The organism is Cohnella zeiphila (assembly GCF_014212055.1).
Taxonomy (GTDB): Bacteria; Bacillota; Bacilli; order Paenibacillales; family Paenibacillaceae; genus Cohnella; species Cohnella zeiphila.
In genome coordinates this window covers 1-57,671 of sequence record NZ_JACJVO010000011.1, presented here as the reverse complement: position 1 = coordinate 57,671, position 57,671 = coordinate 1, and the positions used below count along the sequence as shown (strand labels likewise).

General features: G+C 56.1%; 49 protein-coding genes, 5 pseudogenes and 1 riboswitch. Of the genes and pseudogenes, 10 read left to right on the top strand and 44 right to left on the bottom strand.

All coding sequences use genetic code 11. The features are described from left to right. Positions 1–662: 662 nt before the first annotated feature. The 6 genes and pseudogenes from H7C18_RS35995 to nadB form a co-directional block, all read right to left on the bottom strand. Positions 663–770 (bottom strand): annotated as a pseudogene (locus tag H7C18_RS35995) (3-ketoacyl-ACP reductase); the annotation flags it as partial. 15 nt (positions 771–785) lie between these two features. Continuing rightward, positions 786–2,012 (bottom strand): serine hydrolase domain-containing protein, encoded by a 1,227-nt coding sequence (locus tag H7C18_RS10615; RefSeq protein ID WP_185129027.1) that lies wholly within the window; start codon positions 2,010–2,012, stop codon positions 786–788. Between the two features lie 261 nt (positions 2,013–2,273). After that, entirely contained in the window at positions 2,274–2,600 is a 327-nt protein-coding gene (locus tag H7C18_RS10610; RefSeq protein WP_238357627.1) for a hypothetical protein, read from the bottom strand. Positions 2,601–2,883: 283 nt separating this feature from the next. Beyond that, positions 2,884–3,210 carry an NIPSNAP family protein gene (locus H7C18_RS10605; protein ID WP_185129025.1) on the bottom strand — a complete coding sequence of 109 codons (327 nt, stop codon included), beginning with the start codon at positions 3,208–3,210 and terminating at the stop codon, positions 2,884–2,886. Between the two features lie 168 nt (positions 3,211–3,378). After that, positions 3,379–3,696: pseudogene (locus tag H7C18_RS10600) on the bottom strand (serine hydrolase); the annotation flags it as partial. After that, positions 3,690–5,315: an L-aspartate oxidase gene (gene nadB / locus H7C18_RS10595; RefSeq protein WP_185129045.1), complete on the bottom strand. Its 1,626-nt coding sequence runs from the start codon at positions 5,313–5,315 to the stop codon at positions 3,690–3,692. The pseudogene H7C18_RS10600 and the gene nadB, both read right to left, overlap by 7 nt. A gap of 215 nt (positions 5,316–5,530) precedes the next feature. Here nadB and H7C18_RS10590 point away from each other — a divergent pair, with 215 nt between their 5' ends. Next, entirely contained in the window at positions 5,531–8,101 is a 2,571-nt protein-coding gene (locus H7C18_RS10590) for a helix-turn-helix domain-containing protein (protein WP_185129024.1), read from the top strand. A gap of 301 nt (positions 8,102–8,402) precedes the next feature. Here the strand turns inward: H7C18_RS10590 and H7C18_RS10585 are convergent, their stop codons facing one another. Continuing rightward, on the bottom strand, positions 8,403–9,284 hold the full coding sequence (locus H7C18_RS10585; RefSeq protein ID WP_185129023.1) for a LysR family transcriptional regulator: 882 nt from the start codon (positions 9,282–9,284) through the stop codon (positions 8,403–8,405). 173 nt (positions 9,285–9,457) lie between these two features. On the opposite strand from H7C18_RS10585, the gene H7C18_RS10580 reads away from it, so the two are divergent. After that, positions 9,458–10,384, top strand: coding sequence for an NADP-dependent oxidoreductase (locus tag H7C18_RS10580; protein WP_185129022.1), 927 nt, complete (start codon positions 9,458–9,460; stop codon positions 10,382–10,384). Positions 10,385–10,829: 445 nt separating this feature from the next. Here the strand turns inward: H7C18_RS10580 and H7C18_RS35070 are convergent. From H7C18_RS35070 to H7C18_RS10565, 3 genes and pseudogenes are all read right to left on the bottom strand, one after another. Then, positions 10,830–10,981, bottom strand: a pseudogene (locus H7C18_RS35070) (GMC oxidoreductase); the annotation flags it as partial. Between the two features lie 15 nt (positions 10,982–10,996). Next, positions 10,997–12,166 carry an MFS transporter gene (locus H7C18_RS10570; protein WP_185129021.1) on the bottom strand — a complete coding sequence of 390 codons (1,170 nt, stop codon included), beginning with the start codon at positions 12,164–12,166 and terminating at the stop codon, positions 10,997–10,999. A 155-nt stretch (positions 12,167–12,321) separates the two neighbouring features. After that, positions 12,322–12,813: a DinB family protein gene (locus tag H7C18_RS10565; protein ID WP_185129020.1), complete on the bottom strand. Its 492-nt coding sequence runs from the start codon at positions 12,811–12,813 to the stop codon at positions 12,322–12,324. A 188-nt stretch (positions 12,814–13,001) separates the two neighbouring features. Between H7C18_RS10565 and H7C18_RS35990 the strand changes: the two genes are divergently transcribed. Both H7C18_RS35990 and H7C18_RS10560 read left to right on the top strand, forming a co-directional pair. After that, positions 13,002–13,325, top strand: coding sequence for a LysR family transcriptional regulator (locus tag H7C18_RS35990; RefSeq protein ID WP_420481850.1), 324 nt, complete (start codon positions 13,002–13,004; stop codon positions 13,323–13,325). Further along, positions 13,271–13,880: pseudogene (locus H7C18_RS10560) on the top strand (LysR family transcriptional regulator substrate-binding protein). Before H7C18_RS35990 ends, H7C18_RS10560 begins: the two are co-directional and overlap by 55 nt. Before the next feature lie 751 nt (positions 13,881–14,631). On the opposite strand, the gene H7C18_RS10555 reads toward H7C18_RS10560, so the two are convergent. The 15 genes from H7C18_RS10555 to H7C18_RS10485 form a co-directional block, all read right to left on the bottom strand. Next, positions 14,632–15,411 (bottom strand): spherulation-specific family 4 protein, encoded by a 780-nt coding sequence (locus H7C18_RS10555; protein WP_185129019.1) that lies wholly within the window; start codon positions 15,409–15,411, stop codon positions 14,632–14,634. 267 nt (positions 15,412–15,678) lie between these two features. Further along, positions 15,679–16,809 carry an acyltransferase domain-containing protein gene (locus tag H7C18_RS10550; protein ID WP_238357626.1) on the bottom strand — a complete coding sequence of 377 codons (1,131 nt, stop codon included), beginning with the start codon at positions 16,807–16,809 and terminating at the stop codon, positions 15,679–15,681. A gap of 29 nt (positions 16,810–16,838) precedes the next feature. After that, complete coding sequence (locus tag H7C18_RS10545; RefSeq protein ID WP_238357625.1) at positions 16,839–17,534, bottom strand: carbohydrate ABC transporter permease; 696 nt, start codon at positions 17,532–17,534, stop codon at positions 16,839–16,841. A 151-nt stretch (positions 17,535–17,685) separates the two neighbouring features. Continuing rightward, positions 17,686–18,582 carry a carbohydrate ABC transporter permease gene (locus H7C18_RS10540; RefSeq protein WP_185129017.1) on the bottom strand — a complete coding sequence of 299 codons (897 nt, stop codon included), beginning with the start codon at positions 18,580–18,582 and terminating at the stop codon, positions 17,686–17,688. Between the two features lie 18 nt (positions 18,583–18,600). Next, a complete protein-coding gene (locus H7C18_RS10535; RefSeq protein WP_185129016.1) occupies positions 18,601–19,884 on the bottom strand; it encodes an ABC transporter substrate-binding protein in 1,284 nt (427 codons plus the stop codon). 153 nt (positions 19,885–20,037) lie between these two features. After that, entirely contained in the window at positions 20,038–20,178 is a 141-nt protein-coding gene (locus tag H7C18_RS10530; protein WP_185129015.1) for a hypothetical protein, read from the bottom strand. A 1,052-nt stretch (positions 20,179–21,230) separates the two neighbouring features. Further along, positions 21,231–22,871 (bottom strand): DUF4091 domain-containing protein, encoded by a 1,641-nt coding sequence (locus tag H7C18_RS10525; protein ID WP_185129014.1) that lies wholly within the window; start codon positions 22,869–22,871, stop codon positions 21,231–21,233. Positions 22,872–22,873: 2 nt separating this feature from the next. Then, positions 22,874–25,537 carry a family 78 glycoside hydrolase catalytic domain gene (locus H7C18_RS10520; RefSeq protein ID WP_185129013.1) on the bottom strand — a complete coding sequence of 888 codons (2,664 nt, stop codon included), beginning with the start codon at positions 25,535–25,537 and terminating at the stop codon, positions 22,874–22,876. A gap of 16 nt (positions 25,538–25,553) precedes the next feature. Continuing rightward, positions 25,554–27,404 carry a family 20 glycosylhydrolase gene (locus H7C18_RS10515; RefSeq protein ID WP_185129012.1) on the bottom strand — a complete coding sequence of 617 codons (1,851 nt, stop codon included), beginning with the start codon at positions 27,402–27,404 and terminating at the stop codon, positions 25,554–25,556. Between the two features lie 109 nt (positions 27,405–27,513). Next, positions 27,514–28,398 carry a glycoside hydrolase family protein gene (locus tag H7C18_RS10510; RefSeq protein WP_185129011.1) on the bottom strand — a complete coding sequence of 295 codons (885 nt, stop codon included), beginning with the start codon at positions 28,396–28,398 and terminating at the stop codon, positions 27,514–27,516. Between the two features lie 75 nt (positions 28,399–28,473). Beyond that, positions 28,474–30,147: an extracellular solute-binding protein gene (locus H7C18_RS10505; RefSeq protein ID WP_185129010.1), complete on the bottom strand. Its 1,674-nt coding sequence runs from the start codon at positions 30,145–30,147 to the stop codon at positions 28,474–28,476. Between the two features lie 107 nt (positions 30,148–30,254). After that, the gene (locus H7C18_RS10500) at positions 30,255–31,910 is read right to left on the bottom strand and encodes a response regulator transcription factor (RefSeq protein ID WP_185129009.1); all 1,656 of its coding nucleotides are present in this window, start codon (positions 31,908–31,910) and stop codon (positions 30,255–30,257) included. A 17-nt stretch (positions 31,911–31,927) separates the two neighbouring features. After that, positions 31,928–33,655, bottom strand: a complete 1,728-nt coding sequence (locus H7C18_RS10495; protein WP_185129008.1) for a sensor histidine kinase — start codon at positions 33,653–33,655, stop codon at positions 31,928–31,930. Positions 33,656–33,686: 31 nt separating this feature from the next. Continuing rightward, the gene (locus H7C18_RS10490) at positions 33,687–34,574 is read right to left on the bottom strand and encodes a carbohydrate ABC transporter permease (protein ID WP_185129007.1); all 888 of its coding nucleotides are present in this window, start codon (positions 34,572–34,574) and stop codon (positions 33,687–33,689) included. A gap of 16 nt (positions 34,575–34,590) precedes the next feature. Next, the gene (locus H7C18_RS10485) at positions 34,591–35,496 is read right to left on the bottom strand and encodes an ABC transporter permease (protein ID WP_185129006.1); all 906 of its coding nucleotides are present in this window, start codon (positions 35,494–35,496) and stop codon (positions 34,591–34,593) included. Positions 35,497–35,621: 125 nt separating this feature from the next. On the opposite strand from H7C18_RS10485, the pseudogene H7C18_RS36190 reads away from it, so the two are divergent. From H7C18_RS36190 to H7C18_RS10460, 5 genes and pseudogenes are all read left to right on the top strand, one after another. Then, a pseudogene (locus H7C18_RS36190) lies at positions 35,622–35,942 on the top strand (transposase); the annotation flags it as partial. A gap of 33 nt (positions 35,943–35,975) precedes the next feature. Continuing rightward, positions 35,976–36,365 carry a hypothetical protein gene (locus H7C18_RS10475; RefSeq protein ID WP_185129005.1) on the top strand — a complete coding sequence of 130 codons (390 nt, stop codon included), beginning with the start codon at positions 35,976–35,978 and terminating at the stop codon, positions 36,363–36,365. Between the two features lie 63 nt (positions 36,366–36,428). Next, entirely contained in the window at positions 36,429–37,178 is a 750-nt protein-coding gene (locus H7C18_RS10470) for an ABC transporter ATP-binding protein (RefSeq protein ID WP_238357624.1), read from the top strand. Then, entirely contained in the window at positions 37,175–38,197 is a 1,023-nt protein-coding gene (locus H7C18_RS10465; protein WP_185129003.1) for an ABC transporter permease, read from the top strand. The genes H7C18_RS10470 and H7C18_RS10465 overlap by 4 nt, the downstream gene beginning before the upstream one ends. A 36-nt stretch (positions 38,198–38,233) precedes the next feature. Beyond that, positions 38,234–38,890 (top strand): TetR/AcrR family transcriptional regulator, encoded by a 657-nt coding sequence (locus H7C18_RS10460; RefSeq protein WP_337913285.1) that lies wholly within the window; start codon positions 38,234–38,236, stop codon positions 38,888–38,890. A 16-nt stretch (positions 38,891–38,906) separates the two neighbouring features. Here H7C18_RS10460 and H7C18_RS10455 read toward each other — a convergent pair whose 3' ends face one another. The 11 genes from H7C18_RS10455 to H7C18_RS10405 form a co-directional block, all read right to left on the bottom strand. Continuing rightward, positions 38,907–39,152 carry a hypothetical protein gene (locus H7C18_RS10455; RefSeq protein WP_238357623.1) on the bottom strand — a complete coding sequence of 82 codons (246 nt, stop codon included), beginning with the start codon at positions 39,150–39,152 and terminating at the stop codon, positions 38,907–38,909. Between the two features lie 138 nt (positions 39,153–39,290). Further along, entirely contained in the window at positions 39,291–41,114 is a 1,824-nt protein-coding gene (locus H7C18_RS10450; RefSeq protein ID WP_185129002.1) for an APC family permease, read from the bottom strand. A 130-nt stretch (positions 41,115–41,244) separates the two neighbouring features. After that, a riboswitch (cyclic di-AMP (ydaO/yuaA leader) is annotated at positions 41,245–41,404 on the bottom strand. A gap of 211 nt (positions 41,405–41,615) precedes the next feature. Continuing rightward, on the bottom strand, positions 41,616–43,046 hold the full coding sequence (locus H7C18_RS10445) for an aldehyde dehydrogenase family protein (RefSeq protein ID WP_185129001.1): 1,431 nt from the start codon (positions 43,044–43,046) through the stop codon (positions 41,616–41,618). Between the two features lie 108 nt (positions 43,047–43,154). After that, positions 43,155–43,352, bottom strand: coding sequence for a cold-inducible protein YdjO-related protein (locus H7C18_RS35060; protein WP_337913282.1), 198 nt, complete (start codon positions 43,350–43,352; stop codon positions 43,155–43,157). Positions 43,353–43,507: 155 nt separating this feature from the next. Beyond that, positions 43,508–44,077 (bottom strand): peroxiredoxin, encoded by a 570-nt coding sequence (locus H7C18_RS10435; protein WP_185128999.1) that lies wholly within the window; start codon positions 44,075–44,077, stop codon positions 43,508–43,510. A 21-nt stretch (positions 44,078–44,098) separates the two neighbouring features. Next, on the bottom strand, positions 44,099–44,347 hold the full coding sequence (locus tag H7C18_RS10430; RefSeq protein ID WP_185128998.1) for a glutaredoxin family protein: 249 nt from the start codon (positions 44,345–44,347) through the stop codon (positions 44,099–44,101). Positions 44,348–44,366: 19 nt separating this feature from the next. Next, positions 44,367–45,314, bottom strand: coding sequence for a thioredoxin-disulfide reductase (trxB, locus tag H7C18_RS10425; RefSeq protein WP_185128997.1), 948 nt, complete (start codon positions 45,312–45,314; stop codon positions 44,367–44,369). A 138-nt stretch (positions 45,315–45,452) separates the two neighbouring features. Next, positions 45,453–46,172, bottom strand: coding sequence for a winged helix-turn-helix domain-containing protein (locus H7C18_RS10420; RefSeq protein ID WP_185128996.1), 720 nt, complete (start codon positions 46,170–46,172; stop codon positions 45,453–45,455). Continuing rightward, a complete protein-coding gene (locus H7C18_RS10415; protein WP_185128995.1) occupies positions 46,145–46,543 on the bottom strand; it encodes a Fur family transcriptional regulator in 399 nt (132 codons plus the stop codon). The genes H7C18_RS10420 and H7C18_RS10415 overlap by 28 nt, the downstream gene beginning before the upstream one ends. Before the next feature lie 113 nt (positions 46,544–46,656). Further along, complete coding sequence (locus H7C18_RS10410; protein WP_185128994.1) at positions 46,657–47,937, bottom strand: ArsB/NhaD family transporter; 1,281 nt, start codon at positions 47,935–47,937, stop codon at positions 46,657–46,659. 166 nt (positions 47,938–48,103) lie between these two features. Then, positions 48,104–49,003, bottom strand: a complete 900-nt coding sequence (locus tag H7C18_RS10405; protein WP_185128993.1) for a radical SAM/SPASM domain-containing protein — start codon at positions 49,001–49,003, stop codon at positions 48,104–48,106. A 170-nt stretch (positions 49,004–49,173) separates the two neighbouring features. Here H7C18_RS10405 and H7C18_RS10400 point away from each other — a divergent pair, with 170 nt between their 5' ends. Beyond that, complete coding sequence (locus H7C18_RS10400; protein ID WP_185128992.1) at positions 49,174–49,614, top strand: Dps family protein; 441 nt, start codon at positions 49,174–49,176, stop codon at positions 49,612–49,614. Between the two features lie 11 nt (positions 49,615–49,625). On the opposite strand, the gene H7C18_RS10395 is transcribed toward H7C18_RS10400, so the two are convergent. The 8 genes from H7C18_RS10395 to H7C18_RS10360 form a co-directional block, all read right to left on the bottom strand. Continuing rightward, positions 49,626–50,528: a sensor histidine kinase gene (locus tag H7C18_RS10395; protein WP_337913280.1), complete on the bottom strand. Its 903-nt coding sequence runs from the start codon at positions 50,526–50,528 to the stop codon at positions 49,626–49,628. A gap of 42 nt (positions 50,529–50,570) precedes the next feature. After that, complete coding sequence (locus H7C18_RS10390; protein ID WP_185128991.1) at positions 50,571–51,338, bottom strand: ABC transporter permease; 768 nt, start codon at positions 51,336–51,338, stop codon at positions 50,571–50,573. Next, entirely contained in the window at positions 51,331–52,254 is a 924-nt protein-coding gene (locus H7C18_RS10385) for an ATP-binding cassette domain-containing protein (RefSeq protein WP_185128990.1), read from the bottom strand. The genes H7C18_RS10390 and H7C18_RS10385 overlap by 8 nt, the downstream gene beginning before the upstream one ends. Before the next feature lie 164 nt (positions 52,255–52,418). Next, complete coding sequence (locus tag H7C18_RS10380; RefSeq protein ID WP_185128989.1) at positions 52,419–53,114, bottom strand: response regulator; 696 nt, start codon at positions 53,112–53,114, stop codon at positions 52,419–52,421. Positions 53,115–53,517: 403 nt separating this feature from the next. Further along, entirely contained in the window at positions 53,518–53,952 is a 435-nt protein-coding gene (locus H7C18_RS10375) for an antibiotic biosynthesis monooxygenase (protein WP_185128988.1), read from the bottom strand. 338 nt (positions 53,953–54,290) lie between these two features. Further along, a complete protein-coding gene (gene gntK, locus H7C18_RS10370) occupies positions 54,291–55,844 on the bottom strand; it encodes a gluconokinase (RefSeq protein WP_185128987.1) in 1,554 nt (517 codons plus the stop codon). A gap of 30 nt (positions 55,845–55,874) precedes the next feature. Next, the gene (locus tag H7C18_RS10365) at positions 55,875–57,236 is read right to left on the bottom strand and encodes a GntT/GntP/DsdX family permease (protein WP_185128986.1); all 1,362 of its coding nucleotides are present in this window, start codon (positions 57,234–57,236) and stop codon (positions 55,875–55,877) included. Positions 57,237–57,318: 82 nt separating this feature from the next. Then, the coding region (locus tag H7C18_RS10360; RefSeq protein WP_420481848.1) for a hypothetical protein at positions 57,319–57,671 on the bottom strand (353 nt) is incomplete at its 5' end.

Genomic DNA, 57,671 nt, shown 5'->3' with positions numbered 1-57,671 from the left:
TGCCTCTTGTCTCATCGCCCGCGTCGTTGACGGCAAACTCGACAACCATGCTGCCGGCATTGCTCATTCCCGCCGCATATCGGATACGCATCAAAGAAAGAAGTTTTTACCTTCCTTACCGTTATTGATAGTAATGCCGGAACTGCTGGTACGTTCATGGCAAACGACACTTGCTTTTTGGGCTGTACTTGCTATAGCAGTTGTTCCAATCTGGTTTAGAGTCGTCAGACGGGGATAAACACTCCATTGGATTCAGCAACCATCTCGCAGAGCTCGAAGCTGCCGTAGGGGAATAAGAAGTTCTTGGTTGTTAACCATGCATTTTGGTCTTAAGGCTTTGGCTTTTTATTCTTTAATGGCATGGCTGGCGACTATAATGGAAAGCTTGGGGTATTCACACCTCTATGCGGGAAATACTTACAATATTTGCAATAGTACAAAATACCAAGTGGGTTATTGCTCCAATTCCTGTTGAAGTAGTTCCCTTCCCGTTTACTATGGCTGCTTGCAGCATCTTTCCTGCAAATAGACATGCAATTGCCTCGATTCGACAGTTTGATAATACGCTAGTGATAAAGGTCCGACAAGCGGGAGTTCGGTTGGAATAATGAGAAAAGATCGCCGTTCACCAATCAAGCAGGTATAGGCGATCTTTTATAGAATTAATTAAAACCGCCATTTACGCGAATCGTCTGTCCAGTAATCCGGCGGAACGAATCAACAAGTTCCTCGGATTTGCCATTCAGGAATAACTCGGTCGAAACCTGACCGTTAATTGGTACGCTTTAGTCATTTATAGCCTGATAGATTAACGTCCAAAAATCCAGAGCAATTTTGCTATTTTCAGGAAGTTGCGCACCTCTGAGTTGAATCATGAGCGTTGCCATCAGATCTTCTTTTGGGTCTGCGATCCAGGTTGACCCTAAGGCTCCCGGCCAGAAAAATGAGCCAACACTAGGTCCGATGCCAATTTGTTTGGTCCTGACCGAGACGCCAAACCCGTACCCTTTGTTAGTCCACATGATAGACCCATCATAATCGGTTTCATTAAAAAAGGGATGTGCATGCTGCTCAGCTGTGAGATAATCAGTCGTCATCGCCTCTACTGTCTTACGCGAGAGAAGACGTACCCCATTCAGCTCTCCTTTTCCCAGTAACATCCGTCCAAAACGCTGATAATCATCAGCCGTGGAAATCAAGCCTGCCCCTCCGGATGGAAAGATCGGTGTCTCAACCCAGCCAGTGGTCACCGGATTGTCCACAATAACCAGCCCCCCTTCTGGTCCTGGCGCATAGGCCACAGCCAGTCTGTCTCGTTTTTCTGATGGCACCGTCAAGCTTGTATCCATCATCCCTAGAGGATTGAAAATGCGCTCTTGGAAAAACTCCTCCAGTGATTTCCCAGTAATTCGAGCAATCAAGATACCTAGAACTTCGTGAGCGATATGGTAGAGAAAATGAGTTCCAGGCTCGTAAATCAAAGGCAGCTCACTAAGGCGGTTTATCCAGGAATCAGGATCGAGATCTACGTGTTCAACTCCCAACGGCTTCGCGACTGGCGCGGGCAGCAAGTTCAGTAAGGTTGACATTAGTTGATGATCTCCCCAGCCTATGCCCAGGCGAGAGGTAAGCAAATCGTGCAGCGTGATCGAACGGGATGCGGGAGAGACATCATCGATTGGGCCATTAGGATCTCGCAGCACCATCCGATTGGAAAGTTCCGGGAGCCAGGCGTCAACTGGGTCAAACATTCCAATCTTGCCCTCTTCGACCAGCATTAAGGCAGCGACGGCAGTTACCGGTTTAGTCATCGACATGATACGGAAGAGTGTGTCTCGCTTCATTAGGCTCTGTGCCTCTTTGTCCTGCCAGCCAATCGCATCGACATAGGCTTCCTCGCCATATCTGTGAATAAGGGCGACACTTCCTGCAATTTCACCACGCTCGACATAGCCTTGTAAAACCGTACTTAAACGACGCAGGCGTGATGCCGAAAATCCTGTTTTCTGCATAAGATTACCCACTTTCTTTATTTTGGGATCACTTGCTTTCAGAAATCCCTTTGAACATCAGCAGGGAGTTCCGAATAAATGAGGTGTGATGTATACGTGTATATTATGGAATAAATCGTCTTTACGTAAGAAGGCACTTTAAAGTGGCCTACTCGATTTTAAGTGCTGTTGCCGCTGATAGATAACGTCCATTTGCAGTTGGGAATGCCTATCCGATAGTTGCTGAATATAATGACCGTATCACATAAGCACAGAAGTTCCCTAGGGTGCTCGAATTCCAATTGTGCGTAAGGCATATTCAGCTGTGAGTTGAACAAAGTCATCGTTCGAATCAATAAAGATCAAACCTGCTCCATTGAAAAAAGCAAAATATGCCCAGCCGATCATCTTGGCATCACCCGGATCCAATTCGCCAATAGCTTGGCCTTTCTTAATTAAGGACTCAAGCAAATTTATAAAGCTCTCTCCACAATTCATCACCTTTCGGGTAAGTTCAGGGAATTGCTCTGGGTGACACAACACCTGTTGTATGAGACGCAAAAAAGCTCTTCGCCCAATCACCATTTTTATTTGCTCTTGAAGGGCCATCCTTTGTAGGATGGCCTAGGTTTCTTATGATAGCTCGACGGCAGGCGGCGTGCAGCGGCGTTTGAAAAAAACGAACGCAGGCGACGCATGACGGCTTATCGCGCTTCATCGCGAAGCCGACCAAAGGGAAGAGCCGGAACGCTGCGAACAGCTTCCGGCTCTTGGCTTGCAGCGTACCCCGCTGCGGTTCGTTATGAATCGGTCCCGTCGGACGTATCGTTGGCGTATACGGCGGCAGAATGGTCGTCAAGCAGTGCGCGCCATCGTTGATTGGGACTTCATTTCATGACATGGCCGTGAAGAAGGCCGCGTTCTTCATGAACAGGCTTTCCAGCTTCGCCACGAGCGGACCGTCAAGCTCGGACACCTGTTTGATCGCCAACCATTCCGGATCGCTGCGGAAGCGGTCGTAGTTCAAGTTGCGCGCGTTCATGTCTTCATGCTCGACGAGATAGTACAGCCGATTCTCGCTTTCGTCCCAGTCTTCCCAGAACTGCGTTACGTTCATGCCGTGCTTCGCGAACAAAGCAAGGGTATGGTCCCGGAACCGGTCCTGGATCGCCTTCATCTTGCCCGGGTGAATATAATAAACCCGCAATTCATATAACAAAGTTCTCGCCTCCTCGGTCAAATTCGCAAGTGTAACGGTCGCGGGATCAATTCGATTATCCCTGCAAGCGATGTCGATTATTGCATTACCGTTCTCTGCAACACAAGGCACCCACCGACTAAGGCCGGTATGTGCTTGTGTGTTAGCGAACATACTAGGCGCGGCGTATCAGTCTTCAATCGCCTGATAAACCGTCGTCCAGAAGTCGTGGATCGCTCGCACCGAATCCGCCGTGGACATGCCGACCTGGGCGAGCAGAATGCCGACGAGTCCGTTAGCCGGGTCGGCATACGTCGAGGTGCCCGCCCCGCCATCCCAGCCGAATTGGCCGATCGGGGCGTAGTCGCCGCGGTAGGTGCGCACCGCCATCCCCATGCCCCAGCCGCCGTGCTGTCCTTGGCCGAATGAAACATGGACGTTATTGACAGCCGTCGCGTGCCGGGCCGCTTGCTGCTCAGGCGTGAGACGGTTGGCAGTCATTAGCTCCCAGCCTCTTGAATGCTCTCCTCCAACTGTCCTTCGGGCGTTAACCGAAAGACGATATGACGTATCCAGCGGTCGTCGTCACGCTTCGGGTAATCGACCCGATAATGTCCGCCGCGGCTCTCTTCGCGTCGCAGAGCGGCTTTCGTAGTAAGCAACGCGCACGTAAGCAAATTGGCAAATTCATATTCTTCCTGCTTCGTTAATGCCCCGTCAAAGAACGCGACTTGCCGCTTCAGCTCGTCCAATCCGCGTTGGAGCCCCTTCGCATCGCGCCTTATACCGGCTTCGCGCAGCATGACTTTCTGCAGCTTAAGCCGCTTTTCCACAATCGACTGCCGCGGCGGTTCTTGCCGGTGCGTCGCCACGCGGAGCTGCTGCACCCCCTGGCCAAGCGGCGGCAGCGCTGCGATTCGCTCGATAATGCGGCGCCCGAACACAATCGCCTCCGACAGCGAATTGCTGCCCAGCCGATTCCCCCCGTGCACGCCAGTCGACGACACTTCGCCGCAGGCAAACAACCGTTTCACCGTTGTCTCCCCATACAGATCCGTCTTGACGCCGCCCATCATGTAGTGTGCCGCCGGTGCAACCGGGATCCAGTCCGTGGACAGATCGAGCCCAAATTGCAGACAGAAGTCGTAGATGGTTGGAAAGCGACGCTTGACGAATTCTTCCGATTCATGCGTAATATCAATGTAGACGAACGTCGACTTCGTTGCTTCCATCTCATCGAGAATAGCTCTCGCTACAACATCGCGCGGAGCCAGTTCAAGCTGCTCGTGATATCGGGACATGAAGCGCTCACCCTTCATGTTGCGCAGGATCGCACCCTCGCCGCGCACCGCCTCGGAAATCAAAAAACGCGGCGCACCCGGATAGCACAAGGCGGTCGGATGGAACTGGACGAATTCGACATCGCGAATTTCCGCACCGGCTCTAAGAGCGATCGCGATGCCGTCGCCCGTAGCAATGTCCGGATTCGTCGTATAGCGGAACAGTTGTCCTGCCCCTCCGGAGCAGAGAATCGTGGCGTCCGCCTCCACCGCAACTCTTGTCCCGTCCGGCTTCTGCACAAGCGCACCGCGGCATTCGCCATTCTCGGTCAACAGATCGATCACATAATGGTCATCCCACAGCTCGATGTTCGGGTCTAGCTTCGTCCGTTCCGACAGCGAGCGTACGATCTCCGCCCCCGTCGCGTCCCCATTGGCATGCAGGATACGTCGATGGCTATGGGCCCCTTCTTTCGTTAAGGCCAATTCGCCGTTATCCTCGTCAAATACGGTCCCCATTCCAATCAGGTCGCGGACGCCGTCCGGCCCTTCGTGCACAAGCACGCTAACCGCTGCTTCGTCGCACAAACCCGCCCCGGCAACCAAGGTGTCTTGCCTATGAAACTCCGGCGAGTCTTCATCGGAGATGACCGCCGCGATGCCGCCTTGGGAGTATCGGGTATTGCTATCGAGCAGCGATTTTTTCGTAATCATTACCACCGACTTCGTCTCGCTCGCTTTAATCGCCGTAAACAATCCGGCAATCCCGGCCCCAATGACGATCGCATCCGTCCGGACGCGAGGGAGCTTCTGCACATCGAAATCAACCAAATAGCGTGGGAACATCATTCTTTTGATACTCCGCCGATTTGCCCTTCATCAATGCGATGCGTACGAATGGCATGCCGCATTCCTCCTTCTCGTTTTCCCTTAGTCTTTTCCTCACGCTTACTCGGCGTGTTAGGTATGATTGAATCTTAGCACGATGACGTCTATGCTAAGAATGCAGGCGAGTTCGTACGAAGAGTTCGTGTAAGTTCGTGTTATCGGGAGGAGAATAAATGGCAGGTAATCAAACGGAACGGATATGGCCGGAAGAGATGATTCGCAAACTGCGGCAGAGACCGGGCCCGGCCGGAAGGGCGAAGCTGCGGCAGATCGATCTGTCCAAGCGGATCGGGGTGGAGACAAGGACGATTCAGCAGTGGGAAAATGGCGAACGGCTGCCGAGCGCTCATAATCTGCAATTGCTGATTCAACTTTTTGTCGTTGAACAAAAGTTTCTTCGCGGTTCCGAGCGCGCGGAGGCTCAGTTGCTTTGGGAGACGGTCCGTCGATTCCATGACGACAGGTCAGGAAACAACCGGATGTATCCCCTTTTTGACGAACAATGGTTCGAGGCGATTCTCGCAGCTGCTTCTGCGGGTAGAGAGGCTGACGTTCACTCCGGAATCCGATCGGCAGGTTCGCCGGCACACAGGACCGATGAATCGCCGCGAAGTGCTAACGCACCATATGGAGCAACGAATCTACCAAGCAGAATGTCCTCATTTATCGGCCGCCTCGAACAGGCCGGGGAGATTCGGCAACATCTTGCCGATTCCCCCCTCGTCACGCTCGCGGGTGCCGGGGGAAGTGGCAAGACGCGCCTGGCGTATAAGGTCGCATCGGACGCCCGCCTTTCTTATCCCGACGGCGTGTGGCTGTTCGAGCTCGCTTCGGCGATGGATACGCTCTCGGCGCTGAGAATCATCACGTCGGTATTAGGCGTCAAGGAACAGAAAGGAAGGCCGCTTATCGAGTCCTTGCTCGACCATGTCCGGAACAAATGCATGCTTCTCGTGTTCGACAACTGCGAGCACTTGATCGATTATTGCTCTGCTCTCATCGAGCGGTTGTTGTCGGAATCCCCTAAGGTCTCCATTTTGGCCACCAGCCGGGAGCCGTTGAACATCGGCATGGAGCGCGTATGGAGGATTCCGCCGCTTACGTTCCCCACGGAAAATGAGCTGCGGGATTATGCAGGAGATGACGCCATTCTGTCCTGCGAGTCCGTTCAGCTGTTCATCGAGCGCGCGACCGCCCTATCTCCCACCTTCCGCGTTACGGAAGCGGACGTCAAGATCGTCGGGCGAATCTGCGAACGTCTGGAGGGTATCCCGCTGTCTATCGAGCTGGCTGCCGCCCGGACGGACGTGCTTAGCATCGAACAAATCGACGAACGGCTGTCCGATTTGTTCGCCGTCCTTACAGCCGGGAAGCGAACGGCTGCCCCCCGTCATCAATCGCTTCGAGCCACCCTGGAATGGAGCTTTGCCCTGCTGACAAAGCAAGAGCGGCTGCTGCTGCGGAAGCTGAGTGCTTTTACCGGAGGATTCGAGCTAGACGCGGTCGAACAGATATGCGCGGATGAAGAATCGGACCCCTCACTCGGACGGTTCGATCGTCAGGAAGCCTTAAGCTTGATTGCGGGCCTATTCAATAAATCGTTTCTATCTGTTGATTTGGCTAGTAGCGGACCGAGGCGCAGATATGCGATGCTCGAGACGATTAAACAATTTGGAAGCGAACAATGGGAGAGGCACTGCACGGACGAGGAACGCGAACGGCTGAACAGCCGCTTCGTCGAGCACTACTGTCGGTTCGTCGAGAGAGCGGAACGGGGATTCCGTAGTCGAGACCGGGATGCCGCATTCGTGGCGATTCGGCGGGAATACGCCAACATTCGCTCCGCGCTGAAACTAGCCTGCGATCATCCGCGGGAGGCGGGAGCTGCAATACGAATGACGTCCTGCCTCTATTATTATTGGCTGCATGAAGGGACCTTGCAGGAAGGATCCGCGCAGCTGCATGCGGCTCTGGCGACGCACTGTCAAACTTCCGTTCAAGAACACGCGGTCAAGGCGAAGCATGGTCTGAGCGTGTTGCTGTGGGTCATGGGAGAAGTCGATGCAGCCAACGACTTGGCCAGACAAAGCGCGGATGAAGCCCGGAAGCTCGCACATCCGGCACTCCTGGCATCTCAGCTTCGCATGCTGACTCAGCTGGCATCGCATTCGGGCTTAGCGGACGAAGCGATCCGGCTCGCGGAAGAGAGCGTGCTTCATGCCAGGAATTCAGGAGACGACTGGAGCCTTGCGTCATCCTTAGGTTCTCTGAGTTACATCCTGGTGGCGCAGCAGCAGTGGGAACGGGCGGAACCCTTGCTCGTCGAAAGTGCCGCTCTATTCGAGAAAGCAAAAGACGACTTGGAGTTGTCGGGACCTTTTAGGGCCTTGGGATATATTGCGTTAAACCGGCAGAAGCCCAGAGAAGCGTTGGCACTTTTCAAGAGAGGCATCGCCATCTGCCAAACGTATCCGGGAACGTGGTTCCTCGCGCGAGGGGTCGAGGGGCTTGCAAGCGCGTTGTGCGGGCTGGGAGAATACCGGGCGACCGCTACGCTGATCGGAGTCTCCGAGAAATTACGAGCCAATCTTGGCTCCGCGGCCCAGCCCCAGTTTCAATGGATTTACGAGGAGGCGAAACGAACCTGCAGGCTAGAATGCGGCGATGCGCCGTTTAACGAGGCCATTGCGATTGGAAGAGGAATGACGAGAGAGCAGGCCGTTTCTTTTGCGTTAGAGGTGTAGGGGCATTCCTTGTTGCGCCGTTTGTCGAGCAACGCTTGGTATTTTCTTCTTCGGCGGCAGCGAGTCGCTGTCCGATTTTAATTCAGCCACTCCGAACTTCCAACACCGCAGGTTTTTATAAAGTTGTTCTTCTCAACTTTCGAAAAGCATGATTTTGGCACCTATACAGTTGTACATATGCGATTCCCCCGGCTTTACATTTGCTTGTATACTCTGTCATGGCGGCCTCCGGCGCTTGAGTTCTCTCGCGCATAGCTCGGATTTTACGGCTTGGGTACGGGCGATACGCGCCGGCTTCCGCCTAATCCTCTGCATAATACCGGATGACGAATTCCCGGAAAGCGAGAGCGGCTTTGGACAAATAATGTTGATTCTGCCAAACCAGTTGAAACGTTCCCAGGCATGCCGGGCTTTCGATTTGCAGCAGCACCAAAGGATCCAGGGGAGCTTCGGCACTCTTGTTGCAAGCTCCCACAAATGAGATGCCGATTCCGGCGCGGATCAGGCTCGCCTTGACGGAAGGATCGTTCACCTCGCAGACGATGTTCGGCGTTATTCCGGCCTTCTGGAACAGGGCATCGTCGCGTGCGCGGAATATATGATCCTTCTTATAGCCGATAAAAGACTCTCCGGCGGCTTCGCTCATCGTCACGGAGGAGCGATTCGCCAGCTTATGTCCTGGAGGTACAGCAAGATATACCTCTTCCTTCAAAATCGGCAGTTCACTGATTCTTTGTTTGCCGATGGGCAAGGATGTGAAGCCGTAATCGATCTTCCCCTCCTCCAGCAGACGGACCATTTCTTCGTTCGAAGTATTCGTTAGGAGAAAATTAACCTCCGGACGCTCCTCGCGGAATGCGCCGATCGCGCCGGACAGCCGGTGAAGGATCGGCGAAGCCAATTGCACGCTCCCGTGATCCAGGCCAGCCATATCCATCAGCTCGCTCCTGCCTTCCTCAAGCGCGTTCAAAGCCGTTTCCGCCTTTGCAAGAAACGCCCGCCCAAACGTATTAAGCCGGATTTGCCTCCCCTGCCGATCGAAAAGCGACACCCCCAAACTCTGTTCCAGTCGGGCGATCGTCTTGCTGAGCGCCGGCTGGGCGACCCGAAGCTTCTCTGCCGCTTTTGTCATATGCTCAAGCCGGGCGACGGTTCGGAAATAGTGCAGCTGCAACAGTTCCATTTGGTTATCCTCCATTCATATACTCAACGATATATGGATTATGAAACAGGATATATTATTCAGAATCAATACTCTATTATAGAATAAAGCTAAGCTGCGCGGCAGCCGCATTTTGTCAAATGAAAAAGCGTAATTCGCTCATAGACTCGACAGCTGCAAAAGGAGGGATAACGATGAAAGCGATAGGATTTAATTCCTTCGGTTCACCGGATGTATTGACATGGATGGAATTCGAAACGCCGCAAGCAGGTCCGGGTGAGGTCCGTGTGCGCGTGAAGGCGGCGGGCGTCCAGCCGGCCGATTGCGCCGTCCGTTCCGGCTGGAGATTGCCGGGAATGACCGTTGAGCTCCCCCATATTACGGGGAACGAATTCGCCGGCGTGGTCGACCAGGTCGGGGAAGGGGTGAACGCGTTTGCCGTCGGAGCCGAGGTGCTGGGCTTCCGGTTCCAGCGCTGCTATGCAGAATATGTCATCGCTCCCGCCGATCAAATTGTAACCAAGCCGCGGGGCATGTCCTGGGCTGTCGCCGGAGGACTGTCCGCTTCCGGCCAAACCGCTCTTACGGCTCTGGACGAGCTGCGAATCGGCAGAGGCGATACCGTTCTGATCAATGGCGCTGCGGGTGGCGTCGGCACCGTTGCCGTGCAGCTGGCCGCATACCGCGGCGCAACCGTCATCGGCACGGCCGGGGAAGCGAACCGGGAATACTTGCGGGAGCTCGGCGCCATTCCCGTTGCGTACGGGGAAGGTCTCGCGGAGCGAGTCCGAGCGTTCGCTCCCGGCGGCGTCAGCGCCGCTTTCGATGCGGCGGGAGCAGGCGCCCTGCGCGCAATGGCAGAGCTCGTCGACGATAAGGAACGCATCGGCACCATCGTCGACTACAAGCTGGCGGAGGAACTCGGCGTTCGCGCCATCAGGGGCACTCGCTCCGCGGCCAAGCTGGCGGAGCTGACGAAGCTTTACGCGGCAGGCGAGCTGCGCATTCATATTCGGCACACGCTCCCGCTTGAGGCGGCGGCCGAAGCGCACCGCGAGATCGAGACCGGGCACGGGCGAGGGAAGATTGTCCTTACGGTCGGGCCCGACCAGGACGAATAGCAAGCTCTAAACGGAAATGACGGCGATTCGGAGATTTGCGACGGAACAGACGTTTAATAAGATAAGCTGGCCGATAAGGGACTGGCTTTCTTGACATTTCGGATTCATACATCCCCGTGGCGCTTGAAACAACTCGCCGGCCGAATGCGATAACCGGTTGTTTCCAGTTGAAAAGCATCTTGTGCAAATATTGTCCCCTATCTGAAGGTCGATTGGAGAACTATATATCTTTTATTAGACTGGACTGCCCGGCATCCATAAAAAATTAGTATTAGTCTGACACTCCAAAACGAAACAGCGGCGACTAAGGACTTGAAAAAAAGTCTTAGACTGCCGCTGCTTTTTATTGAGCTATATACTTCGTTAGCTTACATTTTCTTGTGTAACTGTTATCTTCGAAAGTTTTAAATGTATCACTACTTCCCACCCAAAGGTTTTCGACGGCAGGTAAAACAGGAGCTATGGAAAGATCGGCGACCTTAAGATTTTTAGTACCTAAGACATTTAGGAATCCGTCAACGACCCCTTTTCTTGAATACTCCATCCCATTTTACATTGCCCGCCATAATGGAAGAAATTCGAATAAAATCCTCTGACAATATCAAAACTTTATCAGGCTTTAGAAAAAGTGGCCTTCAATTTGCCGGGGGATAGCATTAGCACGGCTGAAATCAAGCCCAATGCTACCGTAATGCCGCCGATCCAACCCAGTTCCGAGAAAGACAACCCACTCACGATGAGCCCGCCAACTACCGCACCTAGAGCAATGCCGATCTGAAAAATAGATGTATTCACGCTTATCGCAGTTTCCGCCGATTCCGGTACAAGCGACATCATGTAGACAAATATAGTCGGAACTGTGGACCAAGCAGATATGCCCCAAACGATGATGCCAGTCACTGCTCCTATTGCCGTTGTAGCAAGGAACGGGAATAAAAGCAACGTTGCGGCATGGATGGCCAACATCGTAAAGAGCGTCTTGTTAACACCCCAGCGATCGGAACCATAACCTCCAAGCCGTACGCCAATCGTTCCGCAAACGCCCATAAGAAGTAAAATTCCACTTATAGCCGTTAAACTGAAATGTGCTGAAGTTTGTAAATATGGAGAAATATACGTATAGCATATGGAGTAGCCAAGAACATTCAGGAAAGTCACAACGAGGCCGCCGATAACTCGAGGATTTCTTAAGATTGTTAACTGTGTTTTTGGTGCGTTTTGGTTTCTGGGGATTTGAGGGAGCATCTTAACCATCAATAGAAGGATCAGGATGTTGGCTAGAGCAAGTGCGCCGAAGATGGCATGCCAACCCCAATGACTCGCGACGAGAACGCCTGCCGGAACGCCGATAACCAAAGAGATCGAAAAACCTGCCTGGACGTTGGCAATTGCCCCGCCTCGTTTTTCAGATTCCACGAGATTCGCGGCTATGGCTAAAGAAACAACGGTGGAAACACCTGCGCTTATGCCTAGCACGATACGGGAGATCATCATGAGGGCGAATATATGTCCACTCAGCATAGCCAATAAATTACCTATCGTTAAGCAGGCTAACGTCGTCAACAGGAGACTCTTTCGGTTCATTTTGGATGTTAGCGCGATTGCAATAGGGGATCCTAGCGCCAACGAAAGCGAAAATACAGTGACGAGTTGGCCTGACACCGCCAATGAAACGTTGAAATTCTCTGCAATTAAATCAACAATCCCTGCAATGACCAACTCCGCAGTTCCTGCGAAAAAAGCGCTCAAAGCCAATAAGTAAATTAAAGGTCTATTATTCATGTCCAGTTCTCTCCTTTATCATAGTTGCGCTGTGTCTTTGCAGGGATTCCCCCGCCCGGACTAAGCCGCCCGGCCGAGGGTCCATGGTTTATTCCTAACAGTTGGGCCGGCAAAATCCTCCTTTTCGAGGGGGATTCGGCGTCCCTCTGGCGACGTTATCGGTTGGCGGCAAGGGCAGAATTGGCTTGAATCACCTTTAGCAGACTGGCGATAACGGACAGATGAATCGCTTCGTGGAGCAAGCTGAAGTTGAACAGCTCGCCCGCGAGGCTGAAGGTGAGCGGCCCCATCTGCAGCGGCGACGGAAACGGCTCGTTCATAACGTCAAGCGGCAAATCGGCCATGTCGTCGAGCTGACGCGACAGCTGTCCGATCAGCTCCTCCTTCGAAGGAGGAGCGTCGATCCAGTCCGACGGCTTCGTTCCGGAGTTGAAGAACGCCGCATACGAGGGCGGCAGAGCCGATTTTTCCGAGAAGCAAAGCGAGCGATACGAGTCCATCCAGAACACGATGTGTCCGATATTCCAGCGAATCGTGTTGTTGAACGCAGCGGGCTGAGTGTCATAAAGCTCTTCCGGAATGGCTTGGGCGTGCTGAAGCACCAACTGGCGGACCGTTTGCGCGGAATGGACGATAATCTGGGACATGTGAACTCCTCCTTTAAGGGGTGACGCTTGGGATGAGTTCAGTATAGGCCCGGCGATCCGTCCGATCGATACCGCGGCGGTTACCAAATCGTTAAGCGGCAATTAACGATCTGCTATTGACAGCGACGTTTCGGAAACGAAACAATGGAAGTCAAACGACGAATCCATGGGAGGGAATAGCTTAGGAATTGAGGCAATTGGAGTATTTCATGGCCATCTGCGAAGAGCTCCACTTCTCGCGCGCCGCTGAGAGGATGGGCGTCAGCGATCCGAATATCAGCCAGCAAATTCGGGCGCTGGAGGAGGAATTGGGCGTCCTTCCGTTCGACCGGATCGGAAGAAAAATCGCGCTGACGGAAGCCGGGGCGATTCTGAAGGAGCACGGAACGGCCGTATTCGGGCATCTGCGGCAAGCCGGAGACGCCATCGCGGACTTGAAGTTGAGGCAAGGGGGCTCGTGGCCATCGGCGTTTTGCCCGGCGACGCCGATCTGCTGTTCGATTCCCTCGTGATGAACTTCCATCGGACGTATCCCAAAATCTCCTTATCCTTGCGCGAAACGCTGAACGTAACGGAACAAGTGCTGGACCGCTCCATCGACATCGGGGTGACGATCGGCCCTGTCTCCGACGACCGGCTGACGTCCATTCCTCTATTCCACGAAGAATTCTCGCTCGCGGTCCATTCGCACGATCCCGTCGCCCAAAAGAGCTTGCTCCCGCTAGCAAAGCTGAAATCGATGAATATGGTTCTATTCCCTGCCGACCATCAGTGCCGCGCCTTGATTGACCGATTCTGCATGGAAAAAGAGTTCCGCCTCAAGCCGCATCTGGAGACGACGACGCTCGTTTCCTGCTTGGATGGTGCAAAACGGGATTGGCGCCACCGCTCTTCCGCACCTGCTGCTCGCAAGTGTCGAAAGCGAAGATATCCGGATCGTTCGCCTGAACCAGCCGGTTCCCAGCCAGGACATCTGCCTGATCTACCGCAGCGACCGATATGTCGGGTTCGCTATGCGCACGTTTATTCAGACATTAAGGGAAACCATCGAGTCTTTGAGTAATTAAGTCTTATTGATGGCATGGAATATGAATTGGCTATACTCCGTAAAGCTTTTTTTCAGATATTAAGTCCTATCATTAACACCGATTGAGAGGTCTTATCCCTGCCTGTAAAGAGCTTTTTTGCCCATAACAAATAAACCTTCTTTTTACTGAAGGGTCAATTAGCGCAGGGAGTCGATTAAGACATTCATGCAAATGCGCGCCGTCAGAAACCAAGGACTGTTGCTTCCAAAGTTGAAAGAGATTCTTCTCGCATGGCGAACCAATCGTGCCGCCATGTAAACGATGTTTTGAATGACGGTACGAATATGTCGGCGTTTGACGTTACCACGGATCGGCGAATCGTCCTCTCGCAGGCTTTATTGCCCCATAATGCGCAGAAGATTGTATGCAAACATTCCCGCATGGAGCATCAAATCGTTGGTGGCAAATTTACCGTCCGGAAGACGATCCATAACCAAATCGGTCTTAATCTCACTGTGAAATTGTTCGCTTGTGCCATGGTCGCTGTACAGTTCGATCACCCGCCAAGGTGCGCAGCGAAGCGATGTCCAGTACACCGGCACTTCCAAGATGGTTCCAAATCAAAACTTCGCTTGTGATGCGAGGTCGATGCCTATACCAGCTCAAGCATGGTCTTTGGGGATAGTGGGAGAACAGTTTCTGTGACGGGGTCAATGCCCCAAAAACTCCCGCGTTCTCCCGGCTACCGCCATCTTACAATGCCTAAGAAAAGTTAACAAAAATACACAATTTATTTGCTGGCTACGTAAGTACTAAAGTTTTCAAAATACGAAGGCAAGGTATCCCATGGATTAGCACCCGAGTCGTTTGTGCAGAAAATCCAACCAACGTTATGTGAGGCAGCGTAATCAACCCTTGATTGCCACTTGCTAGCAGTGGTACCGTACGGAAGAACATAGAAATTACTTCTGTCGTAGCTATTTGTCCAAGCTGCCGGAACCCAAGTATCAAAACCTGTGTTAGTCTCAAAAACACAAAGTACATCAGCAACACGGTTACCATTGTACAACAGGTAACTTTCTACGGTAGTAATTCCCGGATTCGCTACCACTAAGGCTGATGCACTCTTGGCTTTGATGTAATTGTATAGATCTTGGTAATATCCCTCTTTTCCAGGGGCAATTTCCATGCAGTCTAGAAAAACACCATCTATACTAGGATAAAAAGCATACCATGCATCAATTATTGCTTTTACAGAAGCTAGTGAAGCATTGCCATAATCGGTATTGGCATAACCGATAACTTTGCCGGAATTCGTATGCATACTATTAATAGCTGTGTTATAAGCACTGTCAAAAGCTGGACCTGGACCTTCATTCTTATTAGCAATGGCATACATTCTGCCAGGCATCGTGGCAGCCTGATTTATAATACGCGTCCAATTTGAACTCGGTGGATCAAAATATGCAGGCACGATCACCTTCATATTTAATTCTCCGGCAGCAAGGGCATTCATGCCAGGCAAAATAAACAATAAGATCGCTATTAAACTAGCAATAACTCTTTTCATAATAATCAAGCTCCTTTTTTAAAAAATCGATTTTTAGTACATTCTAAACTTTAAACTTATCGAATACTCTTCTCCTTTCCTGGAAGTCTTTCTTTATTTAAACCCGGGAATGAAGCACGGAAAATCCAATCCCAGGTAAAAACCCTGTATAAATCCAATATATGACAACCGTCTTTCCAGGATCGTGTCCATGGATGCCGACGTATTGTAGATGATTGCTGCGAATAGTACTTGTAGGGCGGAATCATTTCGGCAATCTTCCGGATGTCAACTCGACTCGTTCGTCAGCAGCCGAAACCCTGACCCCCCGAACACCATACCGCCGCCCGCAACGAAATCATGAACGGCTTGCTGAAGTGAGGTGCCTCGGGGTGCGTTCGCCAAGTCCGGCTGCTTGTCCCCGAACACCCTCTCGTAAAGCTGCGCTTCATCGTCCCGATTCGGAACGAGACGGAACATCCGTCCGAATGTAACGATATTGGAATCGGCCGGCAGCAAATGCGCGAGTCCCGGGCTAAGCAACCAAGAGGTGCAGACGAACGCGCGGACCGGCAGTTCGGGGAATTTCTCTGCATAGAAGGCCCTAGCCTCCGCCATCGAAGCGGCGATCGCCTCCGGGTCCAGTCTTCCGCCTTCTTGAATATGGACGTCGAGAACCGGACTGCCCGCTTCCAGAACCAACTCCCATTGAGCCGCATCCAGCTCGGTCAATTCCCCATCTGCAGCTCCATCCGGCCCCGTGGCATGGCCGGAAATGATGCTACCGCCCTGCCTGAGTTCGGAGACCCATCCGTCCGCTGAATCGTAAATACAATTCATGCCGTCGACCAGCCCGTCCGCCCGAAACCGGACGCCGGCTTCCGGGAATACCGTCAATTCGTCGGACGCTCGATTCCGGAATACTTTGACCTGCCTCTCCCATTCCGTATGCATGAATTGCAGCCTGCCGATTTTGAACAGTTTGCAAGTGAAGTGGTAAAGGAGCCACTCCGGCACGCTCAGTCCCCATACGCCATGCTGCCTCTGATAATGCCGCATCCAGACGTCGACATCCCCGAATGTATCCAGGAGGATCGCATCCGAAATGTCTCGCTTCCGATAGAAACGAATCGCGTCCGGCAAGAGTGAAATCAGCACGAGCGCCGTAAACAGGCTTGCATGCGATCGCCGTGGCGCCAGCGTCTCCGTCCATCCGATCATCCCGGACATGACCTCGAAAGGTTCGGTCGACTCCGACAACGCGATGCGGTATTCCTCGGCCTGAGACATCCAAATCGCATTCCCACGCATTTCCCGTTCGGCATCTGCCAATGCCCCTAAAGGCTCATCCGGCAGCCGGAGGATTTTGTTCGCCTCCGTCCAATCCACCTCAAAACCGTCTCTTCCCTTTACTCCCATTGGATCCCCCTAGCTCGGGAACTTTCTATTTATTTGAGCCCCGAAATCGTCAACCCTTTAATGAAATGTCTCTGGAAGATCAGGAACACCGCGATCACCGGAATCATGATGAGCACTGCAGCGGACATAACCACGTTGTAGTTGACGGCGTGCCGGCTGTTGAAAAACACGAGAGCCAACGGAACCGTCATTTTGTTTTGCTCGTTCAGCACGATCAGCGGCCACAGGTAATTGTTCCATGCCGCCATGAAAGTGAAGATCCCCAGAGCGGAAAGCACCGGCGTGATTTGCGGAACAATCAGCGAACGGAACAGGCGGAATTCACCGGCTCCGTCAATCCGGCCCGCCTCGCTCAGGTCTTTCGGAATGCCTTCGATGAATTGCTTGCATAAGAACACGCCAAATGCGCTTACAAGGGACGGCAAAACAATGGCCGACAAATTGTTTACCAAATTCAGCTTCGTAATGATGAGGTAAGTCGGGATCATCACGACTTGAAACGGAACCATCATCGTGGCCAGAATCGCGATAAACATTACGCTTTTCCCGAAGAATCGAAATTTTGCGAACACATAACCGGCCAGCGCGCTCGTGAAAAGCGTGCCGACGGTGATGCAAACGGACGTAACCAAGCTGTTGAAAAACCACCGCATGAAAGGAGCATCTGTCAACACCTTCTCATAGCCGCTAAACGTCGGACTTTCCGGAAGCATTTTCGGTTGCATCGAAATGATCTCCAGATTGCTCTTTAGAGAGGAAATCACCATCCATAAATAAGGCAAACACATCAAGAGAGCCCCGAATGCCAACACAAGACACAAAATCACATAAGGAATGTTCGATTTCTTCGACACCCGATCTCCTCCTGTTCAAAGGTCAGTACTCCCAGCCGGATCTGCCCAGACGTATTTGCAAGACCGTGATAATCAGCACGATCAGAAGAAGGACGAAAGCCATCGCCGATGCATACCCCATGTTCATGTAAGTAAAGGCATTGTCGAAAATATCCAGCGCCATGACGCGCGTTTCGTTGCGAGGCTCTCCATTCGTCATGATTTTGAACTGCGGGAACATCTGGAGATAGGAGATCGTCGTCATGATCAACACGAACAGGGAAGTCCGGCTCAGCAAAGGCAGCGTAATGTGCCGGAATGCCTTTAACCCGCTCGCTCCGTCCAGCCTCGCCGCTTCATAGAAAACGTCCGGAATCGCGTCCAAGCCGGTCATGAAAATGACGATATTGTAGCCGATATCCGCCCATAAAGTCATCAGAATGATCGAAAGCATCGCCGTGACGGGATCTCCCAGCCAATTCACACTTTGAAGGCCGAACATATTCAACATGATGTTGATCATGCCGTCTTTGTTGAACATGGTCGTCCATACGACGGCGGATCCGGCAATCGGCGCGACCACGGGCAGGAAGAACAGGGTCCGAAACGTATTTTTCCATAATCGGCTGCGGATTTGATTGATGCCGATTGCGATCGACAGCGTAAGGACGATGTTGGCGGGAATAGCGATCGCCACGAACCGGAACGTATTGCGGAAAGATTTGAGGAACACCTCGTCGTGTAGCAGCCGTCTAAAGTTATCCATTCCGATAAACGGCGAATGGAGATTGAGCGGGTTGTATTCGTAAAACATCAGCACGATCCCCCACACGATGGGAATGAGAGAAAACAGGCCAAACAAGAGCATAACCGGCGTCAGGGAAAAAACGGCAAATCTCGTCTCGGCCCTGGTCAACGCGCCTTTCCGTGTCCTACTCATCACAGCGCTCCGATCCGTTTATTGGTTTCGATCCAGCATTTGATTGATAGCGTCCTGCGCTTTCTTCAATCCGTCTTCCACGGAAATTTTGCCGGCCCCGATGGAAGTGAATTGATCGAATACGGCTTTGAACCAGTAATCCCGATCTCCTACCGGACCTATCCATTGTCCGTATTGCAGCGCTTCCAGCGAAGTCTTCATGGCCGGCACTTCTTGAACGAATTCGGGATCCTCCGCCACTTTTTTGTTAGCCGGAACGGTAAAAGTCTGTACGTTCCAAGCTTTGGCGTTCTCAGGTTCCGCCATGAAGCGGACGAATTCCCATGCTTCTTTCGCGTGTTTGCTTTTCTTCGCGACCACTTCTCCCCATCCGGACTCCGCCGCGAAATAAGGCGGCTGTGACGTAAAGGACGGGAAGGGGATATATTCGAAGTCGGATACTTGGAACGTATCCTTGCCTTCGCTAATCGTCCACGGACCGGCGGTCGTCATCGCCGATGCGCCTTTGAAAAACACCATGTAAGGTTCTTCCGTCGATCCGGCGAGGGTCAGATCGCTGACTTTCTCCTTGGTAAGCAGATCGGTGAGCGCTGTCATCGCTTTCATTGCTTCCGGAGAAGTCAAGTTCACATGGCCGTCATCGGTCCAATATTTCGCGCCTTGCTGCAGGATCATGGCAAGAAACATGAAATTCGTGCTGTCCGACGAGGTCATATCCAATCCGCGAATTTTGATCGCACCGTTTTCCGTCACCGTTAGCCTTTTGGCGGCGCCGATCACTTCGTCCCAAGTTTTCGGGGGATATGCGATTCCTGCGTCATCGAACATTTTTTTATGAACGAGGACACCGTCGTTCTCGATATTGTATTCGTTCGGGATCCCGTACACTTTGCCGTTATAGAGATACGCACCGAGCGCCGCGTCATAAAGCTCGGATTTAAAAGCGTCGTCGGGCGCCGGTTCGAGCAGGCCGTTCTTGGCGTATTCCGTCACCCAAGTGCCGAACATCTGCACGATGTCAGGCGGATTCTTGGAAGCGAATGCCGCTTTTAATTTTTGGATTAAAGCATCGTAGGGAAACGTTTGCAAATCGATTTCCACGTTGCCGTGGGCGGCCTGGTATTTCTCAATGAGCTTTTTGTTCGCTCCCTCGAAAGCGGCATTATCGGAAGACCACCAGACGAGTTTTACTTTTCCGTCCGAAGAGCCATTCGGCTCTCCGCCTGAATTCGAATTGCATCCGACGATGACGAGACCGGAGATGAGAAAAGGCACGAACAGTCGGGCAAACCGTTTGATCATGTTCTGAACCCCCTGCATGAATTATGGATTTCCAATTTAAATGCATGCACCGCCCCAAACGATCATTTGGAACTCCGGATGACACCCTGCCGCAACGATATTCACTCGTCCCCCCTTACGTCGCCGTTTGGGCTGCGGCGATTTCGTAAAGGGTCAGAACGCGGGTTGTTTCACGGAGCTGAATGTGACCGTCGCCTTCTCGAACATGACGCGGAACGCCATATCGAATGGCAGCGTCTCTGGGTAATTCCATCCTCCTTCGAGAGACACGACCGCCCCCGGAGATTCGTACAAGCTGCCTCCTGCACATTTAAGCAAGCCGATTTTCGATGAAAACGTCGAGCCCCTCTGTTCATTCCGGCGATGGCCATTTCCGCGTGCATATAGGTGGGCAATTCGCCGCGATCTCTCGGGCTTTTCGCAGATCGGCGTCGGCCACGGCCGTCACCCGAAAATCCAACGTCCCGAGCAGCGCTTCATAATAAGCGGCATGCATGCCGCCCCATGAAGCCAGTCCCGATCAATCCGATTTTCACCATGAGTGCAACTCGCAGATTTGCTTGCCTTGTTGCCTATTCTAAGAGGTTGGAGCGGAAAAAGATTTACCGAAACTTACGCATTTTTTATCACTTTCTACACGCGTTCGAACGAAAAAATTGATTAAAAGAGATCGTGTTTTCCGATCTCGGAAATTCCTATGTTAACTTCTTATTGCCGGGCGTCCGCCGTGAATACCTATCTTGAGCCTCATTCGTAAGAAGACGAAATGAAAAATAAGCTTTCCTGTTCTCCCGCTACTTCAACGACAAGTTATATCGGATTTACCACCGAATTCGCGCGTTTCGTATAACCATTGGAGAATCTAATCAACCAACCATCATAGACCACTGTCTGTATAGAAGACCCTGCATTCAGTGACAATTCGTCAATATGGCGAATCATGCCTTATCCTCTCCTCTTCTCTACGTTATAAATATACGTTAATATAAATATTTATACAATAGCCCGTTAGCTTAACAGCCTACCGGAACATGCCGGCAGGCTGTATGATTGCAGTATCGTACCCGTTACTTTTGACTATGGCTACGTAACCAGTGATCCGAGACACATCCGCAGGCTGTATGCGGAGCAACCCGCCGTGCTACAGAGCCTGACCAACCTGAGCCATGCGGATCTCATGAACCAGCGAGAGCTTCGCTTGAACATACATTGAGCTTGAAAACTCATTCTATCCCGTCACATGCTGAAGTTCTGAATAGCAGGCCAGTTGGCTTCTTCGAAAAGCTTATCTAAATAAGATCAAGTGCAACGAGAAGGCCGAGAGTTCCTCGGCCTTCTCGATTCGATTACGCCATTATCTCCCTTATCTTCCCGTTGATCCTCTCTCTTCTCGCCAACAGCCATTCCGCCTCCAACGGATACTCGCTGAAGCTCAGAGACCGACTCAGCCCCTCCTCCAAAAGCTCCAATGTCCGTTCCCTGCCGATCAGACTCTCCAGCAGTTGAAGCGCTCGTAAATCTTGCAGAGCTTCGCGCAGAACTTCAAGTCTCAGCGATTCGACAGGCCCGTCAGGACCCGGGTAGACCAGGAAAGCGTCCCCCGATGGGAAAGCGTGCCCGGCGTCCGTCACCCGATAAGGATCGATCGGCTTTCGCGAGAGCTGGGAATACCAGAAATTATATCCCCAATGCAGGAATCCTTCGATTTGGAATTTATAGAGCTGCATGCCCAGAATACGATTCCGGGAGGAAGGCATGTTGAAGAACCGATTGGACACTTGTTTGTATTGTCCGCAGCAATAATAAGTCCAGAGCCGGGGAACCTGATGCGCCAGGAACGGCTCGATATGATTATTGGCCGGGATCGGGCGCTTGACGAGACCTTTCTCGTAGAAGTCGTAATCGGACAATGCGTCGATGACCGGGAAGTCCGCCAGATAGCCGCGGATGATCTCGACCGCGGACCGGTAATGATCCAGATGCTGAATGCTCGGCTCATCGGATACATGAAAGTAACTGCGGTCTTCCAATTGGTGCGAACGAATGAATCGAATCAATTCCGGCAGAAATTGCTCCAGAAAGCCGCGGTAAGCTTCGCCGGCCGCATCCGTCTCCCAGCCGAAAATCTTCTTCGACTCCCCGCCTTCCGAAGCCGCAATCTTGGGAGCGTGCTTCGCCCCCCATTGCGTGAACAGATGGGAAAACTCGAAATAACGGATTCCCCGGGCGCTGCACATGTTGATCCAACGTTCCAGTCTGTTGAACCGGAAGCGGTAGACTTCGCCCGACTTCTCCACGTCCACGAGCTGGACGGTCGGCCGCTCACCTCCGATCTCGGTATCGAGCGGAGGCGTAAACAACGGCGTTAGGATCATGTTCATCCCGTGACGCGACGCGGTTTCCACATACCGGTCGATAAGCCGCCAATGCTCCTCGCTGAAAACGTCGACCCCATAATGGGTAGCCAGACAATCGCAATGGAACCATTCCGTATGAATCAACCGCTGTTCGGGCAGCCCGGCGGGGATGACTTCTAGCGAGAACTGCTCGCCCCCCAATTCTTCTCCCGTATCCTTTGCAAGACGGACTTCAATCTCGTGCGAGCCAGGCTTGCTCTCCTGCGGAACATCGATCGCAATCCAGACCGAACGCCACTGTCCGTGTACGGCATCCACTCCGTCGGGATCCATCGGATGCAGCGGATCCGGATACAAGCCCGGTGTCGACCGCAGAATATGCTCATCATGATCGCGATAACAGGGCAGCTCGGAAGGGACCATGTCAACCTTGCGAACCGAAATTCCCTCGAGGTCGGACTCGGCTTTCACTCGAATATTCCGAATCGTCTCCTTCGCCCGGAAGGCGACTTGAAAAGCGTACGTTTCGCCAAGCAGCGCCGACCCGCTTGTGAACGCCGGCACGGTGAGCTCCTCGTCCGCAAATACTTTGGCTAACGAGCTTAAACATCTGGTCTCGAATTCCAGCATCCTTACATCCTCCGGACCTCAAAGGTATAGGTTCCCGATCCGATCTTGAGAAGCGTGTCGCTCCCCTCCTTGCCCAACCGTTCAATCTCCTTCACCGATTCCAGCGGGTTGCCGCCTTCGCTAATGATCTTTCCGAGCGCATCCGGAATATGCACCGTCGCTGTCGTGTTCACTGGAATCGTCACCTCCAACAGCCACCGATCCGAATCCTGGTGCCAATAAACCTCAACCCGCCCTTGTACCAGATCGTGGTGCGCCCGAACCCACTCCACGCCTCCGACCGCCCGGGGAGCAATGGCCAGGTGATGAAGGCTGGGAATCTCATAGGAAACCCGAATGCCCGCCAATACGGAGTAGAACCATTCCTCGATATGTCCGAGCATGAAGTGATTCTGCGAGAGACCGAACGTAGGACCGTCCCACAGCTCCGTCAACGCGGTCGCTCCGTGAGCGATCTGGTACCCGTAGCTCGGATGATCGGTCTTCAGCAGCATGTCGGCGACCGTTTCCGCTCGATTGTATTTCGTCAGCGCCATAAGCAAGTACCGGAAGCCGACATCGCCGCCGGTCATGCTGTTGCCGCGCGCCCGAATGTCCCGGACGATATTCCCGGCGATCGTCTCCTCCAGTCCGTCCGGCACCATCCCGAGCGCAAGCGGCATCGCATTCGAGGTTTGGCTTCCGGAGGCGTACCGACAAGCTTCGCGATCCAGGAACTCGGCATTATACGCCTCTCTGATCCGAACCGCCAGCTCGGCATAAAACTTCGAATCCTCGTCCTTGCCGAGAACGGAAGCCATCTGCTTCATGATGTCCGCCACATAATAATAGATTGCGGTTGCGGTAACCGGAATCGGAGTGTTCTGGGGATACCCCGGATTCGGCCCGACGTCGCACCAATCCCCCAACCCGTGACGAACCATGTACCCGTCGGCTTTGCTGCTCAAGTACGCCGCGTAGTTCTTCATGCCCTCGTAATGACGTTCCAGCAAGCCGCGATCCTGATACCAGTTGTATACATACCACGCCGCAATGATATAGGCGCTGCCCCATTCCGGCGAATCGCGGAAATCATGGTCGAAAACGGTATACTCCGGCGCGATGTCGGGGACGAGACCGTTGTCCAGCTGCGCTTCTCGCATATCGTCCATCACCTTCCGATACAGCTGAGGGACGTAATAATTGTACATGATTGAAGGGCCCATAAGATGCGCTTCTTCCAGCCATCCCAGCTTCTCCCGATGCGGGCAGTCGGTCAGCACGCTCTGCATGTTGCTCTTGATCGCCATATTGATGATCTGATGAATCTGATTCCACATGTCGTTCGAGCAGGAGAAAGATCCGATCGTCGGAGCGGCGGCATAAATCATCTGCCCTTCCAACTCGATCTCTTGAGGAACGGCCCCTTCGACCTGAACGTAGCGGAAACCCGTGTAGGTGAACCGCGGCTCCCAGCTCTCTTCCCCGTCGCCTCTCGTCGTATAGGAGAAAGAGATGTTCCAGGAGGTGTTGATGCCGCCTTGTTCATCGACCAGCTCCGCGGGCTTGAGCGTAACCGTCGAACCGGGAGCTTTTCCCTTGATCTTGATTCGAACCCGTCCCGAGAAGTTCTGTCCGAAGTCGTAGACGTACACGCCAGGCGAGCTTTCCGTCACTTGAACGGGGGCGAACTGCTCCATCGCTTGGATTGGAGGATGGTTCTGCGCGGCGAGCTTTCCTCGAGGCGCAGGCACGACGGATGCTTTCCGCCATCGGTTGTCTTCCGCGAACTCGGCCCGATCCCAACCCGGCTCCTCCAACAAAGCGTTGTAATCTTCTCCTCCGTAGATACAAGAGAATGTAATCGGACTACGGCTGACGGACCACCCTTCTCCGCTCCGAATCCGGGTCACAGTACCGTCGGCATGCTCCACCTCCAATTGCAGGATCAACTTCGGATTGCCGAAGCTGCCCTTCAGTTTGGCGTACCGTCCGCCGGTCACGTTGTAGAAACCGTTGCCGAGCAGAATTCCGATGGCGTTCTTTCCCTTGCGCACATAGGGAGTGGCATCCAGAACCGTGTACAGGCAGGTTTTGTCATAATTCGTCCAGCCGGGGGCGAGCGCGTGATCGCCGACTTTCTCGCCGTTTAACCGCAGCTCGAAGTGACCCAAACCGCAGATAGAGGCTCTCGCCCGTACCGCGTCCTGACTCAGTTGGAACGTCGTTCGAAAAAGCGGCAGCGCCGTCTCCGCATCCGTTACGCCTTTCTCTGCCCACGCCTGCCTGTCGTCTGCCGTGACTCCGATCCATTCGGCTTGCCAGTCCTCGGGATGCAGGTACGCCATCTCCCATATACCCGGAGAACTGTACGGACCTGCCCGACCGGAAGCGTCCCATGCCCTTACTTTCCAGTAGTACCGCCTTCCGGATTGAAGCGGGACTCCTTCGTACGCGACATTCCGATTTTGCCGGGAGACGACCTTGCCGCTGTCCCATACATCGGCGAGCTCGCGAGACAGCCTCTCTTCTTCGGACGCGACAAGAATTTGATAAGCGGACTGGCTCTCCCCCCGCCCGCCGGCCGAGACGAATCCCCAGCCGAAACGGGGACGGGCTTCGCCGACTCCGATCGGATTTTCCATATGCTCGACCTGGAGGTTCACGATTCGAAGCGAGTTTTCCATGCTGTTTTCCGCCCTCCTAACCCTTCACGGCGAATTTACTCAGGATCACGCGAGCATCCGTGTTTTTCTTCGGCTGAAACTCGACGCTTGCGATCTTTTTCTCGGGAAACGGATTCGGAATCGCGATGATGCACCACGTTATTGCCCCTTCGCGAACCGGCAGTGCCGTATAAGACACTTCAATCAGCGATCGGTCGAACTCATAAACGTCGAAGCTCTCGCCCCATCGCAGCGTCCAGGACCGGTCGAAGCCGGTAATGTTCGTGCCATAGTCGACCGGACAGCTCACGACGCTTCCGTCCTCGAATGTAACGGTATAGTCCCCGAGATGATCCTCTCCCGGTTCGATGAATTTCCCGTCGAAGAAGAACTCGAATTCGCGGTGAAAGGCCGTTCCATGCGTAATTTCGATATGCGGTCCGGCGAGAATCTTCCGATTCCTGTAGCGGTACAACTCGGCGAATACCTTTTCCGCCATGGCCGGGAACCGGGTTTCGTCGTACTCGTCCCTCCAGAACATTCTGCACCCGTAGACCATGTTGAAGAAAATCCCGTTCCGCTGCATGTAGTTCTCGTTCAGTGCGCTCCAATTGGAGATGCTCGCTCCCTTGACGCCCCGGGACAACCGTCTGCTCCACTCCGGAATTCCCGGTCCCTCGAAGTTGCCGTAAACGACGGACAAGCCGCGCGAATGGTATTGCTCGTCCCATTCCCGGTGAATCGACCAATACCAGTGCATCACTTCGACGTCGGAAGCAATCTTGTCGATGGCCGGATAAGTGGCCGGGGAGCCTGCGCCTCCGTACTTCTTCCCGTCCTTGGCGACGGCATTGAGCAGCTTATCGCCCCACATCATGGTACGGATGCCCTTGCCGGCCAGGTAATCGCGAATTCGGTTCACGTCTTCGGCATAGATCGCAGCGGGGTCTTTGCCTCGGCATCGCTCGCAAATCGCGATGGAATAATATTCGTCGTGGCCGATGTGAATGATCTCCGGTTCGAAGACGTCCGCCACCTCGTCCAATACGTCAAACAGCAGCTTGTAACTGTCCGGATTGGAAGGGCAGTACGTATCCGGGTAAGGGTCGTAGCTTCGTTCCGCCAGTTCCGGATGCCGAATCAGCAAGTAATCGCTGTGACTGAGGGAAGGGACCTCCGGAATGACGTTCAGACCGCGATCTTTACAGTAGGCGACAAGCTCCCGGACCGAAGCCTGCGTCAGCCATCGTCCGCCGCCGTTCTCGCAGTGAATGGAATTTTTGCCCCAATCGAACCGCGCCTGGATCTCTGCCGCCTTCCCCGAGTATTCGCGCATTTCCTCGCAATACGCTACCCACCCTTCGTTGATCTCCGGATGGCGCTTGTATTCCATCGCGCCGCCGACTTCCACCACGAGATGGTTGTAACGGTAGTAACAGGCCATGTCGACGAAGGATTTGAAGAAATCGACATCGTCCGCGGCGGGAAGGTACACTTTCAGTCCCCGGAACGAACACAACGGGACATTGTACACGATTCCGTAACGGAAAAAGCCGTTCTCGCCGATCTGACGCAGCGTGCAAGCCCCGTACATCCATCCTCTGGCGGTTGCGGCGGATATGCGAATCTCGTCTTCTTCGATCTCGACGGCGTAACCGTCCTCGTCTTCCTTATAAACTTCGCCGAATTGCTCCCGGATACGTCCAATCAACCGTTCGTCCAGATGGGGAACGAATCGCACGGCTTTGAAGGCATGCGGCCTATTCCCTTGGAGCGAAGCTTCCTTAATCGGAGAAATCAGAACGTCGCCGCCGCCTTCGATGCGAGTATCCGTCGTCAGGTACGCGCCCTCGTCCTGAAAGCTCTCGTAGCTGTTGAAATTGCCCATTTCATCCACTTCCTTGCCTTTTGCTTATTGGGGACGCTTTTACACCTCTATGATAATTTTCGGCAGGGGAGTCAGACAGTGGAGGCTTTCTACTTTTGGTATCTTTTCTTTACTCGTTGCGCCATTCCAATCTGGCGATGGACACCGCGTTCTCGTGCGGTTTGCTCTTGCCCGGCCAGCCGCAGGCGGTGATGTACCAATTCCCGGTATCGGGATCCCGAATCACTTCGGAAGCGTGCCCGAACAGCTTGGCGACCACGACCTCTTTCTCGTTGTCGCCGTTATAATTTCCGAAATCGTAAGGATTGGAAGACCGGAAAACAAACGTCTGGTTATACGTCTCGTCGCTGCAATCCGTGTATGTAATAAACAAATAATAATAGCCGTCCAGGTAGACGACGTAAGGGGATTCCGTCGCTCCCCAAGCCGGGTTCAGCGGAGCGTTCCCGGAGGTGGTCAGCGCATACTGAACGAACCGCCAATTCTGCAGATCGTTGGATACGTAGGCGGAGATGCAGCTGTAAGTCCCTCTGATCCCGGTGACGTACATGATCCAGGTATAGTCGTTCAGCCGGAGCACCATGTGGTCGCGATGACAAGCATCGACAGGCGAACCGATCAGATGCACGTCATTGTTCATCCAATGATGCAGATCGGGGGACACTTCCAGCTTGGTCGGAGCGGGACCATAGTACATGTAATACTTCTTTCCTTCTTGAATGACGCCCGGCGCCCATGCCCGGGTGCCGTAATCGATCGCGATGCTCTCGTTCGTCAGCCCCTCCTCCAGGGAAGAACCCCATCCGTGAACGAAATACCGTTCATGCTGCGGGTTGATCTCGGGCGTCGGACCTGTGATCCCGAACAAATGCCAGCTTCCGTCGTCCGCTCTGACGATACTGTGATCGTTCACGTAACAGCCTGCCTTCCGAGGTTTGAACAGCACTTTCCAATCGCTTGCAATTACCGGAATAAATCGCTTGTCGTCGCTCATGCCGACCTCCTGCCTAAATGAAAAATCTGCGAGAACGAATTCCCGCAGTTTTTATTTTTCAATCGGAACCGCCGTTTAAGATACGAGCTGATTGACCTCCTCCGTCATCTGATCGCCGCCGAGCTTCTTCCAGTTCTGGACGAACGTATCGAATTCGTCGATTGGCACGTTTCCATAAATGATTTTCATGAACGTTTCCAACTCCAGCTTCCCGAGCGTAGCTCCCTTGGTCGCCATCGTCTTTGTCGGCGGATAGACGAATTCGTTCAGAAGAATCGAATCGTTATCGATGTAGTGCTGGATGATCTTCTGCGAGCTGTCCGGTCCGAAGATTCGCTCGAACCACCATTGGGATCGATCGCCGCCGCGATAGCTGGTAATTCCGTCGTAGTAGCTCTTTTCTTCCCGGTTGAGCTTGCTCGGATCGTTTGCCTCCAGAGCGTCGACGACATGATGGTAGATGCCGACGTTCTTGTTGGGCTCCAGAAGCTTAATCGGCGCGACATGGAAGCCTTGTCCGGATTCCCCGATGAACTTCGCGGCTTCCGTCTTGGCCGATTCCCCGAACGTTTTCTCCACCGCGAAATTCATTAATTTAATCAGCGCTTCCGGATGCTCGTAGCCCTTGCGAATCGCCCAGATGTTGCCGTAAGAAACCTCGTTCTGGACCTTGGCCGGCTTGTCGTCCGCGGAAGGGATCGGGTAAGGCAGCCAATCGATCTGATTCTCGTTCGTGATCATCCCCGAGACCGAGAACGGCGAGGTCATGAATCCGAAGAACATGCCTGCCTTGCCTGCCATGACCGTCTCCGAAGCCTTCGCCACATCCTTCGTGGCGAACTCGGGGTCGATATAGCCCGCCTTGAACATCTCCGCAAGCCTCGCAAGCGCGGTTTTCATCTCGGGTTGAATGCTCCCGTACACCAGTTTCCCGGAACCGTCCTTGAACCAGATGCCCGGATAGGCGTGATATCCGTTCATCAGCCCTTTGGGATTCATGTCTCCGCCGCCCATTAAGTCCTTGTTCAACTCCAACCCGTAGGTGTCTTTCTTCCCGTTCTTGTCGGGGTCTTGCTCCGTGAAAGCTTTCGCGATGTTCATGACGTCGTCCATCGTCTTCGGAGGCTCCAGATTCAAGTTTTGCATCCAATCGGTGCGAATCCACAGCATCGGAGACGTATCGTAAGAACCGCTGTAATAGGTGAGGCCGTACAGCTTGTCGTCTTGCCGCACCGGCTTCAGCCCGTCGGTGCCCATGGTGTAGAACTTCTTCACCAGCTCGGACGCATACTTCTCGTAAACCTCCGACAAGTCTTCCAGCTGGCCGGCATCGAGGAGCTGTTTATATTGCGTTTGATTGACGTTTAACAAATCGGGTAAATCGCCGCTCGCCAGCGTAATGTTCATCTTGTCCGTGTAGTTATCGCCTTTGGTGATCCAGTCGTACTTTACTTTAATGCCAAGCTCTTGCTCGTAGCCCTGGGTCCAGACGTTGTTCTCCGTCGTTTCGCCCTCGTTCAAGAAATCCTTGGCTTCCGCCGCCGTCGTTCGAATCGTGATCGGAGGGTCGTATTTGGCGAGCGATCCGTCGCTCTCGGTCGGGCTGGCGGAATGGCTGCTCTCGCTCCCCGGTACTTGGCTCTCTGCGGCTTCGTCATTTCCGGCCCCGCCGCTGCTGCAAGCAGCCGCCGTTACCGCAAGTGCCAGCGAGGTGAATACGGTTAACGATTTCTTGGCTAACAAATTCATGGTATGCCTCCCCTTGCTTCATGATTACGCTCTTATTGTAAAATTCAATAAATTTAGCCGACAGTGAGTATTTTCTACTTTCGGTATCTTTTCTTTACTTGTTCGATTCACACTTTGCGGTTGCGATAATCCTGCGGCGTGCAGCCCACCACTTTCTTGAAAAAGCGAAAGAAATAATGGGGGTCGGTAAACCCGAGCTTCTCCGATATTTCGTGAATCCTGTAGGAGGTGGAAGCGAGCAGTTCCTTCCCTTTCTCGATCTTCACTTCCTGGATGTAATCGGATAACCCTTGGCCGGTGACCTGCTTGTACCACCGCGACAGGTAGGACGGATTCAGCGACACTTCACGGGCGATCCGCGTAAGCGACAAATCCGAGTCCAGATTGTTGTGAATATAGTAGTAGATTCGACCGATCAGATGGGACTCTTCCCGCTTCAGATGATCGTTGCGCGTGCACTGCATCCATTCGAACAGAGATTGGTACAGCACGACCGCCTCGCCCCACGACACTTGACTGTTGAACTGCAGAATTCGCGGCAAGTCCGTCTGCGAGATCGCCTTATTCTTTAATCCCAGCTCTTCCAGGCAAACCAAGCAATGCTCGGACAAGTTCTGAAGAATCACCATCCGGTCAAAAGGATCCTCCGGCCCCGACGGGGGAAACAAGCCTGTCAATTTATCAAAATAATGTGTCCAATCGCTGCCGGTTCCTCCAAGCAAGCGCTGCTTCAGCTGCTCCAGCGCATATTGGGCGGACTGACGCCTGAAATGATCCGTGCTCTCCCCCGCTTGTTCCGTCGCAGGCTTCACGACCAACAACCGCTCCAGTCCTCTTGCCTGTCCGTTCAGGACGGCCAGCCGGAGGCGGCGAATCTCTTGACTCGTGTCTTCAAAAGGAAGCACCCGATTGCTCGTCGCCGCGGACAGGGGGATGTGGAACAGATCCCGGCACACCTGTTGAACCGATTCCAACGTTCCGAAGGTGAAATTCGCGGTCCTCTCCGACTGCTTCTCCTCGGTGACGAACGTTTGCTCCGGGCTCTGCACCAGGCCCAGCAGCGTGGAATGATCGTATGGGACGAACTTCGTTACCGTTCGGGAGCCGAGCAGTTCTTCCGCGATGTTCCCGACGGAGAATAACATTAAGTTTCTTTCGAACGTCGTCTCGTATTTGCCCCATTCCTCGACGCTCAGAAGGATAGGCAGTACCGGTCTTCCCGCCCGGAACGGCAGCTTCAAGGCATCGAATTCGTCCTGCAGCCCTAGATACGCTTCTCGGTCCGTACGTCGGAGCAAGTCGAGCAGCAGTTGACGCTGCAGCTGATTCATCACCTTGGGGAATTCCTTCTGCAGCCACTCCTTCTGCCGATAGACGGACAATTCATCTTTGACCAGTGCGAACGCATGCTTCACCGCCGAACCGATCTTGCCCATTCCTTCGGTCTTCAGGATATAATCGACGACGCAGGAGCTGCGGAGGGCCTGATGCGCGTATTCGAACTCGTCGTGCCCCGTCAGCAAGATCACCTTGCACCTCGGCCACCTTTTTTCGATCTGGCCGAGCAATTCCATACCGCTCATCTCGGGCATGCAAATATCGCTTAAGACGACATCGATTTTGGCCGAATCCAACTGCGAGATCGCCTCGGCAGCCGAATAGGCCAGGACGATCTCCACATCCGCCAACTCGCTTTTGCGGAAGTACTCGTGCAATCCGTTCACGATGATCGGTTCGTCGTCGATGATCAACAATCGATACATGAAGGATCGGCTCCTCTCTAGGCGCTTCTCTGGAGTTTCATGACGACCTTCAGTCCGCCCAGCTCGCTTCTTTCCAGCCATAAACCGTATTCGGAACCGAACCGGATCCGCAGGCGGTGATGAACGTTGAGCAGCCCGGTCGTTTCCCGATCGCTCCACTGAGACGGGGCTATTTCGAGCTGGCTCTGCAGCTCCAGCAATCGATCATCCGTCAGTCTTTGTCCGTTATCTTCCACTTCAATCACGAATGCCTGTCCCTCCGTCCGATGCGATAATCGCAAGATTCCTCGGGAAGCGCTTTGGCTCAAGCCATGCTCGAATACGTTCTCCAGGATCGGTTGAATGATGATGCGAGGAACCATAAGGCCGCGGCTTTCTTCGGGCAGCGGTTCTACGTCAAACGCGATTCGATTGGAAAATCGGGTTTGCTGAATGTGCAGATAAATCAGGGAATGCTCCATCTCCTGCTCTAGCGTCGCTTCGCGCGCCGAATCCTTCGTCATGAACCGAAAGTATTGTCCCAGATAGTCGGAGAATACTTTGATTCCCTCGGTATTGTCCATCTCGGCCATCTGTTGAATGGTAAACAAGCTGTTATACAGAAAATGAGGGGTGATTTGCGATTGCAGATGCTTCAGCTCCGCATCCTGGGTTCGAATCCGCTGGACGTAGTTATCTTCGATCAAAATGTGGAGTCGGTTGATGGTCTTGTTATACTGGCTGAACAGATAACCGAAATCGTCCTTGCGCCGGTGAACGATCTCTTGAGTCGTATTCCCTCTCTCGAGCACTTTGAAGCCTTTAATAAGCTTGATCAGCGGCTTGTGAATCAGACGGTAGATCCAGAAAGAAAAGACGACGACGATCAGGCAGGAAGCGGCGGTCAACCACCACATCCATACCGAATAGCGATGGATCGACTGGTAGAGAACGTCGTTCGATACAAAGCTGACGAAATCGAATTGAAAGGTAGAATCGCGGACGGAATAGTAGCGATCGTCTTCCGTGACGGTGCGAACGACTTGTCCCGAAGCATCCTTCCGGACCCGATCCTTCAGAACGTTCCAGCGGTCCATCAGGCCGTTGTCCGAGATGACCGTATGATTCCCTTGCCCGAACACAATAAAGGCTCCGCTAATACTCTTCTCCCGGAAGCTTTCCAATTGCCGGTTCAGCTCCGGGGCGGAAATCTGAATCGCCAATACGAAATTCGGCGTAGACGAAGCCGTGTACACAAAAGGCGAGCTCGTCAAAAGAAACAAATCTCCGTTGTATTCGGATACGGCTCCTTTCAGCTCTCCCCGGTTGTGGATGAGACCTTCCCAGGTGTCGGCCGGATCGTCCGAGATCCCGTTGACGGCGGAGACCGTCTTCCTTAGTGCCGGCAGAAAGTACAGGACATCCTGAATATACGGACTTGTCGACTTCATCTGATCAAGCTTCAACAAGATGTTGTTCAATCTTTGCGCGATTTGGTAGCTGCTCATAATGGGAAGTAAGGCGCTGAAGTCCGAAAGCTCTTCATCTTGCGCGAATTGTCCCGCCAGGTTGTTCATGCGGGACAATTCGAACTGCAATCGCAGGAAATGGGAGAGCAGAACCGATTCGTTGGTCCGTTCGATCTCTTCTCGCATCTGCTTGGAGCTATTCAAGGTCAGGGTGACGCTTAATCCGTATAAAGGCAGGATAACAAGAAAAAAAGTGACCATCACTTTCATAATCAGCGAATTCCACTTGGCGCTCATGAGGCACCACCCGACTTTTTTACACCTTATCTTACCCTTTGACGCTCCCCACCACTAGGCCTTTCACGAAATACTTCTGCAGGAAGGGGTAGATCAGTAGGATCGGGAATGCCGCCACGAAGATTTGCGCCGCGCGGGCGGTTCGGCTCGACACGCTCTTAAGCAGAATCGCCTGTTCGAGCGTCAGATTGGTCTTCGGGATAGAAGTCATATTCAAGATCGATTGCAAGTATGTGGCGAGCGGATACCGGCCGACGTCGTTCATGTAGATCATGCCGTCGAACCAGGAATTCCAATGCATCACCAGCGTAAACAGGAGAATGGTGGCCAGACTGGGCAGCGAGATCGGCAAGTAGACGCTCCACAGCGTTCGCCAATGGCTGGCGCCGTCGATCAGGCTCGCGTCCTCCAACTCCTTGGGAAGATTCCGGAAAAAGTTCAGCATGAGCAAGACGTTGAAGACCTGAACGGTAACCGGCAGCACCAGCGCCCAGACCGAATCCAGCAGGTGGAGCTGCTTGATGACGAGAAAGCTTGGGATCAAGCCGCCGCTGAACAGCATGGTGAAAACGAAAATCCAGACATAAAGGGTGCGCTGCGGGAACGTGGCGTTTTCCTTGGACAGCGGATATGCGATCAGGACAGTGACGAGCACGCTGAGCGGCACCCCCAGTACGACCCGCAGAACGCTGTTAACGAACGCGGTGTTGAATTCTCCCGCTTGCAGAACGAAATCGTACGATTTCCATGTAAACTCGACAGGCCACAGGACGACCTGACCCGAGTCCGCCGCCGAGCTGGAACTGAACGACACCGACAGCACGTTCAGAATCGGGAAAAGGCTGAGCAGCGCGATAAACGTCAGAAAGACATAATTGAAGATCAGGAACGCTCGATAAGGACGCGATATCAAATGCATGATCTAAGCCCTCCCGTTAGAAAATCCGATAGTTGGCGATCTTGTAAGCCAGCCAGTACCCAAGGCCGATCAGCCCGAGAGAGACGATCGATTTGACCAAGCCGATGGCCGCGGCAACGGAATACTGGGCTTGTTCGATGCCGATCCGGTACAATAACGTATCCAGAATATCGCCCGTCTCGAAGACCAACGGGTTGTACAGGTTGAAGATCTGATCGAAGCCGCCGTTCAGGATTGAGCCCAAGCTGAGCGTAGCCATCAGCACGACGATGGGGCGAATGCCCGGCAGCGTCACATGCCAGGTCTGGCGCCATCTCCCGGCCCCATCCATCAATGCCGCTTCGTACTGACCCTGGTCGACGCCGGCCAGCGCGGCCAAATAAACGATCGTGCTGAAGCCGAATTCTTTCCATTGATCCGTGATGACCATGACGTATCGGAACCAGGCGTTGCTGGACAGGAAGGAGATCGGATCGACGCCGAACGCGCCGAGGATCACATTGACGACCCCCTGGTCCGGCGAGAGAATATCGATGACAATCCCCCCGAGAATAACCCAGGAGAAAAAATGAGGCATGTAAACGATCGTCTGAACGGAACGCTTGAACAGCGCCGACCGTACTTCGTTCAGAAGAAGCGCCGCCACGACCGGCACGACGATGCCGGCGACGATTTTCATCACGGAGATAACGACCGTGTTGCGCAGCGCCGGCTTGAAATCCGGCAGAGACAGGATGTAATGGAAGTTATCCAGCCCGTTCCACCGCAGCTCCTTGAAGCCGATGATCGGATTAAAATCTTGAAACGCTATGGATAAGCCAACAATCGGCAAGTAGCTGAACAAGAGGATCAACACGAAGCCGGGAATCAGCATCAGATGAAGCTGATGGTTTTTGCGGGACACCTTCGCCTTGCGGAACATCCGAACACCTCCGGTAGATTGCTTCAAGCGGACTACGATAAGTATAGAGGGCTTCGAATGGCGCCATCCAGTGGAGCCTCTTTACCTGTTGTATCTTTTGTTTACTTTCTGGAACACGACAAAGTGATTCGAGCCGGTTCGGGGATCCCAATCAACTCGTAGCCTACGCGGGACTAGATCCGAGTGTGTTTAGCTCCGGTCAATTCGCGGCGTCCAGCACGCGTATCACCAAACGCGGCTCTAAACGGCTAAGAAGAGCATTATATTGGGCCGTACAGTGCGGAATTAGGAGGAGCACGAATAAATGGCTAAGAGCGTATTGCGAGAAGAAAAGACAAGAGAGCAAGCCCTACAAGGTGACGGTGATTGCGTGCGCGAACAAGCTCTTGCATCACATTTGCGCCATCTTGAAAAAAGGCCAGCCCTATAGCATAAACCATATTTAACCAAGCCCTCCGCTGCAACGGGGGTTATTTGGCATGTACAGAAGCGCACTGGAGATTCCGGAGGCGGATCTCTCAGCAATTCATGTTGCCGCCAACTTATCCCCGATTCCCGGAATCGTTCTTAACATCTTTAATTTTCATTTCCAAATAGCGCAACTGCCCTTGCTGGGCAAGCAGAATCTCTACCATGCACAACAGCGCTGTCCTTTGTGCTTTTTCTTGACGTCTCATGAATGCTTGAAAGACACTTGCCCCTTTGCCACGTCCAATCCGATAACCGGTTCCATGTCAGCTCCTTCTGATGTGAAATTAGCCGGCAACCCCATAACTTCGCTTGTGGTACGAGGTCAAATGCCCCAACCAGTTCTATTTTCTATTAAAGAATTTTATTTTCTTTCGTCCATATTTACATTTATAAGATGAGGAGGTATGATCGGGTTGCCAACAAAAATGAGTGATTACTTACATCAAAAAGGAGGCCTGCTCTTGTCTACCCTCACGGAGTCGGCAAGATCCTCATCCGTCGAGATCGACGGATTGCGCCGCTCGTTCGGAGAGCGCGCCGTACTGGACGGCATCTCCCTTCGGATCGGCCGCGGCGAGCTGTTCGGCCTGCTCGGACCGTCCGGTTCGGGCAAAACGACGCTGATCAAGCTCGTCACCGGCATCGACCGGGCGGACGCCGGCGAAGTGCGCCTGCTTGGCGAGAAAATGCCGAAGCTGGCCATGCTGCAGCGGTTCGGCTATATGGCGCAATCCGACGCCTTGTACAACGAGCTGACGGCCCGCGAGAACCTGCTCTTCTTCGCTTCGCTCTACAGGCTGTCCGGCCGGAAGCGGCAGGAGCGGATCGAAGCCGTCATGGCGCTCGTCGATCTGACGCCGCATCTGAACAAGCCGGTCGCCGCCTATTCCGGCGGCATGAAGCGGCGGCTCTCGCTGGCTATCTCGCTTCTGCACGAGCCGGAGCTGCTCATTCTCGACGAGCCGACGGTCGGCATCGACCCGGCGCTTCGCCAATCGATCTGGAAGGAGCTCGCAGCCTTGCGGGACGGCGGCACGACGATCATTCTGACGACGCACGTCATGGACGAAGCAGACAAGTGCGACCGCATCGCGCTGCTGAGGGACGGACGGCTGACCGCCGTCGGCTCGCCGGATGCGCTCAAGGCCGAGAGCGGCACGCAGACGATCGAAGACGCGTTTATCGCGCTCGGGGGAGGTGCGCAGCGATGAGAATCCGCGCTTTGACCGTTCGCATCATTCGCCAATTCGTTCGCGACAAGCGGACGCTCGCGCTGCTTTTCCTGGCGCCGCTGCTCGTCCTGACGCTGATGAACTTCGTATTCAACGGCCGCGAAGCGAAGCCGGCGATCGGCGTCGTCGGCCTGCCGCAGACGGTCGAGACCCGTCTCTCCCAAGCCGGCGCGGATACGGCCGTTTACGGCGACTTCGCGCAAGCCGAAGCCGCATTAAAGGACGGCAAGCTCGACGCCGTCATCCGTATGGACGGAGGGGCGCCGTCCGTCCTGCTCGAAGGCAGCGATCCTTCCGTCTCGCGAAGCGTGATGCTGACGCTGCAGAAAGCGCTGCAAGCCGACTCTTCAAGCGCCGCCGCGCTCCATGTCGATTATTTGCACGGCAAGGAAGACCTGTCGACGTTCGATTCGATCGGTCCCGTTCTGATCGGTTTCTTCTCGTTCTTCTTCGTCTTCCTGCTCGCCGGCGTCGCCTTCCTGAGAGAGCGAACGACCGGCACGATGGAGCGGCTGCTGGCCACCCCGATCCGCCGTTCCGAAGTCGTCTGCGGCTACCTCGCAGGCTTCGGCTTGTTCACGCTGCTGCAGGCGATGCTGATCGCCTGGTTCTCGATCGACGTGCTCGGCTTGTACATGGACGGCTCGATCTGGCTCGTTCTGCTCATCAACCTGCTCCTGTCGCTGACGGCGCTGACGTTAGGCACGCTGCTCTCTTCGTTCGCCGGAAGCGAGTTCCAGATCATTCAGTTCATCCCGCTCGTCATCGTGCCGCAGGTATTCTTCTCCGGCCTGTTCAATCTCGATACGATGAACGAATGGCTGCAGAAGCTCAGCTACGTCATGCCGCTCTACTACGGGGCGGACGCGATGCGCGGCGTCATGCTGCGCGGCGAAGGGCTGGCCGACATTCAAGCCGACGTCTGGGTGCTGCTCGGCTTCTCGGTTGCTTTTGCGCTGCTGAACGTTGTAGCATTGAAGAAACAACGAACGATCTGATTGCCGTTATCGGTGAAGGAAAGGAATGGAAGGCAAGTGAGCGAGGAAAAAGAACCTTGGCTGAAGGAACTGCTGGAGAGCGGGACCGGAGAAGATCAGATGACGGCCAAGCAGGCACGCATCGTCGAAGCGGCCGTTCAGATGTTCGCGGAGAAAGGCTACGCGGCCACCTCGACCAGCGAGATCGCGAAGCAAGCGGGAGTCGCGGAAGGAACGATCTTCCGCCATTACCGGACGAAGAAGGACCTGCTGATGGCGATCGCCGCCCCCGCGGCCGTCAAGCTGCTCGCGCCGTTCCTGATTCGGGAGTTCCGCGGCGTGCTGAACGCCGAATATTCCAGCTTCGAGCAGTTTCTGAGAGCGGTCGTCGACAACCGGCTCCGCTTCGTGGAGCGAAATATGAGCATGGTGAGGATCGTCATTCAGGAGATGCCGTTCCACCCCGATCTTCAGAACCGCTTCCGCGAAGCGGTTCTCTCCCCCGTGCTGGAACGGATCGGCGGCATTCTCGACCGGTTCAAAGCCATGGGGCAGCTGGCCGATCTGCCGAACGGAACGATCGCCCGAATCTGCGCGTCGGCCATGATGGGCTACGTGGCGGCCCGCCTTCTGAACAGGCCTTCTCCGAACTGGAACGACGAGAAGGAGCTGGAGGCGACCATCGCCTTCCTGCTCAAAGGTCTCGCTCCCTGATTCGGGACCGTCGGGTTCAGTCCAGCGGGATGCGGTAACGGGAGTGGCTCTCGACGATATGCTCTCCCTGGTTGTACACCCACCGGAATTCGAACCGGTCGCCGCGATAGTCCGTCCGGCGCCGGATGTCCGGCACGATGACGGCTTCGAGGTTGTCCAGCAGCTTCTTCTGCAGCTCCTTCAGCCGCTTCTCGTTGTCGTATGCCTGCTTGACGGCTTCCTCGTCCGTGTCGCTCGTCTGGCGGAAATACGTTCGCGACACGACGCTGTCCGGGGTGCCCGGCTCGAACGGGAAGCCGGAGCCCCGGAAAATTTCCTTTACCGTGTCGATCCAATCCTTGTATAAATCGATGCTCGTTTCGATGCGGAAGCCCTCCTTCGAACCGGATTCGCCGGCCCGTTACTGCCGAAGATGATAAGGAACCGTGGCGACGACGACATCCCTTCGGTTGAGAAGGAACGCGCGCAGCAAGAGGCTCGATTGGTTGTGCAGCAAGTTCTCCCACCCGTTCCGGGGAACAAATTGCGGGATGAGAATCGTCAGGTAGTCCGTCTCGGACGTCTTCCATTCTACCGTATCGATGAACTTGATTAAAGGCCGGATGATGCTGCGGTAGCTCGTTCTCAGCACGATCAGCCGGACCCCGGGATCCCACTCCTCCCACTTGCGTTCCATCTTCTCGATTCCTTCCTCATCGAAGCCCACATAGACGGCGATCACGTTGTCCGTCATGGATTTGGCGTAGCCGAGCGAGTGCATGACCACGCGGGTAACGCCCGCGACCGGCACGACGACGGTCGTCTTTTTGATCTCTGGTTTGTCCGTGTCGGCGCAAATCCGCAAGTCGTTCGCGACATTCCGGTAATGGCCGTGGATCTTGTAGAACGTCCAGATGACGATCGGCAGGAATACGAAGACCATCCAGATCTGGCTGAATTTCGTGACGATAAAGATCATCGTGATGACGAACGTCGTCAGCATGCCGACCGTATTCACGGCCAGACGGGGCGCCCAGCCGGGCGGGCGCAGGCGAATCCAGCGAATCATCATGCCGAGCTGCGACAGCGTGAACGGAATGAACACGCCGACCGCATAGAGGGGGATCAGGTTTTCCGTGTCCCCGTGGAACAGGATGACGAGCACCGCCGACAGCGCGCCGAGAAACAGAATGCCGTTGGAAAAACCGAGCCGGTCGCCGCGGATCATGAACGCGTGAGGCATATATTTGTCCCTGGCCAGCATGTACGCCAGCAGCGGGAATGCCGAGTATGCGGTGTTCGCCGCCAGGAACAGGATCAACGCGGTCACGCCTTGAATGGCGAAGTAGACCGCACCCCTTCCGAAGACGGCCGCCGCGATCTGGGAGACGACCGTCTCCTTCTCCTGCGGAGCAATGCCGTAGCCGTATGCCAGCAAGCTGATGCCGATGAACATCGCGCCGAGGATCGAACCCATCATGACGAGAGTCAGCGCGGCGTTCCGCTCGGACGGCTTGCGGAAGTTCGGAATCGCGTTCGATACCGCCTCTACGCCCGTCAGCGCGGAACAGCCGGAGCTGAACGCCTTGAGCAGCAGGAACAGACTGATGCCGGATACGGTGGTGCCGAGCTGCGGAACGTCGGCATGAACGTCTCCCATCGCATACCGGATCGTCCCGGACACGATCAGCACGAAGATCGAGGCGACGAACAAATAAACGGGAATCGCCAGCACCGATGCGGATTCGGTCACCCCGCGCAAGTTCATGAGCGTCAGGAAGACGATCATGATCGCCGCGATCAGCACCCGGTACGGATGAAGCGCGGGAAAGGCGGAAGTGATCGCGTCCGTGCCCGCCGAGGAGCTGACGGCGACGGTCAGAATATAGTCGACGAGAAGCGAGCCTCCCGCAAGCAAGCCCGTAGGCACGCCCAAGTTGTCCTTGGACACGATATAAGCGCCGCCGCCCGACGGATAGGCGTATATCGTCTGGCGGTAGGACAAAATCAGGACAAGCAGCAGACCGAGAACCGCCAGCGAGATCGGAATCGAATACCAGACGGCCGCGAAGCCCGCCGCCATCAGGACGAGCAGGATTTGCTCCGTCCCGTAAGCGACCGAGGAGAGCGCATCCGAGGACAGAACGGCGAGCGCCTTCAGCTTGGACAGCTTCTCTCCCTCGATCTGCCCGCTCTTCATCGGTTTGCCGATCAAATACCTCTTGAGTCTGGTGCTGGTGATCATGCTGGCTATCCCCTCTACATTCCATCCGGTCTAAGATACGGAGCGCTATTTTTGCACAACAAAAAAACCGCGGGGAAACAGGATCTTCCCGCGGCTTGCGACGGACCGGCTACCGGTCCGCGGTCGCGACAAATCCTTCCATCGGACGCTTGCGAGGTTAGCTGACGGATTCGGGCGCGAAAGTCGCCCTACGGCCGGCCGTGCCGGTCGATTCACCCCGGAGACCGAAAGGAGCTTGCGGTCTCGTTGGTTCCCCCGCTTCTGCGCGCAGAATTCAGCGGCTCAAGATTTGCGTATATCGTCTGTCGTGCATTTGAATCTTACTCCGGGCCGGGATTTCTGTAAAGATCGCCGCTAACGGAAAAGGACGCCGCGACGGTTCGTCTGGCGCCAAATAAACGCTTACATTTGCTTTTGACGCCAGCCGGCGGCGGATTTGGCCGCCGCGCTCGCATTTTTCGGATTTGCTAAAAATTCCTCATTCTCGAAGAAGGCGCATCGTCAGGGCTTTAGTCGAATGGCGACGAGCTTAAGCTCGGTCAGCTCCTCGACCGCGTAGCGGACTCCTTCGCGGCCGATGCCGCTCTCCTTCACGCCGCCGTAAGGCATGTTATCGACCCGGAAGGTGGGAAAATCGTTGATCATGACGCCGCCCACTTCGAGCCGGTCGGCCGCCCGCATCGCCGCGTTCAGATCGTTCGTATACAGGCCCGCCTGCAAGCCGTAGCGCGAATCGTTCACCCGGTCGATCGCTTCGTCAAGCGACGAGAAGCGATCGATGCAGACGATCGGGCCGAACGCTTCGCGGCAGGAGATCGGCTCGTCGGCCGGAACGTCCGTCAGCACGGTCGGCTCGTATACCGTCTCCGATAAGGCGCGGCCGCCCAGCGCGACCGTGGCCCCTCGGCTTAACGCGGACGAGACCCATTCCTCCATCCGGCGCACTTCCTTGGCGTGGATGAGCGCGGACACATCCGTCGCCTCGTTGGCCGGATCGCCGACGACGAGCCGCCCGGCCTCCTCCGCGAATCGGACCACGAACGGCTCGTACAAGTCGTCATGGACGTAGATCCGTTGGGTCGAGATGCAAATCTGTCCGCTGTACGAGAACGCGCCGGCGACGCAGCGACGGATCAATTCGTCCGTCAGCTCGGCCGACCGGTCGACGATGAGCGCCGAATTGGAGCCGAGCTCCAGCGTGACGCGCTTCAGCCCTGCCTCTCTCCTAAGCGCGATCCCGACTTCGGGGCTTCCCGTGAACGAGATCGCTTTGACCCGGGGATCGCGGACCAGCGCGTCGCCGACGACGGAACCCGGGCCCGGCACGATATTCAGCGCCCCGGCCGGCAGCCCGGCATCGGCGAAGATCGGACCGAGCGCCAGCGCCGACAGCGGCGTCTGGCTCGCCGGCTTCAGCACGACCGTGTTGCCCGCGGCGATGGCCGGCCCCACCTTGTGCGCCGCCAGGTTGAGCGGGAAGTTGAACGGCGTGATCGCCCCGACGACGCCCAGCGGCTTGCGCACGGTATAGGCGAACCGCCCTTCCCCGCCGGGTGCCGCGTCGAGCGGGATCGTCTCGCCGTGAATGCGGCTGGCTTCCATCGCCGCGAAACGGTACGTCTGAACGGTGCGGGCAACTTCGCCCCGCGCCGTTCGCAGCGGCTTGGCCGCTTCGCGCGCAAGCTGCAGCGCCAGCTCCTCGGCGTCGCGCTCGATCCGGTCGGCGACCCGCGTCAGAATCGCCGTCCGCTCGTGCGCCGGCAGCGCAGCCATGGCTGGCGCCGCCGCTTCCGCGGCCGCGATCGCCTGTTCCGTCTCCCGAAGCCCCGCTTCGGCCACTTCGGCGATCGGCTCTTCCGAGTATGGCGACCTCAGCGTCCGGTACCCCTCGCCCGCTTGCCACGTTCCGCCGATCCACAATCCTTTTCTCATCCGTCAACCTCCCCTTTCGGTTTTCCTCATCCGTTTTTTACCCCGAAACGCGAAAACCGCCGCACGGCGGATTCTCTCCGGACGCGCGGCGGTCCGGGCCCGCCCTTCTTATTTCGGCTGCGGTTTGATCTTCTTCTGCAGCGGAGGCAGATGCTTCATCGTCCGCAGCATCGGCCCTTGGCAGATCGGACAGACCTGGCCCGGAACCGCGAATTCCTCGCGCACCCATGCTTTGCATTCGCCGTTTTTGCATTTGAGAATGTTCACGATCGATAATTTCGGTTTGTTCGTCTCGCCGGCTGTCACTTCTTCTACGCAATCCCTTCGTCTGAAACTGGAACGACAACCGAATAAATATAGGCCATTTTTCCCTTCGAAGTCAAGCGACTGCGGCATTCTGCCGGAGCGGACACGGCAAAACCGGAGGCGCGTTCGCCTCCGGCCGCTTCAAGCGGTATATGTTAACCAAGCGTACGCTGGCCCGGCTTCCAGTCGACCGGGCACAGGCCGCCGGATTGCAGCGCCTGCAGGATGCGCAGCGTCTCGTCCACGCTCCGTCCGACGTTCATGTCGGTCACGACTTGGTAGCGGATCACGCCTTCCGGGTCGATGATGAACAGGCCGCGATGCGCGGCGCCGGACGCGTCGTCGAGAATGCCGTATTGATGGGCCGTCTCCTTGGTAAAGTCGGAAGCGATCGGGAACTTGATGTCGCCGATGCCGTTCTGCTCGACCGGGGTCTGAATCCAGGCGCGATGCGTATAGACGCTGTCGACGGACGCGCCCACGATCTCGCAGCCGAGCTCCTTGAACTGTTCGTAGCTGTCGCTGAAGCCGCGGATTTCGGTCGGACAGACGAAGGTGAAGTCGTACGGCCAGAAGAACAGCACCAGCCATTGGCCGCGATAATCGTCCAGGGACACGGTCTCTTCCAGCGTGTCGAGGTTTTTGGTCGACGGCAGTTTGAACGCGGGAGCGGGCTGGCCGACTTTGGCAAAAGGATACGGGACGGTTTGTACGTTTATGGACATGGATAAGTTCCTCCTTGGATGTTAGGACGTCAGCTCGGATACGGCGCGAGCCAGCTGGGTTTGGTTGAAGCCGAGAATCTTCGTCTCTCCGATAACCGTAACCGGCACCGAACGAAGGCCGGTGTTCCACAGCTCTTCGGCGAACGCCTCGTTCTCGTCGATGTTTCTCTCTTCGTAGGCGACTCCGCGCTCATTCAGATACGATTTGACTTGACGGCAATAATTGCAGTACGTGCTCGTATAGACGATCGCCGCGGCGGATTCGGACATGTTCGTTCCTCCTTGTCGATTAAGCGATAGGGACCGGTGCGGCGGCTTCCGCCGCTTCCAGGAAGCGTTCCGTGTCGAGTGCAGCCATGCAGCCGGTGCCGGCGGCGCTGATCGCTTGCCGGTAGCGGCTATCCTGCACGTCGCCGCAGGCGAAGACCCCGGGGATGTTCGTCTCGGTCGTGCCGGGCGTAACGAGCAGATAGCCGTGGTCGTCCGTCGTCAGCTGTCCGTCCAGAAACTTCGTGTTCGGCGTATGTCCGATCGCGACGAATACGCCTTGCGCTTCGATCAGTTCCTCTTTGCCGGTCTCGTTGTTCAGCACCTTCAATCCTTGCACGCCGGCGTCCGACGCGACGACCTCCAGCGGCGTGCGGTTCAGGCTCCAGCTGATCTTGCCGTTGGCCCGCGCCCGCTCCTGCATGATCTTCGACGCGCGCAGCTCCTCGCGGCGGTTGACCAGGACGACTTCCGACGCGAAGCGGGTCAGGAAATTCGCTTCCTCCATCGCCGAATCGCCGCCTCCGACCACGATGATCTTTTTCCCCCGGAAAAAGAATCCGTCGCAGGTCGCGCATGTGCTGACGCCGCGTCCGACGTTGTCTCGCTCGCCGGGAATGCCCAGGTACTTGGCCGAAGCCCCCGTGGAGATGATGAGCGATTCGGCTTGCAGCTCGCCCATTCCTTCCACCGACAGCGTGAACGGCCGCTTGGACAGATCGACGCGGTTCACCCATCCCGTACGAAACTCGGCGCCGAACTTTTCGGCTTGCTTGCGCATATTGTCCATCAATTCCGGGCCCATGATCCCGTCCGGAAAGCCGGGGAAATTCTCGACTTCCGTCGTCGTCGTCAGCTGACCTCCAGGTTCCGGCCCTTCGATGACGAGCGGGTTCAGGTTGGCCCGGGCTAAGTAAATGGCGGCCGTCAATCCGGCAGGCCCCGTGCCGACAATAATCGTCTTGTACATAGGGTTCCCTCCTTATTTATATTTAGATTTAGTTTAACTTTCGTCTACAAAAAAATCATACCATCTCCGCCTCCCGGCTGCATGAAGGTATGATGAAGGCTCCATGAAGATTTCATGAAGCGCCAAACGGTCAATAACTTATTCCGCGATCCGGTAACCGACTCCGCGCACCGTCACGATATAGATCGGCTGCTTCGGATCGTCGCCCAGCTTCTGGCGCAAACTCTTGATGTGGACGTCGATCGAATTGCTGCCGCCGAAATAGCCGTCTCCCCAGATCGATTCCATGATCTCCTGGCGGGAGAGAACGCCTGCGGACGCGAGCAGCAGCTTCAGCAGATCGAATTCGGTCTTGGTCAAGTCGAGGCGCCGCCCGTCCTTGTACAGCAGGAATCGCTTCAAGTCCATCTCGAGGTTTTTGAAGCGGAGCAGCTCGGGATGGCCCGGCGCCGCCACGGCGGCCGGCTTGCTCTCAACGACGAGCGACTCGATCTTCGCGAGCGCCTCGCCGACCGGACAAGGCCAGACGAGGGAAGCGGCTTCGGCGGGCGGGCGCGCGTTCTCCCCGATCAGGATCAGCCAGCCGGAGCGATCCGCCGTTCCGTTCGCCGCGGAATCCAATCCTTCATACGAGCGGTCCGCGATGATCAGGTCGTTGTCCAGATGTGGAAGCAGCGATTCGTCCTCGTTATGGAACAGAAGGACGTCGTAGCAGCGGGACATCAGCTCCGTCACCAGACTTTGCAGCCGGGCGGGGAACGGGCTGATCAAGACGATCCGGCGCGTCGTCAGGCAGAAATCCCCCTCCGCGAAAACGGGCGGCTGCGGGGTTACCGGTCCGGGTTCGACGTTCGGCATGCGGCGCACACTCCTTTGAACAGCATTTGTTCATCCGTGATCCGGTAGCCCGTCTCCGCGGCGATCTTGTCGAGCCAATCTTTCGGAGCGGCGGTCATCACTTCGTCCACTTTTCCGCAGGACGTGCAGACGATATGCTGGTGGTCTTCCGTCCGGGCATCGTATCGGCTCGCGTCACCTTCCAGCTTCAGCTCCCGGATCATGCCTTGTTCGGTCAAATACCGGAGGGAATTGTACACGGTCGCGTAAGCGACCGTATGGCCCCGTTCCTTCAACCGGTCGATCACGTCCGAAGCGGTCGGATGATCGCGGGAATCGCCGACAATGTCCAGAATGAGGCGACGGGGCGTCGTCAATCCGCTTCTTGACATCGGAATCATCCCTTCCATATTTAGATTAAGTTTAAATCTACTATGAAATAACCGTTCCGTCAAGATTTACGCACCGCTACTCCGGCAAGTTCCCGGATCCGCGAGGACGCACGCTAAGCCAAATAGCGGAAATAAACATAAACGCTTGAGATGGCGATCGACAGAATCATCAGCGGAAAGCCGAACTTCAGGTAACGCATGAACGAGATCGGATGACCTTCCTTGCCCGCCAGTCCGGCCACGATCAAATTCGCGCTCGCGCCGATCAGCGCGCCGTTGCCGCCGAGGCACGCCCCCAGCGCGAGACTCCACCAGAGCGGCTCGAGATCGCCGTATCCGAGCGCGCCGAACTCCTGAATCATCGGGATCATCGTGGCGACGAACGGAATGTTATCCAGGAAGGCAGACGCAATCGCGCTAAGCCAGAGGATAAGCATCGAGGTGGCGACCGGCTGTCCTCCGGTCCACTCGATCGCCTTCGAGGCCAGATCGGAGATGACGCCCGTCTCCACCAAGCCGGATACCAGCACGAACAAGCCGACGAAGAAGAAGATCGTCGTCCACTCCACTTTTTGAAGCGCCCGCTCCATCGCATGCTCCCCGGTCATGAGCAGCAGCAGGAACGCCGCCGCAAGCGCGACCGTCGCCGATTCCAGATGGAGCCACTGGTGCGTGAAGAAGCCGGCCAGCGTCAGGCCGAGCACGATCAAGCATTTGCGCAGCAGCTTGGCGTTCGTAATCAAGCTTCCGGCATCCATCTCCATCAAGCCCCGAACCGCCTCCTCCGCCGTACGGATCGACTTGCGGAACATCCAGGCGAACAGGGCCAGATTGACCGCCAGAATCAGCAGTACGATCGGGGCCAGATTCGCGATGAACGCGTTGAACGTCAGCTCCTCCACTGCGCTGCCGATCATGATATTCGGCGGATCGCCGATCAGCGTTGCCGTTCCTCCGACATTGGAGGCGACGATCTCCGAGAGCAGGAACGGCATCGGATTGACCTTCAATTGACGCGTAATGCTGAACGTGACGGGAATCATCAACAGCACCGTCGTAACGTTGTCCAGAAAAGCCGATCCGACGGCAGTGATCAGAACGAGCGCGAACAGGATCCGGACCGGAACCCCTTTCGCCTTCTTCGCCGCCGCAATCGCAATGTAGTTGAACAGCCCGGTATCCGCCGTCACGCCGACGATGATCATCATGCCGATGAGCAGCCCCAGCGTATTGAAGTCGATGTGATGAATCGCCGTCTCCTGGTCGACGATGCCAAAGCCGACCATCAGCGCGGCGCCGATCATGGCGAGGACCGTCCGGTGGATTTTCTCCGATACGATAAGTGCGTAGATCACCAAAAAAATAACGATGGCCCAAATGGCTTGCATGTCCATGCGCGTTTCCCCCTCTTGTCGGCAACATTCTCAGAATGCCCGGAAGGCCCCGCGCAAACCCAAAAAAAGCAAAAAGAAGCCTGCGCGTGGCAGGCTCCTCCGGTTGTTGCTTATTTGGTTTGTCAAAACACATTCCTCTAAATCATACCCGACATGGCGCGGTTTTTCAAGCATTCTCCAGATGCGGCTGCAAGCTGAACCGCTGCCGGTACCCGCACTTGCGACACAGCTCCTCCACCACTTCCCGGCGCGAGAAGCCGTCGTGCATCCGGGTCGCGCGCTCGCCTTCGACGATTTCGGCGAACGGCCGCTCGTGAATATTGCCGAGATTGATGACGCCCTCCCCGTCCAGACAGCACGGGACGACCGTTCCGTCGACCAGCACACCCGCCTGTTGGCGAAGCGCGTGGCAGAATCCTCTTCCCTCGTCTTCCCGTTCGGTCAGCTTCGGCCATTTGAACTCATGATCCTGGTTCAGGTAGATTCGGTCGGCCAGCTTAAGCCCTTTCCCGCGCTCGAACTTCTCCTCGATCCTGTAGTCCAGCGCGAATTCCCGTTCGAGAATGTCCAGCACTTCGCGGTTGCGCTTGCGCTGAAGGTTGGTGACTTTGTCTTCGGTCAGATTCCACAAGCGCAGCGAGCTCAGCATGCCGTGTTCCCTTGCCGCTTCCTTGGCGAAGTCGAGCACGGAGACGACGTACCCTTCCTTGTCTTTGGAGCCGGGATGGCCGTCGAAACTGTGCAGCGAGAAATTCATCTGGCGAAGCGCGGGCTTGCCGAGCAGCTTGTGCCGGTTCTTGTGCAGCAGCGTGCCGTTCGTCGTGATGTTGACCTTGAACCCTTTCTCATGGCTGATGTCGAGCAGCTGATCCACCTTCGGATGAAGCAGCGGCTCCCCTTTGACGTGAAAATAGATCGAGTCGGCATGCGGCCGGATCTCGTCCAGTATGTGGCGGAAACGGTCCGGCTGAAGAAATTGCGCCTGGCGCTTCGTCTCCGGGCAGAAGCTGCACGCCAGATTGCATACGCTCGTGATTTCGATATAGAACTTTTTGAACCTTCTCATCGGATGAGGCCTCCAGATCAGCTTGACCCTCTTATTCTAGCAGAAATGGAGGCTGGCGGGTTCATCGAATCTTCATGCCGTCTTCATCTTTTCTTCATGATCGAACCGACTCGGCATGCTAAGATTTACTCATATTTAGATTAAGTTTAAATTTAACTTTAGGAGGAATTTTGATGAGCGCCATGAAAAACGCCCTGAACCAACAACTTGCCAACTGGATCGTCGCCGAGATGAAGCTTCGCCGGTTCCACTGGCAGGTGAAAGGCCCTCACTTCTTCACGCTGCACGCCAAATTCGAGGAGCTGTACGAGGAAGCGGCAACCCATATCGACGAACTGGCGGAGCGAATTCGCGCTCTGGGCAACGATGCGTTGACGACGCTGACGGAGGCGCTGAAGCTGGCGACGGTGAAGGAAGCGGAGGGCACGCCGTCCGCCGAAGAGATGGTGAAGGCTGTCGTACAGGACTTCGAATCGATGGTCGGCGAGCTGCAAACCGCGCTTGCCTTCTCCGAATCGGTCGGCGACGAAGTCAGCCACGATCTGTTGCTCGCCATACAGGCCGGCCTGCAGAAGCACGTCTGGATGCTTCGCTCGTTCCTAGGAGAGTAAACCCGGCCGCGTCAGATTCGTTCCCACTCGCAGCGCATGACCAGGTTGTCTCCTTGAAGCTTGGCGGCCAGGCTGCCGCCCATCTTCAGCATCAAGCCGCGCGCGATCGACAGGCCAAGGCCGGACCCGGAGCCCGAGCGGGACCGGTCGGCCATATAGAAGCGGTTGAACAGCAGCTCGGGATTCGTCCCCTTAAGGCCCGGAGCGGCATTGCTCAGCGTAAACGCGGCATGCCGTTCCGTTCGGCTTAACGTCACGATCAGCTCCCCTTCGGCGTGGCGGATCGCGTTCTGCATCAGATTCTCCACGACGCGGCGCACGGCCGATTCGTCCGCGTAAATATCGACGGCTTCCTCCGTGAGTTCAAACGTCGGATTCAACCCTTTCTCGTTCAACGAATCGTAGAATCCCATCAAGATTTCCGGGATGAGCTTGTGCAGAGCCACGCGTTCCGGCTTGAGCGCGTAGTCGACGGATTCGATGACCGACAGCTCGAAAAAATCGGCCAGCAGCGCCTGCAGGCGGTTCGTGCGCTTCTTGACGACTTCGAGAGCCGCGCGTCGTTCCTCCGCCGACAGTTCGCGCGACTCCAGCAGCTGGATGTAGCCGGAGATCGACGTGAGCGGCGTTCGCAGATCATGCGACATGTTGGCGACCGCCTGGCGCAGCTCGTCTTCGGTTCGCCTCCGTTCCGCATTCGCCTCGGCGATCAGCTCGGTATGGCGGTTGATCTCGACCGCCAGCGCCTCGGTCGCCCTGTCGCTCAAGCCGACGGACAGCTTGCTGGCTGTCTCGTGCCGGTTATAGCGTCCGAGCTGCGCGGCGAAGCTGCGAACTTCCCGCCTTACCGCCGCGAGGCGAAGCAGGCAGAACGCTGCCGTTAGAACCGCCGCCGCCGCAATCCCGATGAGCACGTCCGCCTGCCTCCTTCCCGATACCGCGCGGCACCCGCCGCTTTATTTGATTTCTTTCCTCCGGAACGCGTACACGCCCAGCGCGACGAAAACGATCGCAGTGGCGACCGGAATGACGGCGGATAGTACCGCGTCTCGCGAAGCCATCGCCGTATCGGCGTAATGATTGATTTCGTTTAACAACGAATATTCGTAAATCTTCAGGACGAACGGCAGATGATTTCCGATCATGACGAACACTCCGTCGATGAAAAAGAAGAAAATGATGCCGATGCCGATCGTCTTGCCGCTGTCGTTGAAGATCACGGCGATCAGCGCGACGATCGCCGCGAAGCCCGCCGACAGCGTAACCGTGAGGCCAAGGCAGCGGATGACATATTCCGCGGCGGAGACGTCCGGCAGCGAGCCGCCCCCGAACAGCAAGCTGCCGATCGCGAGGCAGAGGACCGGGAAGACGAGCGCAACCAGCACGGAACCGCCGATAAACACGAGCATCTTCGCGACGATGATGCGGCTGCGGCTGTAGCCGGACGAGACCGCGCGCTTCATCGTCCCGGTCGAATACTCGCTGGAGACGAAAAATCCGGCCAGCACGCACAAGCCGATCTTGATGATGTACGTGTTGCCCCCCATCGCGGACCTCAGCATGTCAAGCCCGGATGTCGCGTCCAGAGCGCCGCCGTCCGAAGGGTCGTCCAAGTAAGTCATGAAGCAATAGACGACGGCCGAGAGGAACAGAGCGGCCAGAATGAGCCAGAAACTGCGATTGCGCGTCAGCTTGTACCATTCCGAACGAATCAGGTTAGACATGCTTGCCACCCCCGATCCGTGCCGTGAAGTAGCTCTCCAGATCCTCGCCCGTCGGCATGAACTGCTCGACCTCGAGCCCGCTCTCCACGAGCGCCCGCGAGACGCGCGCCGGATTTTCCAGATGCGCGTACAGCCGAATGACGCCGTCCGCCATCACTTCGTATTCGCTCGTGGCCAGCTCCCTTTCGAACACCGCCGCCGCCCTTTGCGGCTCGTCTACTTTTATATGCAAGTAATGGCGGCACTTTTCCCGAAGCTCCTTGGCGGTCATCTGCTCCAGCAGCTTGCCGCGGTGGATGATGCCGTAATAGGTCGCCACCAGGTCCAGCTCGCTTAAGATGTGACTGGAGATCAGAATCGTAATGCCCCGTTCGCGGTTCAGCTTCTGAAGCAGCTCCCGCATCTCGACGACGCCCATCGGGTCCAGCCCGTTCGTCGGCTCGTCCAGAATGAGGAACTCCGGATCGCCGAGCAGCGCGACTCCCAGCGCCAACCGCTGCTTCATCCCGAGGGAGAAATTGCGCGCCGTCTTCCGGCCGGTCCCTTCCAGTCCGACGAGCTCCAGCGTGCGGGCGATGCAGTCTTTGCCGGGAATGCCGCGCTGCAGCCGGTGCGCCTCCAAATTCTCGCGCGCCGTCATGGACGGATAAAGCGCCGGGGTCTCGATCGCCACGCCCATCCGTTTCCGGCTGCGGATCAGTTCCTTTTCGCCGGTCTCCCCGAACAGCTCGATCGTCCCCGAGGTCTGGAACGCCAGCCCGGTCACAAGTTTCATGAGCGTCGACTTGCCGGCGCCGTTCTGGCCGATAAAGCCGTAGATCGCTCCTTGGCGAATCGCCAGATCGACGCTGTCGAGAGCGAGCTGGTTTTTGTACCTTTTGGTCAAGCCGCGAGTCCGTAATACGTATTCGTTCATGTCGAGCCATCAGCCTCCCTGATCGAACCGGCCCAAGCCGGTTGCTTAGGTCCGGCGAGGAATTCGGCGCTCTGGCCGCCGGATTCCGCCGAACCTTTCGATGTGATGGCTTCAGTATAGAGACCGATTCGTAAGAGATCGTAAAGCCGTTTCGTAAGAAAAGCTTAAGTTTTCAGCCGGTAGCCCATGCCCCAGATCGTCTCGATGTACTCTTCGTCCGGATTGGCTTTCGCCAGCTTGCCTCGCAGGTTGCTCATATGCACGTTGATCGCGTTCTCCTCGCCGCCGAGGAAGTCCTCGCCCCAGACGCTCTCGAACAGGTTGGCTTTTGTAAACAGCTTCTTCGGATTCGAGAGCAGCAGCGCGAGAATGTCGTACTCCCGCGCCGTCAACGTCAGCACCGCCTCCCCGACCGCCGCGACTTTCAGATCGGGGTCGAGCGTCAAATCCTTGTGGCGCAGCAGCTTCGGCGCCGCCGGCGCCGGGACGCGGAGATAGCGCCGAAGCAGCGAATCGACCCTCGCGGACACTTCCTCGAGATCGAACGGCTTCGTGATATAGTCGTCCGCTCCGGTTTTGAGCGCGGCGATTTTGGCCTCCCGCTCGCCTTCCGCCGTAATGACGATGACCGGGTAGCGGTAATTCTCGCCGATCTCCTTCAGCAGTTCCTCTCCCCGCTTGCCGGGGAGCATCAGATCAAGGAGTACGAGCGCCCAATCCTGCTTGTCCAGATAAAGCATCGCCTCCGTGCCCGAGTAGGCGGGCTGCGGCGCGTAACCGCTCCCGCGCAGAACGCTGCACAGCAGCTGATTGATATCGTCGTCGTCCTCGACGACGAGAATGCGTACCGCGTCTTCCACTATCGTCTCCCCTGTTCCTGTTCCTGTTCCGCAAATTCGGTTAGCGCCATTATACCACGATCGCCGGTCGCGAAAAGACCGTCCCAAGCCGGGGCTCGGGACGGTCCGGATGTTGGGGCTGGCTCTGCCAAAGCGGCAGGGGTCGTGAGCGATGAAGCTCAGCTGTTGCGCCGCTTTGGCGGGATCCTCGCGCTTAGGGCAGATGTGGCTCAGCGGTTGCGCTTCTTCGGCGGAATTCCGACGACTGCGGCGACTGTAGGCTGTTCATTGGCCTACATCGAGAGTAGTCGGACACTTCCGGCGAATGTAGGCTGCCAGACTGCCTTCTGCGCCAAATCTCTAGCGAATACGGCGGATGCAGGCAGTCCATCGGCCTTCTTCGGAGAGAAGCCAACCGTATCGTTCAGTCGTTGCGCCCGGTCGAGAAAACTACCTCGTGAACGCTCAGCGTCGAGCCGAGCATGATGCCGCCTCCTGGCGGCTGCTGCGCGGACGTGCCGCCCTCTGAGGACGCATGGGCGTGAGAACCTTCGGCGGAAGCCGCCTGCGCATGGCTATGCGCCGCTCCATCCGCGGCGCCCGGCGCGGAACCGCCCGCGGGACGAGCATGGGCGTGCGCCTGCTTGAACGCGTCGCTGTTCACCCAGCCCTCGAACGCCTCGCGGCTCTCCCATGTCGTGCACACCTTCAGCTCGTCATGGTCTTCCTGCGACGTTTGGAGAAGCTCCATCCGGACGAAGCCGGGCGCGTGCTGAACGCCCTTCGGACTTTTGAAGCGCTCCGCCACTTGGTCCGCGAAGCCGGACTTGATGCGAATCGTATTGGTCGCGACGATCATTGCGATCACTCCTCCGTTTTCATATCATAATTGGCGCCGATTTGCTCCTGAACCGGAAATACTCCCTTTATTTCTAGAAAAACTGAACTTCCACGCGATTGTATGGGAAAATCGCCTCTAATCGCTCTGCCATCCTCCTATTTCGCGGAAACGAGCCGTTTTCGAAGGAGATTTTCCCGTTCACGGCACGCTTCAGGGGCAGATTCAATCGGATAAAAGGAGCTTTTCCGGTTCGCGTCAAAAGAGCGTACAAGCCGCTCCGATAAAACCATTCCGGCGCAAAGGCAGCGACGGTCCGGGCTGGCAAACCGAGCCACTGGTAATCAGGGTTCAGCCCCTCACTCGGCGTCTTCGAACAGCTTCGTCTGGAACCGCGCCAGATCGGCGTACTCCTCTTCGAGCCGGCGCGAGAGACGGACGAAGATCGGCAGCAGCTCGCGGTAGACGGCGGACGCCTCGGGATTGGGCACGTGCTCGTGCGTGGTGCCGACCATGCCGGCGACTTGCTCGAATGCGTCCTTCTCGCCGAACGCGAGCTTCCCGAGCACGACCGCGCCAAGGCAGGAGCTCTCGTAGCTCTCCGGCACGACGACGCTCTGCCCCATAATGTCCGCTATCATCTGCCGCCACAGCGGCGATCTCGCGAAGCCGCCGGTCGCCTTGATCCGGCGAGGCACGCCGGTCTGCTCCTGCATCGCGAGCAGCACCGTGTACAGGTTGTACACGACGCCTTCCAGCGCCGCGCGGATCATATGCTCCTTCTGGTGGTGAAGCGTCAAGCCGAAGAACGAGCCGCGCGCATCCGGATTCCAGAGCGGCGCCCGCTCTCCGGTCAGGTATGGATGGAAAAGAAGGCCGTCGGAGCCGGGGCGCACCCGTTCCGCGATACGCGTCAAGACGTCGTACGGACTGATGCCAAGCCGCTTGGCGGTCTCCGTCTCCGAGGCGGCGAACTCGTCGCGCACCCAGCGGAAGATGACGCCGCCGTTGTTGACCGGCCCGCCGATGACCCAGTGGCGCTCCGTCAGCGCATAGCAAAAGTATCGACCCTTCGGATCGGTCTGCGGTCGATCCGTCACCGTGCGGATCGCGCCGCTCGTTCCGATGGTCACCGCCACGACGCCGGGAGCGGTCGCGTCCAGCCCGAGATTCGACAGCACGCCGTCGCTCGCGCCGACGACGAAAGGCGTCGACGGCAGCAGGCCCATTTCCGCGGCCAGCTCCGAATTCATCCCTTCCAGACGGTGCGTCGTCGGCACAGGCTCCGACAGCTTGTCCCGCGCGATGCCCGCAACCCGCAGCGCTTCCTCGTCCCAATCCAGCTTTTCCAGGTTAAACATCCCGGTCGCGGACGCCATCGAATAATCGATCGCGAAGCGTCCGAACAGCTTGTAGAACACGTATTCCTTCAACGAAACGAACTTGGCTGCCCGGGCGAAAAGTTCCGGCCGCTCGTGCCGCAGCCAAAGCAGCTTCGTGATCGGCGACATCGGGTGAACCGGCGTGCCGGTGCGCAAATACAGCTCGTGCCCGCCAAGCTCCGTTTTTAACCGCTTCGACCACTCCGCGCTACGGTTGTCGGCCCACGTCAAGGCGTTCATCAGCGGCCGGCCGCTTTCATCCAAAGGCAGCACGCTGTGCATCGCCGAACTCGCCGAGACGAAGCGGACGTCTTCCGGCCGCGCGCCGGCCTGCTCCACCGCCTGGCGAACCGAGGCAAGAACGGCGGACAGAATTTCGTCCGGGTTCTGTTCCGCGACGGACGGCGTCGGCGTCAGCAGCGGGTAGCCGACGTTGCCGGCGGATACGACGCTTCCGTCCTCCCGGAACAGCACCGCCTTCGTGCTGGTCGTCCCGATGTCGATGCCCATAAGATAGATTCGGCTCACCATGTCTTCCCTCTTCCGCAACAAGAAATCGATTTATGCAAAAATGCTCACGATCATAATAAGTACAAGCCCCGCTACCGAGAGCAGCGTCTCCATCACCGTCCACGACTTGAGCGTCTGGGGCACGGTCATGTGGAAAAATTCCTTTACCATCCAGAAGCCGGCGTCGTTCACATGGGACAGCACAAGCGAGCCCGCGCCGGTCGCCAGCACGGCCAGCTCCAGATTGGCGCCCGGCGTCGCCGCCAGCACGGGCGCGACGATGCCCGCCGACGTCGTCATCGCGACGGTGGCGGAGCCGGTGGCCACCCGGATCAGGGCGGCGACGAACCAGGCGAACAGCAGCACGTTGATGTTCGCGCTCGTGGCCAGGTCGGCGATCGCCGCGCCGACGCCGCTGTCGATCAGCACCTGCTTGAACGCCCCGCCGCCCCCGATGATGAGCACGATGCCGGCGATCGGCGCCAGGCACTCGGACATGAACTTGGAGATTTGCTCCTTGTTAAACCCCCGGGCGTAGCCGAGCGAGAAAAACGAGAACACGACGGCGATGAGCAGCGCGATCACTTCGTTGCCGATAAATTCGGCGAATCGCGTCCAGCCGCTTGCCGCATCCGGGTCGGCGATGCTCGCCACCGAACCGATCAGCATCAGAATGACCGGAAGCAGAATGGTAAGCAGCGTGATGCCGAACCCGGGCAAGCTGCGCTCTTCCTTCATCGCGAACTGCCCGATCAGCTCTTCGGTCGGCTGCGCCACGATGCGCTTGCCGATATAGCGGCCGAAAATCGGCCCCGCCAGAATGGCGACGGGGATGCCGATCACCAGCGAGTACAGGATCGTCGCGCCGAGATTCGCCTGATAAGCGTCGATGGCGATCATCGGAGCCGGGTGCGGCGGCACGAGCCCATGAACGGTGGACAAGCCCGCAAGCACCGGAATGCCGATCGTCAAGTAGGGGAGCTTCGTTTTGCGCGCTACGATGAAAACGATCGGAATCAATAGAATGACGCCGACTTCGAAAAAAACCGGTATGCCGACCAGGATGCCCACGATCAGCATCGCCCAATGGACGCGGCGGTCGCCGAACCGCTCGATCAGCGTCGTCGCGATCCGTTCCGCGCCGCCCGACTCCGCCATCATCTTGCCGAGCATCGTGCCGAGGCCGATGACGATCGCGATCGTGCCGAGCGTGCCCCCGAGCCCTTTGGTGATCGAAGTGACCGTGTCTCCCGGCTTCATGCCCGCGAGCAATCCGAGCAGGATGCAAGATAGCAGCAGCGTGACGAACGGGTTCCACTTGAAAGTGGATATGAACACGATCAGAAATGCGATCGCGACGAGCGTCCAGACGATCAGCGTCGCCGAGTGGCTCATGCCGAGCAGAGTATTCATGGGGAGGCCTCCATTGCCGTAGGGTGTTGGTTGTTTTTACCCGGACACCCTTAGTTTGGCCCATTTCCCCTATTCGACTCTCTTAGTCCGCCATGACGCGCACGAAGCGCTCGATCGCCCGCTCCGCTTCCACGTCGACGCAAAAGCGCACGTACGGCCCGCTGCCCGGCGACGGATCGGCCCTCCGGTCGGCGATGACCATGCCCGCCGCCGGACCGTCCCCGGCCACGACGGACGCCCGCCATTCGCGGAACGCGAACAGCTCTGGCGCGGTCGCCGCCAGCACGGCGGCCAGCCCGCGCAGCGGCAGCGTGCCGGCGGGGCCGCCGTCGCCGGCCGCCGGACGTTCGGCGGCGGCATCGAACAGCTTGCGCAACAGCCGCACGGGGCGCTCCCGCCGCGGCGAGGCCAGCCGTTCGATGCGCTCCAGATCGT

Bases quoted from the DNA above. Each gene is read 5' to 3' on its own strand.
- H7C18_RS10615 (WP_185129027.1), bottom strand. From the start codon at position 2,012: ATGCAGAAAACAGGATTTTCGGCATCACGCCTGCGTCGTTTAAGTACG.
- H7C18_RS10610 (WP_238357627.1), bottom strand. From the start codon at position 2,600: ATGGCCCTTCAAGAGCAAATAAAAATGGTGATTGGGCGAAGAGCTTTT.
- nadB (WP_185129045.1), bottom strand. From the start codon at position 5,315: ATGTTCCCACGCTATTTGGTTGATTTCGATGTGCAGAAGCTCCCTCGC.
- H7C18_RS10590 (WP_185129024.1), top strand. From the start codon at position 5,531: ATGGCAGGTAATCAAACGGAACGGATATGGCCGGAAGAGATGATTCGC.
- H7C18_RS10585 (WP_185129023.1), bottom strand. From the start codon at position 9,284: ATGGAACTGTTGCAGCTGCACTATTTCCGAACCGTCGCCCGGCTTGAG.
- H7C18_RS10580 (WP_185129022.1), top strand. From the start codon at position 9,458: ATGAAAGCGATAGGATTTAATTCCTTCGGTTCACCGGATGTATTGACA.
- H7C18_RS10570 (WP_185129021.1), bottom strand. From the start codon at position 12,166: ATGAATAATAGACCTTTAATTTACTTATTGGCTTTGAGCGCTTTTTTC.
- H7C18_RS10565 (WP_185129020.1), bottom strand. From the start codon at position 12,813: ATGTCCCAGATTATCGTCCATTCCGCGCAAACGGTCCGCCAGTTGGTG.
- H7C18_RS10555 (WP_185129019.1), bottom strand. From the start codon at position 15,411: ATGAAAAGAGTTATTGCTAGTTTAATAGCGATCTTATTGTTTATTTTG.
- H7C18_RS10550 (WP_238357626.1), bottom strand. From the start codon at position 16,809: ATGGGAGTAAAGGGAAGAGACGGTTTTGAGGTGGATTGGACGGAGGCG.
- H7C18_RS10545 (WP_238357625.1), bottom strand. From the start codon at position 17,534: ATGCAACCGAAAATGCTTCCGGAAAGTCCGACGTTTAGCGGCTATGAG.
- H7C18_RS10540 (WP_185129017.1), bottom strand. From the start codon at position 18,582: ATGAGTAGGACACGGAAAGGCGCGTTGACCAGGGCCGAGACGAGATTT.
- H7C18_RS10535 (WP_185129016.1), bottom strand. From the start codon at position 19,884: ATGATCAAACGGTTTGCCCGACTGTTCGTGCCTTTTCTCATCTCCGGT.
- H7C18_RS10525 (WP_185129014.1), bottom strand. From the start codon at position 22,871: ATGCTGGAATTCGAGACCAGATGTTTAAGCTCGTTAGCCAAAGTATTT.
- H7C18_RS10520 (WP_185129013.1), bottom strand. From the start codon at position 25,537: ATGGAAAACTCGCTTCGAATCGTGAACCTCCAGGTCGAGCATATGGAA.
- H7C18_RS10515 (WP_185129012.1), bottom strand. From the start codon at position 27,404: ATGGGCAATTTCAACAGCTACGAGAGCTTTCAGGACGAGGGCGCGTAC.
- H7C18_RS10510 (WP_185129011.1), bottom strand. From the start codon at position 28,398: ATGAGCGACGACAAGCGATTTATTCCGGTAATTGCAAGCGATTGGAAA.
- H7C18_RS10505 (WP_185129010.1), bottom strand. From the start codon at position 30,147: ATGAATTTGTTAGCCAAGAAATCGTTAACCGTATTCACCTCGCTGGCA.
- H7C18_RS10500 (WP_185129009.1), bottom strand. From the start codon at position 31,910: ATGTATCGATTGTTGATCATCGACGACGAACCGATCATCGTGAACGGA.
- H7C18_RS10495 (WP_185129008.1), bottom strand. From the start codon at position 33,655: ATGAGCGCCAAGTGGAATTCGCTGATTATGAAAGTGATGGTCACTTTT.
- H7C18_RS10490 (WP_185129007.1), bottom strand. From the start codon at position 34,574: ATGCATTTGATATCGCGTCCTTATCGAGCGTTCCTGATCTTCAATTAT.
- H7C18_RS10485 (WP_185129006.1), bottom strand. From the start codon at position 35,496: ATGTTCCGCAAGGCGAAGGTGTCCCGCAAAAACCATCAGCTTCATCTG.
- H7C18_RS10475 (WP_185129005.1), top strand. From the start codon at position 35,976: ATGTACAGAAGCGCACTGGAGATTCCGGAGGCGGATCTCTCAGCAATT.
- H7C18_RS10465 (WP_185129003.1), top strand. From the start codon at position 37,175: ATGAGAATCCGCGCTTTGACCGTTCGCATCATTCGCCAATTCGTTCGC.
- H7C18_RS10450 (WP_185129002.1), bottom strand. From the start codon at position 41,114: ATGATCACCAGCACCAGACTCAAGAGGTATTTGATCGGCAAACCGATG.
- H7C18_RS10445 (WP_185129001.1), bottom strand. From the start codon at position 43,046: ATGAGAAAAGGATTGTGGATCGGCGGAACGTGGCAAGCGGGCGAGGGG.
- H7C18_RS10435 (WP_185128999.1), bottom strand. From the start codon at position 44,077: ATGTCCATAAACGTACAAACCGTCCCGTATCCTTTTGCCAAAGTCGGC.
- H7C18_RS10430 (WP_185128998.1), bottom strand. From the start codon at position 44,347: ATGTCCGAATCCGCCGCGGCGATCGTCTATACGAGCACGTACTGCAAT.
- trxB (WP_185128997.1), bottom strand. From the start codon at position 45,314: ATGTACAAGACGATTATTGTCGGCACGGGGCCTGCCGGATTGACGGCC.
- H7C18_RS10420 (WP_185128996.1), bottom strand. From the start codon at position 46,172: ATGCCGAACGTCGAACCCGGACCGGTAACCCCGCAGCCGCCCGTTTTC.
- H7C18_RS10415 (WP_185128995.1), bottom strand. From the start codon at position 46,543: ATGTCAAGAAGCGGATTGACGACGCCCCGTCGCCTCATTCTGGACATT.
- H7C18_RS10410 (WP_185128994.1), bottom strand. From the start codon at position 47,937: ATGGACATGCAAGCCATTTGGGCCATCGTTATTTTTTTGGTGATCTAC.
- H7C18_RS10405 (WP_185128993.1), bottom strand. From the start codon at position 49,003: ATGAGAAGGTTCAAAAAGTTCTATATCGAAATCACGAGCGTATGCAAT.
- H7C18_RS10390 (WP_185128991.1), bottom strand. From the start codon at position 51,338: ATGTCTAACCTGATTCGTTCGGAATGGTACAAGCTGACGCGCAATCGC.
- H7C18_RS10385 (WP_185128990.1), bottom strand. From the start codon at position 52,254: ATGAACGAATACGTATTACGGACTCGCGGCTTGACCAAAAGGTACAAA.
- H7C18_RS10375 (WP_185128988.1), bottom strand. From the start codon at position 53,952: ATGATCGTCGCGACCAATACGATTCGCATCAAGTCCGGCTTCGCGGAC.
- gntK (WP_185128987.1), bottom strand. From the start codon at position 55,844: ATGGTGAGCCGAATCTATCTTATGGGCATCGACATCGGGACGACCAGC.
- H7C18_RS10365 (WP_185128986.1), bottom strand. From the start codon at position 57,236: ATGAATACTCTGCTCGGCATGAGCCACTCGGCGACGCTGATCGTCTGG.